This window comes from Acerihabitans sp. (assembly GCF_036398755.1).
In the GTDB taxonomy this organism is placed as follows: domain Bacteria; phylum Pseudomonadota; class Gammaproteobacteria; order Enterobacterales; family Enterobacteriaceae; genus Acerihabitans.
In genome coordinates, this window is sequence record NZ_DASWOM010000005.1 from 1 (window position 1) to 49954 (window position 49954).

General features: G+C 58.4%; 46 protein-coding genes, 3 tRNA genes and 1 other annotated feature. Of the genes, 19 read left to right on the top strand and 30 right to left on the bottom strand.

Annotated elements, in window-relative coordinates; translation table 11 throughout:
- Nucleotides 1-141 (top strand): 30S ribosomal protein S20 (rpsT, locus tag VGC33_RS00660; RefSeq protein ID WP_331118065.1); only part of this gene is annotated, 141 nt, incomplete at its 5' end.
- Nucleotides 142-326: 185 nt separating this feature from the next.
- Here the strand turns inward: rpsT and nhaA are convergent.
- The 6 genes from nhaA to tal form a co-directional block, all read right to left on the bottom strand.
- Nucleotides 327-1544 carry a Na+/H+ antiporter NhaA gene (nhaA, locus tag VGC33_RS00665; protein WP_331117978.1) on the bottom strand — a complete coding sequence of 406 codons (1218 nt, stop codon included), beginning with the start codon at nt 1542-1544 and terminating at the stop codon, nt 327-329.
- 240 nt (nt 1545-1784) lie between these two features.
- Entirely contained in the window at nt 1785-2918 is a 1134-nt protein-coding gene (gene dnaJ, locus VGC33_RS00670) for a molecular chaperone DnaJ (protein WP_331117980.1), read from the bottom strand.
- 109 nt (nt 2919-3027) lie between these two features.
- Nucleotides 3028-4947 carry a molecular chaperone DnaK gene (dnaK, locus tag VGC33_RS00675; RefSeq protein ID WP_331117982.1) on the bottom strand — a complete coding sequence of 640 codons (1920 nt, stop codon included), beginning with the start codon at nt 4945-4947 and terminating at the stop codon, nt 3028-3030.
- A gap of 326 nt (nt 4948-5273) precedes the next feature.
- Nucleotides 5274-6590, bottom strand: coding sequence for an MFS transporter (locus VGC33_RS00680; RefSeq protein WP_331117984.1), 1317 nt, complete (start codon nt 6588-6590; stop codon nt 5274-5276).
- A 134-nt stretch (nt 6591-6724) separates the two neighbouring features.
- Nucleotides 6725-7309, bottom strand: a complete 585-nt coding sequence (gene mog, locus VGC33_RS00685; RefSeq protein ID WP_331117985.1) for a molybdopterin adenylyltransferase — start codon at nt 7307-7309, stop codon at nt 6725-6727.
- A gap of 37 nt (nt 7310-7346) precedes the next feature.
- The gene (tal, locus tag VGC33_RS00690; RefSeq protein WP_331117987.1) at nt 7347-8300 is read right to left on the bottom strand and encodes a transaldolase; all 954 of its coding nucleotides are present in this window, start codon (nt 8298-8300) and stop codon (nt 7347-7349) included.
- 212 nt (nt 8301-8512) lie between these two features.
- On the opposite strand from tal, the gene VGC33_RS00695 reads away from it, so the two are divergent.
- Nucleotides 8513-9955, top strand: a complete 1443-nt coding sequence (locus tag VGC33_RS00695; RefSeq protein ID WP_331117989.1) for an alanine/glycine:cation symporter family protein — start codon at nt 8513-8515, stop codon at nt 9953-9955.
- 55 nt (nt 9956-10010) lie between these two features.
- On the top strand, nt 10011-10784 hold the full coding sequence (yaaA, locus tag VGC33_RS00700; protein WP_331117991.1) for a peroxide stress protein YaaA: 774 nt from the start codon (nt 10011-10013) through the stop codon (nt 10782-10784).
- An 83-nt stretch (nt 10785-10867) separates the two neighbouring features.
- Here the strand turns inward: yaaA and thrC are convergent, their stop codons facing one another.
- The 5 genes from thrC to VGC33_RS00720 all read right to left on the bottom strand — a co-directional run bounded on the left by thrC (nt 10868) and on the right by VGC33_RS00720 (nt 16596).
- A complete protein-coding gene (gene thrC, locus VGC33_RS00705; protein WP_331117993.1) occupies nt 10868-12157 on the bottom strand; it encodes a threonine synthase in 1290 nt (429 codons plus the stop codon).
- A 3-nt stretch (nt 12158-12160) separates the two neighbouring features.
- Nucleotides 12161-13090: a homoserine kinase gene (gene thrB, locus VGC33_RS00710; protein ID WP_331117995.1), complete on the bottom strand. Its 930-nt coding sequence runs from the start codon at nt 13088-13090 to the stop codon at nt 12161-12163.
- Between the two features lies 1 nt (nt 13091).
- Entirely contained in the window at nt 13092-15551 is a 2460-nt protein-coding gene (thrA, locus tag VGC33_RS00715) for a bifunctional aspartate kinase/homoserine dehydrogenase I (protein WP_331117997.1), read from the bottom strand.
- A gap of 27 nt (nt 15552-15578) precedes the next feature.
- Nucleotides 15579-15696 (bottom strand) — a sequence feature (Thr leader region).
- A complete protein-coding gene (gene thrL, locus VGC33_RS23215; protein ID WP_414636865.1) occupies nt 15635-15703 on the bottom strand; it encodes a thr operon leader peptide in 69 nt (22 codons plus the stop codon). It overlaps the preceding feature by 62 nt.
- 188 nt (nt 15704-15891) lie before the next feature.
- Nucleotides 15892-16596 (bottom strand): tRNA/rRNA methyltransferase, encoded by a 705-nt coding sequence (locus VGC33_RS00720; RefSeq protein ID WP_331117999.1) that lies wholly within the window; start codon nt 16594-16596, stop codon nt 15892-15894.
- A 451-nt stretch (nt 16597-17047) separates the two neighbouring features.
- Here VGC33_RS00720 and arcA point away from each other — a divergent pair, with 451 nt between their 5' ends.
- The gene (gene arcA, locus VGC33_RS00725; protein WP_162364033.1) at nt 17048-17764 is read left to right on the top strand and encodes a two-component system response regulator ArcA; all 717 of its coding nucleotides are present in this window, start codon (nt 17048-17050) and stop codon (nt 17762-17764) included.
- Nucleotides 17765-17843: 79 nt separating this feature from the next.
- Here arcA and creA read toward each other — a convergent pair whose 3' ends face one another.
- Nucleotides 17844-18326: a protein CreA gene (gene creA, locus VGC33_RS00730; protein ID WP_331118004.1), complete on the bottom strand. Its 483-nt coding sequence runs from the start codon at nt 18324-18326 to the stop codon at nt 17844-17846.
- A gap of 196 nt (nt 18327-18522) precedes the next feature.
- Between creA and robA the strand changes: the two genes are divergently transcribed.
- Nucleotides 18523-19392, top strand: coding sequence for an MDR efflux pump AcrAB transcriptional activator RobA (gene robA, locus VGC33_RS00735; protein WP_331118006.1), 870 nt, complete (start codon nt 18523-18525; stop codon nt 19390-19392).
- Here the strand turns inward: robA and gpmB are convergent.
- Nucleotides 19389-20036: a 2,3-diphosphoglycerate-dependent phosphoglycerate mutase GpmB gene (gpmB, locus tag VGC33_RS00740; RefSeq protein ID WP_331118008.1), complete on the bottom strand. Its 648-nt coding sequence runs from the start codon at nt 20034-20036 to the stop codon at nt 19389-19391. The two genes, robA and gpmB, sit on opposite strands and share 4 nt — an antisense overlap.
- A gap of 50 nt (nt 20037-20086) precedes the next feature.
- Here gpmB and yjjX point away from each other — a divergent pair, with 50 nt between their 5' ends.
- Complete coding sequence (yjjX, locus tag VGC33_RS00745; protein WP_331118010.1) at nt 20087-20623, top strand: inosine/xanthosine triphosphatase; 537 nt, start codon at nt 20087-20089, stop codon at nt 20621-20623.
- Here the strand turns inward: yjjX and trpR are convergent.
- Both trpR and sltY read right to left on the bottom strand, forming a co-directional pair.
- Nucleotides 20620-20949, bottom strand: coding sequence for a trp operon repressor (trpR, locus tag VGC33_RS00750; protein WP_331118012.1), 330 nt, complete (start codon nt 20947-20949; stop codon nt 20620-20622). The genes yjjX and trpR overlap by 4 nt on opposite strands.
- Nucleotides 20950-21006: 57 nt before the next feature.
- Nucleotides 21007-22941, bottom strand: a complete 1935-nt coding sequence (gene sltY, locus VGC33_RS00755) for a murein transglycosylase (protein WP_414636866.1) — start codon at nt 22939-22941, stop codon at nt 21007-21009.
- Between the two features lie 573 nt (nt 22942-23514).
- Between sltY and VGC33_RS00760 the strand changes: the two genes are divergently transcribed.
- Nucleotides 23515-25041: a putative glycosyltransferase family protein gene (locus VGC33_RS00760; protein ID WP_331118016.1), complete on the top strand. Its 1527-nt coding sequence runs from the start codon at nt 23515-23517 to the stop codon at nt 25039-25041.
- A 131-nt stretch (nt 25042-25172) separates the two neighbouring features.
- Entirely contained in the window at nt 25173-26837 is a 1665-nt protein-coding gene (gene ettA, locus VGC33_RS00765; RefSeq protein ID WP_331118018.1) for an energy-dependent translational throttle protein EttA, read from the top strand.
- Between the two features lie 111 nt (nt 26838-26948).
- Here ettA and nadR read toward each other — a convergent pair whose 3' ends face one another.
- The 3 genes from nadR to serB form a co-directional block, all read right to left on the bottom strand.
- A complete protein-coding gene (gene nadR, locus VGC33_RS00770; protein WP_331118020.1) occupies nt 26949-28178 on the bottom strand; it encodes a multifunctional transcriptional regulator/nicotinamide-nucleotide adenylyltransferase/ribosylnicotinamide kinase NadR in 1230 nt (409 codons plus the stop codon).
- A gap of 61 nt (nt 28179-28239) precedes the next feature.
- A complete protein-coding gene (gene radA, locus VGC33_RS00775) occupies nt 28240-29625 on the bottom strand; it encodes a DNA repair protein RadA (protein ID WP_331118022.1) in 1386 nt (461 codons plus the stop codon).
- A gap of 58 nt (nt 29626-29683) precedes the next feature.
- Nucleotides 29684-30661: a phosphoserine phosphatase gene (gene serB, locus VGC33_RS00780; RefSeq protein ID WP_331118024.1), complete on the bottom strand. Its 978-nt coding sequence runs from the start codon at nt 30659-30661 to the stop codon at nt 29684-29686.
- A gap of 111 nt (nt 30662-30772) precedes the next feature.
- Between serB and VGC33_RS00785 the strand changes: the two genes are divergently transcribed.
- A complete protein-coding gene (locus tag VGC33_RS00785) occupies nt 30773-31468 on the top strand; it encodes a YtjB family periplasmic protein (RefSeq protein WP_331118026.1) in 696 nt (231 codons plus the stop codon).
- Between the two features lie 86 nt (nt 31469-31554).
- Here the strand turns inward: VGC33_RS00785 and deoD are convergent, their stop codons facing one another.
- From deoD to VGC33_RS00830, 9 genes are all read right to left on the bottom strand, one after another.
- The gene (gene deoD / locus VGC33_RS00790) at nt 31555-32274 is read right to left on the bottom strand and encodes a purine-nucleoside phosphorylase (protein ID WP_331118029.1); all 720 of its coding nucleotides are present in this window, start codon (nt 32272-32274) and stop codon (nt 31555-31557) included.
- A gap of 70 nt (nt 32275-32344) precedes the next feature.
- Complete coding sequence (gene deoB / locus VGC33_RS00795; RefSeq protein WP_331118031.1) at nt 32345-33574, bottom strand: phosphopentomutase; 1230 nt, start codon at nt 33572-33574, stop codon at nt 32345-32347.
- A 114-nt stretch (nt 33575-33688) separates the two neighbouring features.
- Nucleotides 33689-35017 (bottom strand): thymidine phosphorylase, encoded by a 1329-nt coding sequence (gene deoA / locus VGC33_RS00800; protein WP_331118033.1) that lies wholly within the window; start codon nt 35015-35017, stop codon nt 33689-33691.
- Nucleotides 35018-35451: 434 nt separating this feature from the next.
- The gene (locus VGC33_RS00805) at nt 35452-36240 is read right to left on the bottom strand and encodes a TatD family hydrolase (RefSeq protein ID WP_414636862.1); all 789 of its coding nucleotides are present in this window, start codon (nt 36238-36240) and stop codon (nt 35452-35454) included.
- A 315-nt stretch (nt 36241-36555) separates the two neighbouring features.
- Nucleotides 36556-36717 carry a DUF1328 domain-containing protein gene (locus tag VGC33_RS00810; protein WP_132925836.1) on the bottom strand — a complete coding sequence of 54 codons (162 nt, stop codon included), beginning with the start codon at nt 36715-36717 and terminating at the stop codon, nt 36556-36558.
- Between the two features lie 168 nt (nt 36718-36885).
- Entirely contained in the window at nt 36886-37482 is a 597-nt protein-coding gene (gene osmY, locus VGC33_RS00815) for a molecular chaperone OsmY (RefSeq protein ID WP_331118038.1), read from the bottom strand.
- Between the two features lie 411 nt (nt 37483-37893).
- Nucleotides 37894-39483, bottom strand: coding sequence for a peptide chain release factor 3 (gene prfC / locus VGC33_RS00820; protein ID WP_331118040.1), 1590 nt, complete (start codon nt 39481-39483; stop codon nt 37894-37896).
- 111 nt (nt 39484-39594) lie between these two features.
- Nucleotides 39595-40038, bottom strand: a complete 444-nt coding sequence (gene rimI / locus VGC33_RS00825; RefSeq protein ID WP_331118042.1) for a ribosomal protein S18-alanine N-acetyltransferase — start codon at nt 40036-40038, stop codon at nt 39595-39597.
- Nucleotides 40007-40420: a DNA polymerase III subunit psi gene (locus tag VGC33_RS00830; protein ID WP_331118044.1), complete on the bottom strand. Its 414-nt coding sequence runs from the start codon at nt 40418-40420 to the stop codon at nt 40007-40009. The genes rimI and VGC33_RS00830 overlap by 32 nt, the downstream gene beginning before the upstream one ends.
- A 120-nt stretch (nt 40421-40540) precedes the next feature.
- Between VGC33_RS00830 and rsmC the strand changes: the two genes are divergently transcribed.
- The 6 genes from rsmC (at nt 40541) to VGC33_RS00860 (ending at nt 44278) form a co-directional block, all read left to right on the top strand.
- Nucleotides 40541-41599 (top strand): 16S rRNA (guanine(1207)-N(2))-methyltransferase RsmC, encoded by a 1059-nt coding sequence (rsmC, locus tag VGC33_RS00835; RefSeq protein ID WP_331118046.1) that lies wholly within the window; start codon nt 40541-40543, stop codon nt 41597-41599.
- A 154-nt stretch (nt 41600-41753) separates the two neighbouring features.
- Nucleotides 41754-41840 (top strand) — tRNA-Leu (locus VGC33_RS00840).
- 44 nt (nt 41841-41884) lie between these two features.
- Nucleotides 41885-41971: transfer RNA gene (locus VGC33_RS00845), tRNA-Leu, on the top strand.
- A 92-nt stretch (nt 41972-42063) separates the two neighbouring features.
- A tRNA-Leu gene (locus tag VGC33_RS00850) sits at nt 42064-42150 on the top strand.
- A gap of 254 nt (nt 42151-42404) precedes the next feature.
- Complete coding sequence (locus VGC33_RS00855) at nt 42405-43499, top strand: GGDEF domain-containing protein (RefSeq protein ID WP_331118048.1); 1095 nt, start codon at nt 42405-42407, stop codon at nt 43497-43499.
- A 257-nt stretch (nt 43500-43756) separates the two neighbouring features.
- Complete coding sequence (locus VGC33_RS00860; RefSeq protein ID WP_331118049.1) at nt 43757-44278, top strand: type 1 glutamine amidotransferase domain-containing protein; 522 nt, start codon at nt 43757-43759, stop codon at nt 44276-44278.
- 22 nt (nt 44279-44300) lie between these two features.
- Here the strand turns inward: VGC33_RS00860 and VGC33_RS00865 are convergent, their stop codons facing one another.
- Entirely contained in the window at nt 44301-44774 is a 474-nt protein-coding gene (locus VGC33_RS00865; RefSeq protein ID WP_331118051.1) for a YhbP family protein, read from the bottom strand.
- 243 nt (nt 44775-45017) lie between these two features.
- Between VGC33_RS00865 and VGC33_RS00870 the strand changes: the two genes are divergently transcribed.
- On the top strand, nt 45018-45302 hold the full coding sequence (locus tag VGC33_RS00870; RefSeq protein ID WP_331118053.1) for a GIY-YIG nuclease family protein: 285 nt from the start codon (nt 45018-45020) through the stop codon (nt 45300-45302).
- Nucleotides 45303-45358: 56 nt separating this feature from the next.
- Here the strand turns inward: VGC33_RS00870 and VGC33_RS00875 are convergent, their stop codons facing one another.
- Nucleotides 45359-45868, bottom strand: a complete 510-nt coding sequence (locus VGC33_RS00875; RefSeq protein WP_331118055.1) for a GNAT family N-acetyltransferase — start codon at nt 45866-45868, stop codon at nt 45359-45361.
- On the bottom strand, nt 45862-46386 hold the full coding sequence (gene ubiT, locus VGC33_RS00880; protein ID WP_331118057.1) for a ubiquinone anaerobic biosynthesis accessory factor UbiT: 525 nt from the start codon (nt 46384-46386) through the stop codon (nt 45862-45864). The genes VGC33_RS00875 and ubiT overlap by 7 nt, the downstream gene beginning before the upstream one ends.
- Before the next feature lie 291 nt (nt 46387-46677).
- Here ubiT and ubiU point away from each other — a divergent pair, with 291 nt between their 5' ends.
- From ubiU to VGC33_RS00895, 3 genes are all read left to right on the top strand, one after another.
- Complete coding sequence (gene ubiU / locus VGC33_RS00885) at nt 46678-47673, top strand: ubiquinone anaerobic biosynthesis protein UbiU (RefSeq protein ID WP_331118059.1); 996 nt, start codon at nt 46678-46680, stop codon at nt 47671-47673.
- Nucleotides 47674-47686: 13 nt separating this feature from the next.
- Nucleotides 47687-48565, top strand: a complete 879-nt coding sequence (locus tag VGC33_RS00890) for a U32 family peptidase (protein ID WP_331118061.1) — start codon at nt 47687-47689, stop codon at nt 48563-48565.
- Nucleotides 48566-48708: 143 nt separating this feature from the next.
- Nucleotides 48709-49719, top strand: a complete 1011-nt coding sequence (locus tag VGC33_RS00895) for a luciferase-like monooxygenase (RefSeq protein WP_331118063.1) — start codon at nt 48709-48711, stop codon at nt 49717-49719.
- Nucleotides 49720-49954: the final 235 nt, after the last annotated feature.

A 49954-nucleotide genomic window follows, 5' to 3' on the forward strand; every position in this document is an offset into this window, starting at 1 on the left:
GGTGATAAAGATGCAGCGCAGAATGCTTTTTCTGCCATGCAACCCATTGTGGACCGTCAGGCCAGTAAAGGTTTGATCCACAAAAACAAAGCAGCGCGTCATAAATCTAATCTGACCGCGCGTATCAACGCAATGCAGTAAGACCTGCTATTTCGTTGGCGTTTTGTTAAAAAAACCGGCTCCGGCCGGTTTTTTTGCGTCTGTCGTTTTTGCATTTATTGTTTTCGCACAGGGTGTTTTTGCCTAGGCGGCTTACCGCCGCGCGGGCCGGGCCGCCATGGCGCGGCGCGGCGGCTTCTTGCCCCGCAAACGCGCGGTTAGCTGGCTTAACGCGCCACGGCCTCCCTCACCGGCAGCGCCAGCCGCAACAGGATATATCCCAGGATGGCCGCCACCACCGAACCCGACAGGATGCCCAGCTTGGCATAGGTTATGCTTTCCGGCCCTGCCCCCGCCGCGCCGAACGCCAGCCCGGCGATAAAAATCGACATGGTAAAACCGATACCGCACAGCACCGCGGCGGCGGCGATCTGGCGAAACGTCACGCCGTCGGGCAAACGGGCCAGCCCCAGCCGGATGGAGGCAGAACAAAAAATCAGGATGCCCAATGGCTTACCCAGCACCAGCCCCGCGGCAATGCCCGCCGGCAGCACCGACAGCAGGCTGGCGGGGGTTAACCCATGCAGCGCCACGCCCGCGTTGGCAAAAGCGAACAGCGGCAGGATAAGGTAGACTACCCAAGGCTGGAGATAATGCTCCAGCACCAGGGCGGGAGAATATGCCTGGGTACGCGGCGCCGCGGCCGGCGCCTGGGGCCGCGACGGCAAACGCAGGGGGATCAGGGCGCCGAGGATCACCCCGGCCAGGGTGGCGTGAATGCCGGAAAACAGCACGCAGCCCCACAGCACCGCGCCGGCCAGCAGATACAGGCCGATGTGACGCACGTTATTGCGGTTCATCAACCCCAGCGCCGCAATGGTGGCCGCCACGCCCGCCAGGGCGGTTAACGACACATCGTGATTGTAGAACAGCGCGATAATCACGATGGCGCCCAGATCGTCAATAATCGCCAGCGCCAATAAAAACGCCTTCAAACTGGCGGGCACCCGTTTTCCCAGCAGCGCCAGCACCCCCACCGCGAACGCGATATCCGTGGCGGTGGGAATCGCCCAGCCGGCATGGTTGGCCGGGGTGCCCCAGTTAATCAGCGTATAGATAATCGCCGGGGCTATCATGCCGCCCAGCGCGGCGATGGCGGGGAACGCCGCCTGGCTGCGGCTGGCGAGCGCGCCTTCCATCAATTCGCGTTTCACCTCCAGTCCGATCATCAAAAAGAAAATCGCCATTAGCCCGTCATTGATGAAAAACAGCAGCGTGAAGGGCGAGGCATGGCCGGCCGCCGCCGACTGCGGAAAATAAATCAGCGATTCATAAACCGCCCGCGCCGGCGTATTGGCCATGACAAGCGCAATTAACGCGGCCAAAATCAATAATACGCCGCCCGACGCTTCATGGTTTAACCAACGGTGAATAAAAGAGGCCACGGTGCGTCCCTGGTGTGGTGAGCAAAGATTTATTGTGCGGGATGACATGGGCCAGGTAAACAAAAACTCAATGCCGCGGGCGCATTATTGGGCGTGGCGCGCAAAACGCGCTTCCGCGCCGGACGATAAAACTTGCACGCTGTTAAACAGGCATTTCAGCGCCGCGGAAGTAGCCGACGACCAAACAAAATCCCCGGCGGTGAGGCCGGGGACAGGGGAGAATCTACCGAAACAGGGAGATCAGCGCGTCAGGTCGTCAAAAAACTTCTTCACGCCGTCCAAAAAACTTTTGGCGCGCGGGCTGTTCTGATCGCCGCTCGGGCCGCCAAAACTTTCTTCCAGTTCGCGCAGGAGCTGTTTTTGTTTTTCGTTCAGCTTGACCGGGGTTTCGACCACCACGCGGCACAGCAAATCACCCTGGTTGCCGCCGCGTACCGATTTAACGCCTTTGCCGCGCATACGGAACAGCTTGCCGGTTTGCGTTTCCGCAGGCACCTTAAGCTTGACCCGCCCGTCGAGCGTCGGCACCTCGATCTCGCCGCCCAGCGCGGCCATCGCGAAGTTGATCGGCACTTCGCAAAACAGGTTATTGTCTTCACGTTCAAAGATGGGGTGCTGACGCACCTGAACCTGTACGTACAGATCCCCCGCCGGCGCGCCTTGCTCGCCCGCTTCGCCTTCGCCCGACAGGCGGATGCGATCGCCGGTATCGACACCGGCCGGTATTTTCACCGACAGGGTCTTGGCCTTTTCAATTCGGCCATGGCCGTGGCATTTATGGCAAGGTTCCTTGATGATCTTGCCATGACCCTGACAGGTGGGACAGGCCTGCTGCACCGCAAAAAAACCCTGGCGCATTTGCACCTGGCCGGCGCCATGACAGGTGGGACAGGTCACCGGGGACGTCCCTGCCTTGGCGCCGCTGCCGTGGCAGACGTCACACTCTTCAAGGGTGGGAATGCGGATTTCCTTGGTTACGCCACGGACCGCTTCCTCGAGGGAGAGCTCCATATTGTAGCGAAGATCCGAACCCCGGCTGGCGCGCTGGCGGCGGCCGCCGCCAAAGATATCGCCGAATACATCGCCGAAGATATCGGTAAAGTCCGCGCCGCCCGAGGCGCCGCCGTAACCGCCGCCCATGCCGCCCTGTTCGAACGCCGCGTGGCCATACTGATCGTATGCGGCGCGTTTTTGCGCGTCGGTCAGGATTTCATAGGCTTCTTTCGCTTCTTTGAACTTGGCTTCGGCGTCGGCATTCCCTGGGTTGCGATCCGGATGGAATTTCATTGCCAGGCGTTTGTAGGCCTTTTTGATTTCACGCTCTTCCGCATCTTTGGGAAGGCCCAAAATCTCGTAATAGTCTTTTTTCGCCATTGTCTCTTCCTGCCCTCAACATGCTTGCACGGGCGTAAGGTTTCCCCGACGCCCGTGCCTGTTGCCAGCCGTGATAATCATTACCCCGGCTGTGCCCGCTCAAGGGCGATTATTTTTTATCTTTAACTTCTTCGAACTCGGCGTCGACCACGTCGTCATCCTTTTTGCCCGCATTGGCTTCGGCGCCCGCTTCCGCCGCACCGGCCTGGGCCGCCTGCTGCTGCGCGACTTCCAGCAGCTTGCCGGACACCTGGATCAGCGCCTGCATCCTGGCTTCGATATCCGCCTTGTCCTCTCCCTTCAGCGCGGTTTCCAGCGCGCCCAGCGCGGACTCGATGGCCGTCTTGTCGTCGGCGGGCAGTTTGTCGCCGGCTTCTTCCAGCTGTTTGCGGGTGCTGTGCAGCTGATGGTCGGCCTGGTTACGGGTTTGCACCAGTTCCTCGAACTTACGGTCGGATTCCGCGTTGGCTTCCGCTTCGCGCACCATTTTCTGGATTTCTTCCTCGGTCAGGCCGGACGACGCTTTAATGGTGATTTTCTGCTCGCGACCGCTGTTTTTATCCTTGGCGGACACGTGCAAAATACCGTCGGCATCGATATCAAACGTGACTTCGATTTGCGGCGTGCCGCGCATGGCCGCGGCAATCCCGTCCAGATTGAACTGCCCCAGGGATTTATTATCCGCGGCGCGTTTACGCTCGCCCTGCAGCACGTGGATAGTCACCGCGGACTGGTTGTCTTCCGCCGTGGAGAACACCTGGCTATGCTTGGTCGGCACGGTGGTGTTCTTGGCAATCAGCGGAGTCATGACCCCACCCATGGTTTCAATACCCAGGGACAGCGGGCTGACGTCGAGCAGCAGCACGTCCTTGACATCACCGGCCAGCACGCCGCCTTGCACCGCGGCGCCGATGGCCACGGCTTCATCCGGGTTGACGTCTTTACGCGGTTCCTTGCCAAAGAAATCGGTAACGGTTTTCTGTACCAGCGGCATACGGGTCTGGCCGCCGACCAGGATCACGTCCTTGATGTCGCCGACCGACAGTCCGGCGTCCTTCAGCGCCATTTTCAGCGGATCCATGGTGCGTTTCACCAGGTCTTCAACCAGCGATTCCAGTTTGGCGCGGGTGACCTTGATGTTCATGTGTTTCGGGCCGGTGGCGTCCGCCGTGATGTACGGCAGATTCACGTCGGTCTGCTGCGCGGAGGACAGCTCGATCTTGGCCTTTTCGGCGGATTCCTTCAGGCGCTGCATGGCCAGCGGATCGTTGCGCAGGTCGATGCCCTGGTCTTTCTTGAATTCATCCACCAGATAATTGATCAGGCGGCTGTCGAAGTCCTCGCCACCCAGATGGGTGTCGCCGTTGGTCGCCAGCACTTCAAAGGTCTTCTCTCCATCCACATCGTCAATTTCGATGATGGAGATATCGAAGGTACCGCCGCCCAGGTCGTATACCGCGATGGTGCGGTTGCCGGTTTCTTTATCCAGGCCGTAAGCCAGCGCCGCGGCGGTGGGTTCGTTAATAATACGTTTAACTTCCAGGCCGGCGATGCGGCCGGCGTCTTTGGTCGCCTGGCGCTGGGCGTCGTTAAAGTAGGCCGGCACGGTGATGACCGCCTCGGTAACCGGTTCGCCCAGATAGTCTTCCGCGGTCTTCTTCATTTTTTTCAGGATTTCAGCGGATACCTGCGGCGGCGCCATTTTCTGGCCTTTCACGTCCAGCCAGGCGTCGCCGTTGTCGGATGCGATGATTTTGTACGGCATGATATTTTTGTCACGCTGCACTTCCTCGTCCTGGAAACGACGTCCGATCAAACGCTTGATGGCGAACAACGTGTTCTGCGGGTTTGTAACGGACTGACGTTTAGCTGGTTGGCCAACCAGAATTTCACCGTCCTGCGTGTAAGCAATAATGGAAGGAGTAGTACGATCGCCTTCGCTGTTTTCCAGCACCCGAGGTTTGGAGCCTTCAATAATTGCGATACAAGAGTTGGTCGTACCCAAGTCGATACCAATAATTTTACCCATCTAAACATCTCCACTAAAAAGTCATATTCGTTGTGGTCGTAGACCTGATATATGGCCGGATAACTTTTTTTCAAGCTTTCGGCACGTTTTTGTCAGCAGGTTAAACAACGTTGGTTGCAAATAAGATGGGGTCACCGCGCCGCGCATCAAGGGGGAGCCGGAAAAAAAAAGCAAACTTCGCGCTCCAGCCGGCCTCTTCCCGCGTGGATTATCTTTTTTTAGACAGCTATCCATATGATTTACATGTGTATTTATTAATATGGTCTAAATCGTTCCCAAAAGTGCCTTAAACCGCCGCGCGCGTATATTTAGCACCGCGAGTGAAATCAGGCGATTGAATTCAGGCCGCCGGCCAGCGGCGGCTGGTGGCGCAGTCCGGACGGCAGGCAAACGCCAAGGATTACCCCCATCACCGCCAGCCCGCACACATACCAGGAAGGCGCCATCGGCGAGATGCGCATCAGCATGGTGACCAGCACGGGCGTCAGACCGCCGAAAATGGCGTAAGCCACATTATAGGAAAACGAAATACCGCTGAAACGCACCGCCGAGGGGAAGGCATGGACCATAACATAAGGCACGCCGCCCACCACGCCGACGCTCAGCCCCGCCAGCGCATAGGTGAGGTACAGCAGCGCGGGCCGATCCGCGCCGGTGTGGTAAAACAGCCAGCTGAAGATACCGAGCATCACGCAGCCGATAATAAAGGTTCTGCCCGCGCCCGCCCGGTCGATCACGGCGCCCGTTATCACGCAGCCGACCGCCAGCGCGACAATGGCCGCGCAGTTGGCCCTGAGCGCCAGGCCGGGGGCGGCGCCCATTTGTTGCTGCAGCCACAGGGGCGCCATCAGGATAACCACCACGATACCGGCGGAGAGCAGCCAGGTCAGCAGCATGGAAATGAGCACCGCTTTTTTATGGTTCATCACCACTGATTTCAGCGGCAGCTCCCGCGCCAGCGTTTTGCGCGCCTTCATCTCGATAAATACCGGGGTCTCCCGCAGCCAGCGCCGCAGGTACATGGCCACCAGCCCGAAGACGCCGCCCAGGAAAAAGGGAATGCGCCAGCCGCCCTGCAGGATGCCCTGCGGCGTCATGAAGGTATTAAGCAAGGTGGCGACAAACGAACCTAATAAAATACCGACCGTGAGGCCGGCGGTCAGGGTGCCGCAGGCAAAACCGATACGCTTGTGGGGCACATGTTCGGCGACGAATACCCAGGCGCCCGGCACTTCGCCGCCGATGGCCGCGCCCTGCATGATGCGCAGCAGCAACAGCAGCAGCGGCGCGGTGATGCCGATGGCGGCATAGGTCGGCAACAGGCCCATCATCAACGTCGGCAGCGCCATCAGCAGTATGGACAGGCTGAACATTTTTTTACGGCCCGCCTTATCGCCGAAATGCGCCATGACGATGCCCCCCAGCGGCCGGGCCAGATAACCGGCGGCGAAAATGCCGAAAGTTTGCAGCTGGCGCAGCCATTCCGGCATATCCGGAGGAAAAAACAGTTTCCCCATCACCGCGGCGAAAAAAATGAAGATAATAAAGTCATAGAATTCCAACGCGCCGCCCAGGGCGGCAAGCGACAGGGTTTTATAATCCTGTCGGTTTAATCGGCGTTGCGGGTCGGCGGGCGTAATCATTCTTGTCAGGCCAGAGGGGAAAAAGAAAAAAATATAGCATACAACGTAAAGATATTCTTACTGTGCGGACATAAATTTTAACAGCGTGGAGCATAACGCCGCCGCCATCGCGCGGCGACGTTATGCGGGGGTTATCACGCGTCGGGGCGACGGGCGTTTTTTGGGCGGAACGCCGTCACAATCGCGGGATCGGTATCGATATAAGGCCCTTCCAGCAGTTGGATACAGTAAGGGATGCTGGCGAAGATGCCAGGCACCACCACGTTTCCCAGCTCGTCCCTGACTCCCGCCAGCGTTTCCTTGATGGCCCTGGGCTGGCCGGGCAGATTGAGGATCAGCGCCTGTTTGCGGATAACCCCCATCTGGCGGGACAAAATAGCCGTCGGCACAAAATGCAGGCTGATCTGGCGCATTTGCTCGCCAAAGCCGGGCATTTCGCGATCGGCTATCGCCCGCGTGGCGTCGGGCGTCACATCACGCCGGGCCGGGCCGGTGCCGCCGGTGGTCAGCACCAGATGGCACCCCATTTCATCCACCAGTTCGCGCAGGGTTTGTTCGATCAGCGGCTGCTCATCGGGCACCAAACGGGTTTCCAGCGTAAAGGGGGACACCAGCGCCTGCCGCAGCCAGCCTTCCAGCGCCGGGATGCCCTGGTCCTGGTAGACGCCGTTGGCCGCGCGGTCGGATATGGATACCAGGCCAATGCGGCATACTTGCATAGAATAATCCCCGATCGACATGATTTTCCCGTTTGGATTACAGCAGGTCTTTGATCATCGCTTCCAGCTTTTCCTGGTCGACGGCGAACTTGCGGATGCCGTCGGCCAGTTTATCCACCGCCATCGGGTCCAGGTTATGCTGCCAGAGGAACTCGGCCTCGGTCAGTTTGGCCGGACGCGCCTTGATCTCGCCCGTATAGGAAAGTTTACGCTCAAGGGTCCCTTCGGTGGCGGCCAGCTCTTTGAGCAGCGGCGGGGCGATGGTCAGGCGATCGCAGCCGGCGAGTTCGATGATTTCGCCCACGTTGCGGAAGCTCGCGCCCATGACCACGGTTTCATAGCCATGTTCTTTGTAGTAACGGTAGATCTCGGTGACCGAAATCACGCCCGGATCCTGCTCGGGGGCAAACTCCTTACGTTCGCCATTGGCCTTGTGCCAGTCGAGGATGCGGCCGACGAACGGCGAAATCAGGTAAGCGCCGGCTTCGGCGCAGGCGCGGGCCTGGGCAAAGGAAAACAGCAGCGTCAGGTTACAGTTGATGCCGGCCTTTTCCAATTGTTCGGCGGCGCGGATGCCCTGCCAGGTCGAGGCCAGCTTGATCAGGATGCGATCGTTGCCGATGCCGGCATCGTTATAAAGTTTGATCAGGCTCTTGGCTTTGGCGACGCTTGCCTCGGTGTCATAGGACAGGCGGGCGTCCACTTCGGTGGAGACGCGCCCCGGCACCAGTTTGAGTATTTCCAGCCCGATATTGACCGCCAGTTTATCGGTGGCGTATTTAACCTGTTCAGCCGCGTCGCCGCTTTGATCGCGCGCCCAGGCAACCGCCTGGTCGATATAGCCGCGGTATTCCGGAATCTGCGCCGCATTCAGGATCAATGAAGGGTTGGTGGTTGCATCCTGGGGCTGATACAGTTTAATGGCGGTGATATCACCGGTATCAGCGACAACGGAGGTCATCTTGCGTAGGGCACTAAGTTTATCTGTCATGGTGGAGTATCTCATTGTGAAGGGTGTGCATATCTTAGGGCGTTGCACTGCCTTTTTTGATAATACCACGCGCATCGAAGGGCGCAAGCGGGCCGCCAGCGTAATGACGCCGCCCCGGCGGCAGCGCATTATGCGGCCATGGCAGGATAAAATGGTCCATTTACCGCCAGCGACCGGCATAGCCGCCGCCCATCATGGAAGACGAGGAATAAATGGCTGAACTCTTCAACTTTATCGACGATTTGCTATGGAATTCAGTGTTAATTTACCTGCTGATAGGCACCGGTCTTTGGTTTACTTTGCGTTCCGGTTTCATTCAATTCCATCACTTCGGTCACATGTTTTCCATATTAAAGGGTTCGGGCCGCGCCGACGGCGCGGGCATTTCGCCCTTCCAGGCGCTATGCACCACGCTTGCGGCGCGCATCGGCTGCGGCAACCTGACCGGCGTGGCGTTTTCCCTGGTGATCGGCGGGCCGGGCGCGATATTCTGGATGTGGCTGGCGGCGTTTATCGGCATGGCCACCGCCTTTGTTGAAAGCACCCTGGCGCAGTTGTACAAAGTGCGCGACAGCCGCGGCAATTTTCGCGGCGGCCCCGCCTGGTATATGGAAAAAGGCCTGGGCCTGCGCTGGATGGGCGTACTGTTTTCCTGCTTTTTACTGGTAGGCTACGGCGGCATCTTCAGCGCGGTGCAGGCCAGCGCCATCACGCAGTCGCTGCATGAGTCCTACGGACTTTCACCTTACCAGACCGGGTTCGGGCTGGTGGCGTTAAGCGCACTGGCCATTTGCGGCGGCCTGCGTCTTATCGCCCGGCTGTCGCAATGGCTGGTCCCGCTGATGGCCCTGGGCTACGTGCTGCTGGCGGCCTGGATAATGGCGCAGCACGCCGGGCGCCTGGGGGCGGTGGCGGAGCTGGTGTTCAATAGCGCCTTCGGCCTGCCGCAGGCCGCGTCGGGGATTATCGGCTACGGCATTTCCCAGGCCATCTTCCAGGGCGTACAGCGCGGGCTGTTTTCCAATGAAGCCGGCATGGGCTCGGCGCCCAATATCGCCGGCGCCGCCACGCCCTGGCCGCCCCACCCCGCGTCGCAGGGATATATCCAGATGCTGGCGGTCTTTATCGACACCATCGTCATCTGCAGCGCCACCGCGGCCATTATCCTGACATCGGATGTGCTGGAGCAGGCCGTTCCCGACCTCGGCGGCGTCGCCCTTATCCAGCGGTCGCTGCTGGCGGCGACGGGCCAGTGGGGCACGCCGTTTATGGTGATGGTGATATTTATCTTTTCCTTCACCTCGATTATCGGCAATTACGCCTATGCGGAAAGCAGCCTGCAATTTTTCCGTCACCGCTCCCAACGGCCGGTGCTGATATTGCGCGCCGTGGCGTTGGGAGCGGTGATGGCCGGCTGCCTGGCGGAGGTGCCGGTATTGTGGCGGCTGGCGGATCTGGCGATGGGACTGATGACCCTGACCAACCTGATTGCGCTGCTGCTGCTGTCGCGCATCGCCCTGATGCTGGCGCGCGACTACAACAGCCAGCGCGCGGTGGGCAAGCTACCGACCTTTTACGCCGCCAATTTTCCCACCATCGCGGCGCAGCTGGCGCCCGGCCATTGGGAGCGCCCGACGGCGCGCAAGCCGTCATGACCGGAACAGATAATCCCGCTGACATCCAGCAGCCAAGAGACAGGAACAGTGCGACATGCTAATCGTTATTTCCCCAGCCAAGACGCTGGACTATGCCAGTCCGCTTGCCACGAAGCGTTATACCCAGCCCGAGCTGTCGGCCCGTGCTGAAAAACTGATACGCGTATGCCGTAAGCTGGCCCCGGCGCAGCTATCCAGCCTGATGGGCATCAGCGATAAGCTGGCCCAGCTTAACGCGGGACGCTTCCGGTCCTGGCGGGCGGATTTTACGCCCGACAACGCCCGGCAGGCGATCCTGGCGTTTAAAGGCGACGTCTACACCGGGCTGGCGGCGGAAAGCTTCAGCGAGACGGATTTTGATTTTGCCCAGTCGCATCTGCGCATGCTGTCCGGCCTATACGGCATCCTGCGTCCCCTGGACCTGATGCAACCCTATCGCCTGGAAATGAGCATCAGGCTGGCGAACGCCGCCGGCCCGGACCTGTACCATTTCTGGGGCGACACCCTGACCCACATGCTCAACGAAGCGCTGGCGGCGCAGGGCGACGACGTGCTGATCAACCTGGCCTCCGAAGAATATTTTAAAGCGGTTAAAAGGGCTAACCTGGCCGCGCGGGTGATAAAGCCGGTGTTCCTGGATGAAAAAAACGGCAAATATAAGGTCATCAGTTTTAACGCCAAAAGGGCGCGCGGCATGATGAGCCGGTTTATCATCACACAAAGGTTAAACCGGCCGGAGCAGCTTAGCGCGTTCAACGACGGCGGCTATGCCTACGCGCGGGGGGAATCGAGCGAAACGGAGATGGTGTTTAAACGCCCGGAACGATAAGGCGGCGCCAACGATGCGCGGTTGCGCGTATCCGGATGCCGCGCGATAAACCGGCGCGGCATCCGTGGGTGGTTTAAACGATTTTAGTTCGGCAAGGCCATCAGCAGCGCGCGCAGTCGGGAAAAATCCGCCGGCAGCCGGCTGGAGAGCAAAGGCAGCGTCGCCCGCAGCGCCAGCGCCTTGGGCAGCGGCAGCGACAGGCCCAGCACCTCGTCCACGGTTTCCTTGAACTTCGCCGGATGGGCGGTGCCCAGGAACAGGCCGGACTCTCCCGGCTGGAGCTGATCGCGCAGCAAGCGATAGGCAATCGCCGCGTGGGGTTCCGATATATAGCCCAATCCCGCCAGTTCGCGCATGGTGTCGCGAGTGACGTCATCATTCACGCAGCCGTAGGCCAGGGTATCAAGCCGCCAGTTCTTGCGCCGGAATAACTCCTCCACGCGCGGCCAATTGTTCGGCTGGCTGACATCCATGGCGTTGGACAACGTCGCCACGGTGGCATTGGGCAGCCATTTACCGTCGGCGAGAAAGCGCGGCACGGTATCGTTGGCGTTGGTGGCGGCGATAAAGCGTTTGATCGGCAGGCCAAGGGACTTCGCCAGCAGCCCGGCGGTCAGATCGCCGAAATTGCCGCTGGGCACCGAGACCACCAGTTGATTGCGCTGCTCTTGCGAGAGCTGCGCCGCCGCTTCGAAGTAATAGCATATCTGCGCCAGCAGGCGGCTGATATTAATCGAGTTGGCGGAATTCAGCCCCAGTTCGCGCTTCAGTTCCTCATCATCAAACGCGTGCTTGACCAGCGCCTGGCAAGCGTCGAAGTCGCCGTCAATCGCCACGGTATGGATATTACCGCCCAGGGTACAGAACAGCTTCTCCTGCAGCGGGCTGATTTTGCCGTGGGGATAGAGGATCACCACCCGGACATTTTCCAGCCCGTAGAAGGCATGCGCCACCGCGGCGCCCGTATCGCCGGAAGTGGCGGTGAGGATGGTGACCGGCTGGCCCTTGGCGACCTCGGTAAGCATCTGCGCCATAAAGCGGCCGCCGAAATCCTTGAACGCCAGGGTCGGGCCGTGAAACAGTTCCAGGGCCGAAATATCATCGCTTACCTTGACCACCGGGGCCGGGAATTCAAACGCGGCCCGCACCCGTGCATGGATAACGTCCAACGGCAGCTCGTCGCCGATATAGGCCGACAGGATGCGCGCGCTGCGGGTGACCAGGTCGAGATCCAGCAGGGCGTCGATTTCCGTCGAGGCGAACTCCGGCAGGTCAAGGGGGAAAAACAGCCCCTGCCGGCGCCCCAGCCCCTGCTTTATCGCCTGCGCGAAGCTCACCTGCTCGTTATGATCTTTAATATTATACAATTTCATACGTTATCCCATCACTCGCGCGCCGGTGGTATCCAGGCGGCATATATGAACGAAACCTTCATCATTTTGCAGGTAATGCTGCTGTAGCCAGCCGGCCAGACGCCGCGCGGTGTCGTCCCGGTCGCAGACCGCGAACAGCGTCGGTCCCGAGCCGGAGATGCCGCAGGCCAGGGCGCCGATACTGGCGGCGGCCTGGCGCGCTTCGATAAATCCGGGCAGCAGTTTGGTGCGGTAAGGCTCGGCAATCACATCCTTCATCAGCTTGGCCGCCAGGGCCGGCTGCTGGGTATGGCTGGCGTGGATAAAGCCCGCCAGGAATCGCCCATGGCTGATGCAATCCTGCCGGCGATACTGGGCGGGCAGGATGGCCCGCGCCTCGGCGGTGGAGACCTTGATGCCGGGATAGGCCATCACCCATAGCCATTCGCTGAAACCCGGCACCTGCTGGCTGATAATGCTGTTCTCCTCCAGCATCAGCTGAATACCGCCCAGGAAGCAGGGCGCCACGTTATCATAATGCACGCTGCCGGAAATACGGCCTTCCATTTCGCCCATCAGCGTCAGCATCTGGTTTTCATCCAGCGGATACCCGCAGTGGGCATTCATCGCCACCAGCGCCGCCACCACGGAACAGGCGCTGGACCCCAGGCCCGAGCCGATGGGCATGTTTTTCTCCAGCCGCATGGCCACCGGGATGGTTTTGCCCACCGCCTGGCAAAAACGTTCCCAGCATTGATAAACGATATTCTGCTCGGTTCCGGCCGGCAGCTTGCCGGCAAAGCGCCCTTCATTTTGCAAACTGAACGCCGCCGCGTCCGCAACCGTCACGCAGTCGCCAAGCAACGTACCGTCCACCGGCGTTACCGCGGCGCCCAGCACATCAAAGCCGACGCTGACGTTGCCGATCGAGGCCGGCGCATACACCTTAACCATTTTAGACTCCCAGCTTCCATGACAATGTACGCAGAAGATCCGCGAATACGCCCGCGGCCGTCACATCGTTACCGGCGCCGTAGCCGCGCAACACCAACGGCAACGGCTGGTAATAACGGGTATAGAACGCCAGCGCGTTTTCGCCATCCTTCACTTTGTACAGCGGATCGTTACCGTCCACCGCCTCGATTTTAACCTGGCACCGGCCCTCGCCGATGCTGCCGACATAACGCAGCACCTGGCCCCGTTCCCGGGCCATGGCGACTTTTGAGGCAAACGCGTCGTCAAGCGCCGGCAGCCGGGACAGGAAACTCCCGGTATCGCCGGTGGCGTCAAAGTCCGCCGGCAGCACCGGCTCGACGTCAATCGCGTCCAGCTCAAGCTGGTAACCGGCCTCACGCGCAAGAATCAACAACTTACGGGCGACATCCATGCCTGACAAGTCATCGCGCGGGTCCGGCTCGGTATACCCGAGCGCCCTTGCCGCCAGGGTTGCCGCCGACAGCGACATGCCCTCATCAAGCTTGCCGAAGATAAACGACAGCGATCCGGAAAGAATACCGGAAAAGCGGACCAGTTCATCGCCGGCGTTTAACAGATTCTGCAAATTTTCAATGACCGGCAGGCCCGCGCCCACATTGGTGTCGTACAGAAATTTACGCCGTGATCCGGCGGCGGCGGCGCGCATCTGCCGGTAATAATGCATCGAGGCGGTGTTGGCCTTTTTATTCGGCGTCACCACGTGGAAGCCGTCGGCCAGGAAGTCCGCATACTGGTCGGCCACCGCCGCGCTGCTGGTGCAGTCGACGATCACCGGATTAAGCAGATGATACTCCTTCACCAGGCGGATCAACCGCCCCAGGTTAAACGGCTCCTTGGCCTGCGCCAGTTCTTCGCGCCAGGTGTCGAGCGAGATGCCGTGGACGCTGGTCAGCAAAGCCCGCGAATTGGCGATGCCGCAGACGCGCAAATCAATATGTTTCTCCTTCAGCCATAGGTGCTGGCGATGGATCTGCTCGATAAGCGCCCCGCCCACGCCGCCGGCGCCGATGACAAACACCTCGATCACCTGGTCGGTATTAAACAGCATCTGGTGCGCGACCCGCACCCCGGTGGTGGTGGCGTCGTTATCCACCACCACTGAAATCGACCGCTCCGACGAGCCCTGGGCGATGGCGACAATATTGATATTGGCGCGCGCCAGGGCCGCGAACAGCTTGGCGGACAGGCCGCGCTGGGTGCGCATGCCGTCGCCGATAACCGAAATAATCGCCAGCTTGGTCATGACGTCCAGCGGCTCCAGCAGACCATCCTTCAGTTCCAGATAGAACTCGTCTTCCAGCGCCTTGCGCGCGCCGTTCAGTTCATGCTGCGGCACGCAAAAGCTGATGCTGTATTCCGACGAGGATTGGGTAATCAATACCACCGAACTGCCGGCCCGTGACATGGCGGCGAACACCCGCGCCGCCATGCCGATCATCCCCTTCATGCCCGGCCCTGAAACGTTGATCATCGCCATATTGTTTAAATGGGTAATGCCCTTCACCGGGTTATCGCCGTCGGGATCGCTCCGGCCGATAAGCGTGCCGGGGGCCTGGGGATTTTCCGTATTTTTTATCAGGCAGGGAATCTGGAACTGGGCAATGGGGGCGATGGTGCGCGGATGCAGCACCTTGGCGCCGAAGTAGGACAGCTCCATGGCCTCTTGATAGGACATGGATTTCAGCAAGCGCGCGTCCGGCACCTGCCGGGGATCGCAGGTATAAACCCCGTCCACATCGGTCCAGATTTCGCAGCAGTCGGCGCGCAGGCAGGCGGCCAGAACCGCCGCGGAATAATCGGAACCGTTTCGGCCCAGCACCACCAGTTCGCCCTTCTCATTACCGGCGGTGAACCCCGCCATCAGGATAATATGGTCGACGGGAATAGCGGCGTCTTTAATGCGCCGGGTGGATTCGACGATATCCACGGTGGATTCCAGATAGCCGCCCTGCGCCAGCAGTTTTTCCACCGGGTTTATCACCGTCACGGCAAAACCGCGGGCGAGAAACACGGCTTCCATCATGGCGATGGAGAGCTTTTCCCCACGGCAGATAATGGCGGCGTTGATACTGTCGGGGCACTGTTTAAGCAGGGTAATGCCGTGCAGCAACTGCTTAAGCTGCGCAAATTCCTGATCCACCAGCTTGCGCAGGCCGGCATAGTCAAAACCGGGCTGCGCCTGGGACAATCCTTGCAGCAGCTCGGAAAAAATACGCTCGGCGTCGTTCATGACGGGCTGGATATCCTGGCCGCCCAGGGTTTTTTCAATCATCGACACCAGGTGATTGGTTATCTTTGCGGGCGCGGAAAGCACTGTGGCCACCTGTCCCTGGCCGGTATTGCTTTCAATAATATCGGCAACACGGATAAAACGTTCCGCATTGGCAACCGAGGTTCCCCCGAATTTCAGTACTCGCATCTCTTTTTTCTCTCCTGGATTTAAGCTTAAAAAAAAGCCCGCACTGGTTAGGTGCGGGCTTTTTTCTGTTTATCCTGTATGCGTCAGCCCGCACCGCTACCTAGGGTATCGGTGGTGGTAATAATAATGGTGTTCAGGCTGATGAAACGCATGTGTTAAGCAATCTATATTATTTTTTAATGGCTTACTGGTAAAGCAATTGCCGGAAAAAGTCAATGTTAATTTGCTATTGGCTGTTTTTCAAACGAATTTATTTGCAGCGTTTTCCAACTTTCAATTGCGCCATCATTGCTTAATAGTTTGGCTAAAACAGGTTTATCTGGTTTTTAACACCGCCTAATCACTCATTATCGGTACTATTATCCGGCACGACTTTTTCTATATCCTGCAGCAGTTGGTGCAGCATGGCGATGTCCCGCTGGGTCGCCAGCCCCAGCCGCTGATGCAGCCAATCGGTTAACTTATGATCATCGCTGACGCTTAAATGGGCGAACAGCCGATCGAAGCGCCGATGCAGGGCCGCCAATTGTCCGGGCATCGCCGGCGGGTGCTCCGGCGCTGCGATGCGGTTAAGCGCCGCCAACTGATAACAGTAAACCATCACCGCCTGTCCCAGATTCAGGGAAGGATAAACGGCTTGCATGGGCACGCCGGTCAGGATATCGGCCAGCGCCAGTTCCTCGTTGGTCAGGCCGGTATCTTCCCGTCCGAACACCAGCGCCGCCTGGGTTACCCACCGCTGTTTTTCCCGCAGTTGCGGCAGCAGTTGCGCGGCGGTGCAGTAATAGTGAAACCGGGCGCGGTGGCGCGCGGTGGTGGCCACGGTAAAATCCACATCCGCCAGGGCGGCCGCCAGCGTGTCGAAATGAACGGCCCGTTCGAGGATATCCGTCGCGCCGTGGGCAACCCTGGCGGCGGCGGGCTGAAGGTGCGCCCGGCTGTCGACGATGCGCAGCGAGCCGAATCCCATGGTTTTCATGGCCCGGGCGGCGGCGCCGACATTCTCCGGACGCGCCGGGGAAACAAGAATAATATGCAGCTGCATGGATCGTCTCTTAAACCGCGGCAAATAGCGCCGGATGTTATCATCATTTCAGCGTTATTTCAGCGCGCGTCGCCCAGGCTGAATCGAGGTGGGTGCTGGATCAAAAAAGGGAAAATATGCTGGTATATAAGGGATTTCCCGGAATTGCGCGCTGTCGCGGGTAGTAATTTGATATATGTCAGCAAAATGAAATTTTCTTACGTGGCAATTTCGTTTCGCGCTGTTATAGTGTTGTTAATAAGGGTAAGCTATATGGCATTTGAGCTTGAGAAAAAGCGGTCCAAAATCAGGTTAGCGGTGCCAAGGTTATCCGTAGTTAATCACCTGGAGCACGTTTATGTACTTTAGCCTCATGGCTTGGGGTTTTGCGTCCTGCCCCGGGCAATGTTGTAGATAACCGCGGCTTTTGTACTTCCTCTTCCAATTTTGTTAGTAATTTTAGGTAGCAAACATGCAGACCCCGCACATTCTTATCGTTGAAGACGAGTCAGTTACCCGCAATACCCTCAAAAGCATTTTCGAGGCCGAGGGCTACATGGTGCATGAAGCCACCGATGGCGCTGAAATGCATCAGATTTTGTCGGAAAACGACATCAACCTGGTGATAATGGATATTAACCTGCCAGGGAAAAACGGTTTATTGCTGGCGCGCGAATTACGTGAGCATGCAAGCGTCGCGCTGATGTTTTTGACTGGCCGCGATAATGAAGTCGATAAAATCCTCGGCCTGGAAATCGGCGCCGACGATTATATTACCAAACCGTTCAATCCGCGCGAGCTGACCATCCGCGCGCGCAACCTGCTGTCGCGCACCATGAATCTCGGCGGCGGAGGCGAAGAGCGTAAACTGGTTGAAAGCTATAAATTCAACGGCTGGGAACTGGATATCAACAGCCGCTCGCTGTTAAGCCCCACCGGCGACCATTATAAACTGCCGCGCAGCGAGTTTCGCGCCATGCTTCACTTTTGCGAAAACCCGGGCAAAATTCAGTCCCGGGCCGAGCTGCTGAAAAAAATGACCGGCCGCGAACTCAAGGCGCACGACCGCACCGTGGATGTCACCATCCGCCGCATCCGCAAGCATTTTGAATCCACCCCGGATACCCCTGAAATCATTGCCACCATCCATGGCGAAGGCTATCGTTTCTGCGGCGATCTGGAAGAATAACGTCCGCCGGGCAAACCGCTACCGGGTGCCGCTATGGCACCCGGTGTTGTTAACGACGTCGGTGTTACAGCGATGGCGGTTATTCGCGCTGGGTGGTCCAGGGGATAATCGGCACCGCGCTCAGCGCATTTTTCGGCGACCCTTCCACCACCCGGTCCGAGTAGGACAGGTACACCAGCGCATTACGCTTCGCGTCATAAAAACGAACTACCTGTAGCCGCTTGAATACCAGCGATGTGCGTTTTTGGAACACGACGCTGCCGGTCTGTTTACCGTTTTTGATCTTATCCGTCAGGGTTATCGGCCCGACCTGCTGGCAGGAGATGGCCGCGTCCGAGGTGTCCTCGGCCAGCCCCAGTCCGCCCTTGATACCGCCGGTCTTCGCCCGGCTGAGGTAGCAGGTGACGTTCTGCACATCGGGATCGTCGAATGCTTCCACGACAATCTTGTGATCGGGTCCGAAGAGTTTGAAAACAGTATCAACGGATCCGACTTCCTCGGCGCGGGCGGCGCCCGTGGACGCAAGGCACAGCAGCAATGCGGAAAAAAACATTTTATTCATCAGGATAGACTTCTTTTCGGTTGCAGGATTGGCGCCTTGGCAAAGACCGCGCACGGGCTTCACTACCGGTGGTGAATTGCTGCTATCATGGCAGGTATTAATTAGCTAATAAATCTTTGACGGTCGAACTGCAAAAAAATTGCTATCATGCGTCAACTTTTTTCATCGTGCCCTACATGCTTTTTGAGGATGATCTATGGATCAAGCCGGTATAATTCGTGATCTGTTGAGCTGGCTGGAGGGACATCTTGACCAGCCGCTATCCCTGGACAATGTCGCCGCAAAAGCCGGTTATTCCAAATGGCATTTGCAGCGGATGTTCAAAGAGGTGACAGGTCATGCCATCGGTGCGTATATCAGGGCCCGCAGGTTATCCAAAGCGGCCGTTGCATTACGTCTAACCAGTCGGCCGATCCTGGACATTGCTTTGCAATACCGGTTCGATTCGCAGCAAACCTTTACCCGTGCGTTTAAAAAGCAGTTCATCCAGACGCCGGCGTTATATCGCCGGGCGGAAGAGTGGGATTCCAACGGCATCCGTCCGCCGATCCGGCTGGAAAAATGGGATATGCCGCAGCCGGACTTTATTATCCTGCCGCCAATACAGTTGGTCGGCATGACCCAGAGTTATTCCTGCACCCTGGAGCAGGTCAGCACGTTTCGCACCGAGCTGCGCATCCAGTTCTGGCGCCAGTACCTGGGCGAGGCGAAAACCATTCCGCCGGTCTTGTACGGCCTGAACCACTCGCGCCCCAGCCAGGAAAAGGACGACGAGCAGGAGATCCTCTATACCACCGCCATCGAACCCCAGGACCTGCCGGACAATATCGCCGGCGGCCAGCCGATCTCGCTTGAGGGCGGCGAATATGCGCAGTTTATCTATAACGGCCCGTCCGACGGCCTGCAGAGCTTTATCTTATCGCTGTATGGCACCTGCCTGCCCCTGATGAAGATGACCCGCCGCCGGGGCCATGATATCGAGCGCTTTTACCCGCTGGAGAAAGCGCCCGACGCGCCGGCGCCGCATATTATCCGCTGCGAGTATTTGATACCGGTGCGGCGTTAACGCTGGATTTCATCCAGCGCCGGCATATCCAGGTGTGAGGTGTCGCCCGCGGTTTCCACCACCCAACCGGGCGCCAGCCAGGGGCTTTGCTGGAAGTCCATGCGGGAAATAGAACAGTTGCGTAAGCGCAGCCGGCGTTCGGCATAGGGCGGCAGCCCCAGGACGGTACTGATAAGGCACCCCAGCGCCATGCCGTGGCTAACCAGCAGGGGGACGCTGCCGGCGGGCAACTCCCGGCAACCGTCAAGGGACGCGTGCATGCGCTGCGACAGTTCGGTCATTGATTCCCCTTTGGGGATCCGTCCGTCGGGGGTTCCGTTGACCAATTGCTTGCGCCAACCCTCTTCTTCCGGCGTCAGGGTATCGATATCGCGCATTTCCAGCACCCCCATGTCCAGTTCGCGCAGCCTGGGGTCCGACAGGACGTTACAGCCGCAGGCTTGGGCGATGATATCGGCGGTATGCCGCGTGCGTCCAAGGTCGCTGGTGATGATATGGGTAATCCCCAGGCGTTGCACCCGTTGCGCCACTTGTTGCGCCTGGCGCTGGCCTTTGGCGGTTAATGCGCTGTCGGATTGACCCTGGATACGGCGCAAGGCATTCCATTCTGTTTCGCCATGGCGAACAAGATAGACCTGTAACATGGTTTTTTTCCGTTATACTGCGTGAAAATGACTGGAGTGATAAAAACATTATGTATTATGTGGTTGCTGCAACGACTAACCCGGCTAAAATCAACGCCATTCTCCAGGCCTTTAACGACACCTACGGACCCGATAGCTGCCGGGTCGAGGGCATCGATGTCGACAGCGGCGTGCCGTCGCAGCCCATGGGCGATGTCGAAACCCGCAGCGGCGCGCGCAATCGGGTCATGGCCGCGCGTCAGGTCTGTCCCGAGGCGGATTTTTGGGTCGGTGTCGAGGCGGGTATTGAAGATAATATGACCTTTGCCTGGATGGTGATTGAAAATACCCATTTGCGCGGGGAATCTCGCTCCGCCAGCTTAATATTACCAGAAAGTATATTACAGGGAATCATTGAAGGGCGGGAATTGGGCCATGAAATGGCGAGATTGACCGGAATAACGGATATTAAACGCCAGGGCGGCGCCATCGGCGTGTTTACCGCCGGCAAATTGACCCGCAGCAGCGTTTATTATCAGGCCCTGTTATTGGCGCTGGTGCCGTTTAATAACGCCATTTACCAAACCAGCCGCGGCCGCGGGGGTTAATCCGGCAACCGCCGCAGATGATGCTCCAGCCATTGTTTTAACTCCGGCGAGGCGGCCTTTAGGCTGTTTGAACCGCGGGTAATGGTCGCAATGCCGGTGCCGAGCGTATTTTTTAATTCGCGCTGGCTCATCTCGCCGTCCAGCAGCGCCCGGATAATGCGGATGCGCGTGCCGATGGCTTCGCGCTCATCGGCGGTCAACATCAATTGCAGCAATGGCACATGCATGCCGTCGGCAAAGGCCTGCCCCAGAAGCACGGCAAAATGCCGCCACTCCTGCTCATGCCGGGGCTCGTCCCCGGCAACGGAGGTGGTAATGTCATTCATAATCGCCCGCCATACCTGTTAACTAGTACAGCAGTCTACCCTATTTCCCCCGATGATTCAGTAACGCCGTTGCCACTCCGCGTCCGTCAGCACTTTTGCCGGCTGGCGCAGGAAATAACGGTAAAACACGTCATAGGCCAGGACGTTTTTCACATAGCCGCGGGTTTCCGAAAATGGAATGCTCTCAATAAACGCCACCGCGTCGATACGTCCGGCGCTGTTGCCAAGCCAGGTGGTCACCCGGCCCGGGCCGGCGTTATAAGCGACGCTGGATAATATGCGGTTGCGGCCGAACATCTGATAAACATATTCCAGGTAGGTGGTGCCCAGTTCGATATTGGTCTGCGGGTCCAGCAGCTGGCTGGTATTCATATAACTGCTGATATTGAACATCTCGGCGGTATGCTTGGCGGTGGCGGGCATCAGCTGCATCAGGCCGGCCGCGCCCACCGGCGACAGCGCCTTGGGATTCCAGGCGCTTTCCTGGCGGGCGATCGCCATGGCGTAACTTTGGCTGATGCCCTTATCGTCGGTGGCGCGGCGGAATTCATTATGCCAGGCCAGGGGGAAACGCTCTTCCAGATGGTCCCACAGCTTGCCGGAAATGGTGGCCTGCACGCTCAGGTCGGGCCATTGCTGCTCAAAGGCATAACGCGCCAGGCCTTCCTGTTCCGGCCGGCTAAGGCTTGCCACCAGTGAGCTCCACTCGGTCCTGGCCAGGTCGTCCATATTCCAGTACATCAGCTCGCGCACGCGGGCGATTTCCGGCCGTTTGGTCAACGCCGGGGCCGGCGCCACCGCGCGCGCCACGTTAACCACATAGCTCACGCCCAGTTCCTGCGCCGCGACCATGGGATAAAAACCACGCCCCTGCATCAAATCGCGCAGAATCGCTTCGCCATCGCTTTTGCGGCCCTGGTTGATAAGCATTACCGCCCGCCAGTAGCGCCATTCTTCTTTCTGACCGGCGTCCTCCGGCAGACGGTCCAGCCAGGCGGCCACCGCGCGCATATCCCCCTGCCCCAGCGACATGCGAATGCGCCGCTCAAGCAACGAGGTGGAATGGCCGCGCAAAATGACGTTGTCGCGCCAGGCGGCCTGTTCCGGCGTGGCATCGTTACCCATCAGGCGCCAGGCGACGCTTTCCTCGAGATCGAGGCGGGAGCCGGCGTCCATTTTCTGCAGCCTCACCAGGGTGGGCAGCATGGCGCGGGCATTTTCCACGTCATCACGGGCCAGGCGGGCAAAGGAAATTATGGTGGCCTGCCGGGTCAAATCCGTCGGGCCCACGCTTCGGGCAAACCCTTCCAGGGTCGCGGGGTTATCCTGTAGCGCCGCCAGCGCGCTGCCCATGGTTTGGTATTCAATCGGCAATTGTTTGGACAGCGCGTTCACCAGGTTGGTGTTGTCCTCCTTCATGGCCAGACGCATGCGCTCAAGGATCGCCAATGGCCCGCGCTGGCCGGCCTGATCCCAGACGCTGAATAATTTGTTGCAGCTTTCCGGCAGCGAGTGACCGTTGAGCCAGATGTCCTTGGCACCGTCCCAGGCCGCCTGCTGCGCGCCGGTGGCCCATTTGGCGTAATAAAAATTACAGCGCGCGGACACCGGTTTCGGCGGCTGCGGGCTGAACGCCAGCAGCCCCTGCCAGTCCTGGCGCCGGGCCAGTTCATTGACAAAGCGGGCCGACAGCGAGCGCGCCGGCGTAAGCGTAGGGTTGGCGTCCATAAAGGCCTTGACCTGCGCCGTGCTCGCCTGGGAAAGGTCCTGCGACAACGCCCGATATTCCAGATAAGGATATAGCGGGTAATCACGCAGGGTCGGCATCAGCTGCGCCACCACATCCATTTGGTTGCCGTCCCATGCCTGCTTAACCTGTTGATAGCGCTGGCGCTGCGCATCGACTGAATCGGCGCGCGCGCCGCCGGTTGCGGCCACCAGGCCCGCCAGCGCGCAGACCAAACCCGCGCCGGCATACCGCCATCCGTCCACCTTGACCATATCCACTCTATCCTCAGCGTAATCTCTTGTTGCCGCGTCCTTTTTCGGGCGCCGGCGCATTCGTTCGGATGGTTAAGCATCCGGTTGCTGCCTCCATGCTAGCTAAGCGGCACGGTCTATGCCAGCGGCAGCGGCGACAATCGTCATTATTTTAGCTGTTATCTTTTTTTAGCGCGGATAATAAGCGCAAAGCGGGCCGGCGGCGGCGACGGCAGCGCGCTGGATCACATTACTGATTTTTAACCGTATCGAACGCGGGTTGCCCCTGTACCCGGTTCTGGGGTTGGGTTACGCTGCGCAACTGAGCACGCAACGCGTAACTGTATATATACCACGGGCATGCCGCCCGTGGGCTGTGACCCTCGCCTGTCTGCCCCCGGTTTAAAAGAATTGCAACCAGCGAATGATGTTTGCAACAAGCATGCTTTAAGGTGATGGAAAGTGAAATTGAAAAACAACCTGTTACTTCTCTTTTTGAGTTTCTTGGTTTTATGCATACTTGTGGTGACGTTACAGGAAATTGGCATTTGGACCGGGCATGATTGGATCGCTCATTTCCAGAGAATGATTTCGTTAAATAACGAATTGGCGCACAATCAGTTCCCGCCCTTGTTTGATTATTGGTCGCCGGGACAATTCGGCTACTCGTGGCAGCTTTTTTATCCGCCGCTGACCTCCTTACTGTTTTTGGCGGCGAAAGCGCTGACATTTAATTCCGCCGATATCATTAACCAAATGAAAATGGTGTATTTCCTCATTTTCATCATCGCCTTTTTTTCGACCTATTATGCCGCTAAACGAGAGCATTCGTCTTCGTCGGCCGGGTTGTTATGCGCCATATTATTTATCACTTCCGGATATTTCCTGACCAATATATATGTTCGCTTTGCCTTGGGCGAAAGTCTGGCCATGTCGCTGATGCCGCTGTTTATCAGGGGCTGCAGCTCGCTTATCCACGATCGCAGGGATATATGGCTGCTGCCGTTTAGCGCCTTGGGCGTATTTTTGTCCAATATTCCAAGCGTCGTGGTGCTTTTCCTGTTTTTCGTTTTATTTTGCCTGCTCAACGCCCGGGCTCTATTTATAAAAGCCAATATGGCTTTTTTCCTGATGTCTTTTCTGATCGTCGTCTCGATTAGCGCGTTTTATTGGGCGCCTTTGTTTTATCATATCCAAAATTCAGATATTTTCGCCACCAGTGGAAAGCTGCTTAAGTACGACGACCTGTTGAAGTTCAGCAGCGGCCTGACGGAAACCCTGCTGTCGCTTTCCTCCACCTACGGCGTATCCGAACCCGGCATGTTCTTGTCGGTGGGCGTGATTCAACTGCTGCTCGCCTTGGCGTACCTGATATGGGGTAAATCCGGCGCCGCGAAGAAAATGATCGTTATTTCCTTATTATTTATCATTGCCACTACCCACCTGATACCCTGGAATAAAATTCCCGATAGCGTGCCGGTGTTGAAATTAATCCAATTCCCGTGGCGGTTGCTGTCGTGCGCCACCGCCGTCATCGCCTTGCACGCATCGGGCATGCTGGCGGCGATGATGGCGCGTAAAAAAGCGCTGGTCATGCTACTGGCCTGCCTGAGCATCGTGGGGATGTATCCTCTTATCCACAAAGCCTTAAGCGTGCGTTATCTGAATGTGGATACCTCCTCTCTTTATGATGATTACCTCAATAATTCCAACGTGCGCCCCGAGAACTTCGATCATTTAAAGATCAACGATTTCGCCTTCTTCGCCAATCCCAAGGCAACTTTTATCGGCACCACCTATAAAGAGGGTTATCCGGAGATGATCGTCCGGTCGCAGGGGACGCAAACCGTTACCCTGCCCTATATTTTGTATGCCGGATATTATCTGCTGGTGGACGGCAAACGCACGGAAACCGTCCGGCAGGACAGTGGGCTGGTCGGCGTGGTGCTTGACGACGGCGAGCATATCGTCACCTTGGCCTATCACCGTTCCATCGTCATCATTCCCGGGATCGTCAGCCTGTTGTCTTTGCTGGTGACGGCGCTGTTTTTCACCCGCCGGCACGACCGGGTATGCGCGCTGTCGGCGCGCGGCGGCAACATCTCCCGGTGATGGCTGGGATCGCGCGCGAAAACGGGCTAGACTGGACGCTTATCCATTGCGACACTTGGCGGCACTGCCCGTATATGCTCCCCGAACGACGGGGGCATGGCTAAACCAGATAGAAAGAGGTTGTTAACAACGTGGCTCAATACGTCTATACCATGCATCGCGTCGGCAAAATCGTGCCGCCGAAACGTCATATCCTGAAAGATATTTCGCTCAGTTTCTTCCCCGGCGCCAAAATCGGCGTGCTGGGCCTCAACGGCGCCGGTAAGTCCACCCTGCTGCGCATCATGGCCGGCATCGACCAGGAAATCGAAGGCGAAGCGCGTCCGCAGGCGGGGATCAAAATCGGCTACCTGTCACAGGAGCCGCAGCTTGATTTGGAACAAACCGTGCGCGAGGCGATTGAACAGGCGGTAGGCGTCGTGAAACAGGCGCTGACGCGTCTGGACGCGGTCTATGCCGCCTATGCGGAACCGGATGCGGATTTCGATAAGCTGGCGAAGGAACAGGGCGAACTGGAATCCATCATCCAGGCTCATGACGGCCATAACCTGGATAACCAGCTGGAGCGCGCCGCCGACGCCCTGCGCCTGCCGCCGTGGGATGCCCGGATAGCCACGCTATCCGGCGGGGAACGCCGCCGGGTGGCCATTTGCCGCCTGCTGCTGGAAAAACCGGATATGCTGCTGCTCGATGAACCGACCAACCATCTGGATGCGGAATCGGTGGCCTGGCTGGAGCGGTTCCTGCTGGACTACGAAGGCACCGTGGTGGCCATTACCCATGACCGTTATTTCCTCGATAACGTGGCCGGCTGGATCCTGGAGCTGGACCGCGGCGAGGGCATTCCCTGGGAAGGCAATTATTCGTCCTGGCTTGAGCAAAAAGACGCTCGCCTGGCACAGGAAGCCTCAACGGAAACAGCGCGGCGCAAATCCATCGAGAAGGAACTGGAGTGGGTGCGGACCAATCCCAAGGGACGCCAGTCAAAGGGCAAGGCCCGTCTGGCGCGCTTTGAAGAGCTTAACAATGTGGAATACCAAAAGCGCAACGAGACCAGCGAGCTGTTTATCCCACCGGGACCGCGCCTGGGGGATAAAGTGCTGGAGGTGGAAAACCTGCGCAAATCCTATGGCGACAGGCTGCTTATCGATAACCTGTCGTTTTCAATCCCCAAAGGAGCGATCGTCGGTATCATCGGCCCGAACGGCGCCGGTAAATCCACCCTGTTTCGCATCCTGTCCGGCAAGGAACAGCCGGACAGCGGCACGGTTACGCTTGGCGATACCGTGATCCTGGCCTCGGTGGATCAGTTCCGCGATAGCATGGACAACAGTAAAACCGTTTGGGAAGAGGTGTCCGGCGGCCAGGATATTATGCGCATCGGTAATTTTGAAATGCCGAGTCGTGCTTATGTCGGCCGCTTTAACTTCAAAGGGGTGGATCAGGGTAAACGCGTCGGTGAACTGTCCGGCGGCGAGCGTGGCCGGCTGCATCTGGCCAAACTGCTGCAGGTGGGCGGCAATATGCTGCTGCTGGATGAACCGACCAATGACCTGGATGTGGAAACCCTGCGCGCGCTGGAAAACGCCCTGCTGGAATTCCCCGGCTGCGCCATGGTGATTTCCCATGACCGTTGGTTCCTCGACCGCATCGCCACTCATATCATCGATTATCAGGATGAAGGCAAGATAGAATTCTTTGAGGGCAACTTCACCGAATACGAAGAGTGGAAGAAACGCACGCTGGGCGCGGAAGCGCTGCAACCGCATCGCATCAAATATAAAAAGATGTCCTGATACCGCCGGCTGTGGACGGCCCCCGCCGCCAAGGGGGCCTCCAATGATAGAAAAAACCTTTCACAGCTGAATCCGGATGTGAAGCACGCAAGCCTTGGGGGGGCGCCGGGCCTAGCGCTGGCCCAGCATGTGGCGCACCAGATCGATACACTGCAGGAAGCGCTGGTCGTAGTCGGGCTCGTCGATGCGCACGAAGGGAATATGATTGGCGACAAGCAGGTCCTCCAGCAGTCGCTGGAAACCGTCCCGATCCACGGGATTGCCCAGGCTGCGCAATCCATCCGCCACCCAGGGGGTGTTATTTTTTAATAAAATCACCAAATCAAAACGGTACTCGTCAATCATCGCCTGGACAAAAGGATGCTCGCGGCCATGATAGCGTTTGCAAAACGCCTGGCTGGTGACAAAATCCGTATCGATAAACGCCACCTTATTGGCATATTTAACCGCGAAGTCAATATATTGCGCCTGGCCCAGGGCAATCTTGTCATAATCGGAATACTGCAGCGCCATTTCATCGCCGCCCAGATGGGAGAAGATATATTCACGGCCATATTCCCAGGCGCTGCTGGTGTTGAAGATATTGGCCAGCTTGTTCACCATGGTGGATTTGCCGCTGGACTCGCCGCCGATTAACGCCACGGTGCGCACAAAAAACGGTTTGACCTCCGTCGGGATATATTCCCAATAACGGAACGGATCCTGGCGGATCTGCTCGCCGCTGATGGCCATAAACGACCGGTTGGGGTCCACCAGTATGGTTTCGATGCCCAGATGCTCGCGATAACGCGATACATCCCGCGCTTCACTCGAATAGATAAACCCCGGCGCTATCCCCTTTTCGTTCATAAAAGAGGTAATGCCCCGGCTCCAGACATCCCAGCCGTGTGGATAAGGCTCCATGCCCTGCTCGTTAAAGGCGTGGATATGGATATTCTTCTGGTATTTAAAGGTCTGTAGCAGCCAGCGCAGCCTGTCGCTGACGGTGGGCTGCTGCGACATGGCGCTGTCTTCAAATAATTTGCGATCGCGCGGTTCGTCGTGGCCGAGGATCACGTGCAGTTCGTCCACCTGGCTGCACGCGCGCTGGATAAGGTAGATATGACCGGTATGCAGCGGGTAGAATTTGCCGAAAATAACGCCGACTTTTTTTTCCCTGCGCGGAAACTCCAGCCCGAGAAAACGGTGGATGGCTTCCAGCTTTTGCGCGCTGGGACTTTTGATTTTAGCGTTGAGCAACTGACTCAGGTAGCCCTTGGTCATGCCGCTGGCCTCGGCGACCTGCTGCAAGGTACATCCCTGTTGTTTAATCGCACTCTTCAGGTAATCGAATGACGACATAGGCCTCCCTCTTATGGCTTAAGCAAAAACCCGCATGGCGCCACCGGCGCAAAACCGCCGGTTATTCAAGCTCGGCAAGGATATCCAGCGCGTCGGCCAACTTTTTAACGCCAAAAATCTGCATATTGTCCTGCGCTTTTTTCGGTACATTGGCATAGGGCACGATGGCGCGGCGAAAACCGTGCTTGGCCGCTTCCGCAATGCGCTCCTGGCCGCTGGGCACCGGGCGGATCTCGCCGGCCAGTCCCACTTCGCCGAATACCACCAGATCGCTTGGCAACGGGCGGTCGCGCAGGCTGGACACCATCGCCAGCATCAGCGCCAGGTCGGCGCTGGTCTCGGTGACCTTGACGCCGCCGACCACATTGACAAACACATCCTGATCGGCCATTTGCAAGCCGCCGTGACGGTGCAGCACCGCCAGCAGGATCGCCAGGCGGTTTTGCTCCAGGCCCACCGCCACCCGGCGTGGATTGGCAAGCATGGAGTGATCCACCAGCGCCTGGATTTCCACCAGCAGCGGACGGGTGCCCTCCCAGACCACCATCACGCTGCTGCCGGGCGTCATCTCATCGCCCCGGCTCAGGAAAATGGCCGACGGGTTGCTGACCTCCCTTAACCCCTGTTCGGTCATGGCGAACACCCCCAGCTCATTCACCGCGCCAAAGCGGTTTTTATTACTGCGCAGGGTGCGAAAACGGGAGTCGGAATCGCCGTCGAGCATGATTGAGCAGTCGATACAGTGTTCCAGCACCTTGGGGCCGGCCAGGGAGCCGTCCTTGGTAACATGGCCGACCATCAGGATCGCCACGCCCTGGGTTTTGGCGAACCGGGTCAGGTAGGCGGCGGATTCCCGCACCTGCGACACGCTGCCCGGGGAGGACTGGATATCCGCCATATGCATGACCTGGATGGAATCGATCACCATCAGGCGCGGTTTTTCCTCGGCGGCAATCAGGCAGATCTGCTCGATGCTGGTTTCCGAGAGCATATTCAGGCCGCCGGTGGGCAGCGCCAGCCGGTGCGCGCGCATGGCGACCTGCTGCAACGACTCTTCGCCGGTGACGTACAGGGTTTTCATCTGTTCGGACAGCTTGCATAAGGTTTGCAGCAACAGGGTGCTTTTACCGGCGCCGGGGCTGCCGCCGATTAAAATGGCGCTGCCCGGCACCACCCCGCCGCCCAGGACCCGGTCGAATTCCTTGAAACCGGTGGAAAAACGGGGCAATTCCTCGGGGCTGATATCCGCCAGCCGGCGCACCCGGCTGGCGCCGGCCTCGCCGGAATAGCCGCTGAAACGGTCGTTACGCACGGCGGCGGGGGTTGACGCCACCCGCACCTCGGTGATGGTATTCCAGGCTTCGCAGGCGCTGCACTGGCCCTGCCAGCGCGGATATTCCGCCCCACATTCATTACAGACATATGCCCGTTTCGCCGCTTTAGCCACAATAGCCTCGCAGATGAGAAAATAACGCGGCGAGCCTTACGGAAAACATGGCCGCCGCCTAGCGCTCTTCATTTTTAAGATTGCCGGTCAGGATACACAGCACCCCCAACAGGTCCGCGTGGCGAATAATCACCTTGCTCTGTTCATTCACCTTGGGCTTGGCATGATATGCGATACCCAGTCCCGCGGATTGTAGCATCAATAGGTCATTGGCGCCGTCGCCGATAGCCACCGTCTGGTGCAGCGGAATGCCCAGCCGTTCAGCCAGGGTGGTCAGCGTGCGGGCTTTACGGGCGGCGTCGACGATGGGGCCCACCACTTCACCGGTGAGCCTGCCGTCGCTAACGCCCAGTTCATTGGCCACCGCCGCGACCAGGTGGAACCTGTCGCGCAGGGCGTCGGCAAAATAGGTAAACCCGCCGGAAGCGATGGCAATCTGCCAGCCCAGGCCGTGCAATTTGGCCACCAGTTCGCCCAGGCCCGGCATCAGCGGTAAACTATCGCGCACCTGGCGCAGGATATCCGCATCGGCGTCTTTCAGGGTCGCTACCCGGTGACGCAGGCTGGCGGCGAAATCCAGCTCGCCGCGCATCGCGCGCTCGGTCACGGCGGCGACTTCCTCGCCCACGCCCGCCAGCCTGGCGATTTCATCAATACATTCAATCTGGATGGCGGTGGAATCCATATCCATGACCAGCAGGCCTGGCGCGTGCAGATGCGGCGTTTTGCCAAACGGCGCGACATCCAGTTCCATTTCATGGGCAAGCGCGACGGCCAGGGCGCTAAGCGCACCGGCCAGCCTGACCACCTGATAGTCTTCGACGTGCCAGGCGGAGACGATGACCATCGCCCCGCCCAGGCGGCGCTGAAAGCGGGTGAGGACAAACTTGTCCAATGATTTGCCGTACAGCAGCCAGCCGGTGTGGCCTGCCCGGTAATCCAGCGGCATCACTTCATCGCCGCTTAATGACATCGGCAGACCCGGCCACTGGGAAATCCCGGCGGGGAGATCGCAGTACGTCAAACTGATAGGCATCAATCACTCCTGTAGGCATGGATAACCGGCATGATAAAACATCGCGCATCAAGCTATCCTATCGTCGGCGCTTCTGGCAACATAAAGCGTTCAGAATAGTAAAGGAATCCCATGCTCCGGGCCAGACTGTCGTTTCGTTTACACCGCACCGCCATCGTGCTTATCTGCGTGACGCTATTGGTCATCCTGATGCAGGGCGCCTCCTGGTTCAGCCTGAGCCATCAGATGGCCCGTTCGGCGCAGGTCGATGAGCTGGCCGGGACCCTGATTGGGCAATTGGCCGGACAACTGGCGCCGCTGATGGCCGACAGCGGAGAAAACAATACCCCCATCCAGTCGATACTGGACCAGCTCACCCAGGGCAGCCGCATCCTGGACGCCAGCGTATACGGCATGGACGGCGGCCTGATCGCCCGCGCGGGGGAAAACATCAGCGTGCGCGATCGGCTGGCCATCGAACACCAGCGCGCCGGCAGCTATTTTAACCATCAGTTGGTGCGCACCATTGCCGATAAGGACGGTCCCAGCGGTTTTATACGCCTGACCATCGATACCCATGTGCTGGAAACCGAAGCCAAACAGGTAGATAACACCACCAACCTGCTGCGCCTGATGATCCTGCTGGCGCTGGCCATCGGCATTATCCTGGCGCGCACCCTGTTGCAAAACCGCCGCAGCCGCTGGCAGCAATCCCCTTACCTGCTTACCGCCAGCATGCCGCTGGTCGAACGCAAAGAGGACGAGAACGACGGCGCTGCCCCCGCCCCGCCTGAAGAAACGCCGCCGCGTGACGCGGGCGCCCGCTAAAGGCGCAAGCGAAAACAAAAGCCACGGCAATGTGCGCGGTCACAGGCGATAACATCTGTCTATCGCCCGTGCCAGGCCCGGGCGAACTATGCCGCGTCGCCGCGCAGCACCGACTCCAGCGCGATTTCGATCATCTCGTTGAACGAGGTCTGGCGGTCGGCCGCGCTTAAGGCCTCGCCGGTACGGATATGATCGGAAACGGTACAGATGGCCAACGCCCTGGCGCCGAATTCCGCCGCCACCCCATAGATGCCGGCGGCTTCCATTTCCACGCCCAGTACACCGTATTTCTCCATCACATCAAACATCTGCGGATCGGGGGTATAAAACAGATCCGCCGAGAACAGATTGCCGACGCGCACATTGACGCCCGCCGCGTTGGCCGCGTCCACCGCATGGCGCAGCAGGTCGTAATCGGCGATGGCCGCAAAGTCATGATCCTTGAAACGCATGCGGTTCACCTTGGAATCGGTACAGGCGCCCATGCCGATTACCACATCGCGCACGTTGACGTCGCCGCGCAGCGCGCCGCAGGAGCCGACCCGGATAATCTGTTCCACCCCGAACTCGGTAATCAGTTCCTTGGTGTAAATGGAGCAGGACGGGATACCCATGCCGTGGCCCATCACTGAAATGGCCCGGCCTTTATAGCTGCCGGTATAGCCCAGCATGCCGCGAACGTTATTGACCTCGCGCGGCTGCGTGAGAAAGGTCGCGGCGATGTGCTGCGCCCGCAGCGGATCGCCGGGCATCAGGACCACATCGGCAAAATCACCTCGTTCAGCGTTAATATGCGGCGTCGCCATAGTGTTGTTCCTTTTTATAAAATTGTCGTTGTCCCGGCCCGCGCCGGGATTGGCAAAATAATGAATACCCTTATGCCGGCAGGATGGCTTTACCATAATCCATGGGCGTCAGGTCAAAATAGGCCGCCACCGTCTGGCCGATATCCGCGAAGGTTTGGCGGTGTCCGTAAGATCCCGGCCGCACGGCGGGGCCGTAGATTAACACCGGGACGTGCTCGCGGGTATGATCGGTGCCGGGCCAGGTGGGATCGCAGCCGTGGTCGGCCGTCAGGATGATGATATCCTCGCCGGTGACGCGCGCGAGCAACTCCGGCAGGCGGCGATCGAACAGTTCCAGCGCCGCCGCGTATCCGGCCACGTCGCGCCGGTGGCCGTAGGAAGAATCAAAATCGACAAAGTTGGTAAAGACGATGGTGTTATCGCCCGCCAGCGCCATTTCCCGCAGCGTGGCGTCAAACAGGGCATCCAGTCCGGTAGCCTTGATTTTTTTGGTGATGCCCACCTGGGCGTAGATATCGGCAATCTTGCCCACGGACACCACCTGCCCCCCCTTCTCTTCCACCAGTTTTTGCAACACCGTGGCGCTGGGCGGTTCCACCGCCAGATCGTGGCGATTGCCGGTGCGCTGGAAATGACCCGTTTTATCGCCGGTAAACGGCCGGGCGATCACCCGTCCGATATTATAGCCGCCGGCGGTAAGCAGCTCGCGAGCGAGTTCGCACAGATCGTACAAACGCTGCAGACCGAACGTTTCTTCATGGCAGGCTATCTGGAAAACCGAATCGGCCGAGGTATAAAATATCGGCTTGCCGGTACGCATGTGTTCCTCGCCCAGCCGATCGAGCACCACCGTGCCGGAAGAGTGGCAGTTGCCCAGGTATCCCGGCAGCCCGGCGTCCGTGACCAGCCGATCCAGCAGTTCCTGCGGGAAGCTGTTTTCCCGATCGGGGAAATAGCCCCAGTCGAACATCACCGGCACCCCGGCTATTTCCCAATGGCCGGACGGGGTATCCTTGCCGGAGGAAATTTCGCTGGCATAGGCATAGGCGCCGATAATGTCCGCGTCGCGATCGAGTCCCGGGGGAAAACGCCCGGTGGATTCCTCGGCGGCTTTGCCCAGCCCCAGGCGCGAGAGGTTAGGCAGCGTCAGCGGACCGCTGCGGCCCTGGTTCACCACCCCGCGCTGGCACTGCTCGGCAATATGGCCCAGGGTATCCGCGCCGCTGTCGCCGAATTTATCCGCGTCCGCGGCGGCGCCGATGCCGAACGAGTCGAGCACCATGATATAGGTACGTTTCATTATCTTCTCCTGCTGATTGACCCGCCCGCCGGGTAGCGGCCACGGCACGGCGGATCATAAAAAATCGTATTTGCGCCGGCGGGCGATGCTGCCCGCCGGCAAGGCCCCGCGACGTCAGTCATTGGCCTCGATACGCCGGTAAATGACCGGCAGGGCCTGCGGCGGCCGCGCCGTGATGGTAATGGCCGCGCTCACCGCCTCGGCCGCCTGCATCCAGCCGGCTTCGCTGGCGGCGTGGATATTCGCCAGCGGCTGCCCGGGCTGTACGGCATCGCCCAGGCACACCATGTCGGTCAAACCGACGCTATGGTCGATGGCGTCGGTGACGCGCCGCCGCCCGCCGCCCATCGCCACCACCGCCAGGCCCAGCGCGCGGGTGTCCATGGCGCCGATAAATCCGGCTTGCGCGGCGAACACCGGCTTGCTCAGCATGGCTTTCGGCAGATAGTGATCACAACGACTGATAAAGTCGTTCGGCCCGCCCTGGGCCGCAATCATGCGCCCGAAACGCTCCGCCGCTTCGCCGTTATCCAATACCTGACGCAACCGCGCTTTCGCCAGCGCATCGGTGGCCGCCAACCCCGACGACACCATCATTTCACCGCACAAGGCCATGGTGACCTCATACAGCCTGGGATTGCGCTGTTCGCCGGTGAGAAAGCGCACCGCCTCGCGCACTTCCAGAGCATTGCCGGCGCTGGAAGCCAGCACCTGGTTCATATCGGTCAACAGCGCCGTGGTCTTGCATCCCGCGCCGTTGGCGACGCCGACGATGGCGCGCGCCAGCGCCTCGGATTGCGGGTAATCGGGCATAAACGCCCCGGAACCGACCTTCACGTCCATCACCAGCGCATCCAGGCCCTCGGCCAGTTTTTTAGCCAGTATCGAGGCGGTAATCAACGCAATGGAATCCACCGTGGCCGTGATGTCGCGCACGGCGTAAAAACGTTTATCCGCCGGCGCCAGTGAATTGGTCTGGCCGATAATCGCCACGCCGACCTGTTTTATCATGGCGCGGAAAGCCTGATCGTCGGGGAAAATATTCAGTCCGGGGATCGACTCCAGCTTATCGAGCGTGCCGCCGGTATGGCCGAGCCCGCGCCCTGACACCATAGGCACGTAGCCCCCGCAGGCGGCAATCATCGGCCCCAGCATCAGCGAGGTCACATCGCCCACGCCGCCCGTGGAATGTTTATCCACCACCGGCCCGTCGAGCGAGCTGTTCTTCCAGTTCAGCACATGGCCCGAGTCGCGCATCGCCAGGGTCAACGCCACCCGCTCCCGGATATCCATATCATGGAAAAAGATGGTCATCGCCAGGGCGGCTATCTGTCCTTCCGAAACGGTATTATCACGTACGCCATTAATGAAAAACCGGATCTCTTCTTCATTGAGCGGCTCGCCGTCGCGTTTCTTACGAATAATTTCTTGTGCCAGGAACACGGTTACCCCCTACAAAACAATAAGCGGCTATCGCCTGAAAAAAGGGCAGGCATCATTAAAGCCATGGGGGTACCCGGGCGGCGAGATCCATCAGGCCCGGCGCACGGCGGACCGCAACGGTTAAATCAATCATAAAACTCTCCAACTTTCCGGTTTGCCCTGATGACAACCGGCTTTGTAAAAGGGGCGCTATGGCTATAGCGATAACGCGCCGTAACGTTGGCGAGCGGACTTGGTTCCATGAAGAAAGACCCGGAGCGATGGCAATTTCCGGGCGTTAAAGATCCTTCTCACCGCATAAGCCTGAATCAAAGACGCAGGGTAAACGCATCCTGCCTTACGCGCTGGCGCTATTTTTTCACAATCGGCGATAATAAGCTGCTTAAGGATTGAGATTTATGCGTCCGATCCCGATTATCAACGGGAAAATTTTGCTAACGGCAGGGTAAACCAAACAAATCCAGGCTATTGCGGTATATTATTTCGGCGATTTGCTCCGGCGGCTCCGGCCTGAGCTCGCATAACGACGCAAAGGTCACGCGCAGCCGCTCGGGACGATTGGGCTGCCCCTGGAATCCGGACACCGGCATATCGGGCGCGTCGGTTTCCAGCAGCAGGCGGTTTAACGGCAGCCTGGCCATGACCCGGCGCGTTTTATTGGCGCGCGCGTAGGTGATGGTGCCGCCGACGCCGATGTAATAACCCAATTTGATAAACGCCGCCGCCTGCTCATAGCTGCCGGCAAAGCCATGCACCACGCCGGTACGCGGCAGGTCATGGCGCCGCAGGATGTGCGCCAGCCGGTCGTGGGTGCGTCTGGAATGCAGGATAACCGGCAGGTCATGGCGGCCGGCTAATTGCAACTGGGCCGCCAACAGCGCTTCCTGGCGCGCCATCATGGGCTCCGCCATATAATTATCCAGACCGATTTCCCCCACCGCCACCAGCCGCGGATGAGGCTGGCGCAAATGATGCGCCAGCAGCGCCAATCCCGCGTCGTCATGGCGGGTAATGGCAATGGGATGCATACCCAGCGCGGCGTACAGCGCGTCATGGGCGTCGGCCAATGCCAATACCGCGGCAAAGCGCTCCGCCTCCACCGCCGGCACGATGATATGCCGCACGCCGACCGCGGCCGCCAGGGCGAGGCCCTCGGTTTCGTGCCCGCTGAACGGGGGAAAATCAAAATGACAATGGGTATCGATAAAGACCGGATCTATCATGGCGAATTTACCTGCGCATGCCTGGCACATCAACGTAGCGGGAGTAAGGGTAAATAGTAGCATCTTTGACACGAGCGGGAACCACGGCGTGGCGCAACAGGCGCAGCTCAAGGCAATCTCAAGGCAATAAAGGAACATCGGGCGACGCGGTAGGGGCGGGGAATGGCGCACTCGCGCGCAGGGACGGACAGGCGCTTGGAAAACGCTCCGGAGAGGTCGTCGACGTCGCGCTTGATAACGCTTGTCGCCTTCCTCCCCGGATAATAACCTTTACTGCCGGTTACCGCTTAACGGGCACAGGCCCGTTGATAACGCCTATAAACGGCGACGTCCGGTAAACAGGCTTATCAGGAACAGGATAATACCGACCACAAAGACTATTTTAGCCGCCCATGCCGCAGTACCAGCCAAACCACCGAACCCTAACGCTGCCGCAATCAAGGCAATGACCAGAAAAATAATGCCCCAACGAAACATAAGCTTCTCCTTACCCAAATGATGAAAATACAATTCTCGTGTTACCGGTAAACAGGGCCGTCAAGCATCCCGTACCGGTTTAATGCTATTGGTTTTGCCGTGCGCGGTACCTCTTTGCGTCGCACCCGGGCAACGCAAAGCGAATCTGACCGTTGGTTCTTATTGAGATTAGTACTTAAGATCGTTTTTGACACTTTTCACGCCGTCGACCGCTTTGGCGACGCTTTCGGCGCGCGAGGCTTCACGGGCATTTTTCACGGTGCCGCTAAGTTGTACCACGCCATCGGAGGTTTCAACCTTCACCTTGCGCGACGGGACAATACTGTCGGCGAGCAGCTTGGCTTTAACTTCGCTGGTAATGGCGGTGTCGCCGGCATAGGTTTTCACCGATGCATTGGTGGTTTCCTTGACATGCAGCTTATCGCTGACCGAGGTCACGCCTTCAACGGATTTGGTGGCGGTCACTGCGCGTTCGGCCTGGGTCTGGTTAGTCACAAAACCGCTCAGCGTAACCACGCCATTGCTGGTTTCCACCGAAATATCGGTGCTGTTGATGCCCTTGTCGCCAACCAGCGCGCTTTTCACCTTGGCGGTCACCGCACTGTCGCCCATATAGTTCGAGGCTGTTTTCATCGAGCCGTCGATTTTGGCGCTGGTGCTGTTGGGTTCGGTCTTGATGGTATCGTTGGCCATCGCGCCGGAAGCGGCCAGTATGGAACCTAAAACCACAGCCGTAAGCGTTTTTGTCATCTGGATCTTATTCATTGATGTTTCCTTTTTACTTGCCACCCGAATCAGGGTGTTGTTGCCACAAATGTGGCCGGTCTAATAGCCTCCCGTAACAACCGGGAGAGCAGCCAAAAAAGCATAAATACTGTTCTTAACGGATAAGGAACAGCGCATCATACTGATTTACACGGTTTTATTAGCTTATTTAACCGCTCCGTCAGAGACAATTTAACTATAGACCAGAAATAACAAATTGCATGGTTATCGCGGAAAAAAACGTTAAATCCGATGATTAAGCAAGGATTTAGGAACATTCCGTCCCCTTCCCGGACGCGACGGCGCAGGCCACGGGAGCGGATATCGAGGCAAAGCGGGGGCAATCGTTACGGCGCCCCAACCGGTCGGTCGGGGGCTCGGGAACGGCCGGTGAACCGGCGCGGGCGGTGATTAATGTTCGCGGGTCTTGTGGAAGCTGACGTCCGGGTAGCGCTCCTGGGTCAGGTTGAGATTAACCATGCTCGGGGCGATATAAGACAGGTTATCGCCGCCGTCCAGCGCCAGGTTCAGCTCGTTCTTTCGCTTGAATTCCTCGAGTTTTTTCACATCCGCGCATTCGACCCAGCGGGCGGTGGAGACATTAACCGATTCATACAGCGCCTCGACGTTGTATTCGCTTTTCAGGCGCGCCACCACCACTTCAAATTGGAGCACCCCAACCGCGCCGACGATCAGGTCGTTGTTGGTGAGCGGACGGAATACCTGAACCGCGCCCTCTTCCGACAGCTGGACCAGCCCTTTGAGCAGTTGCTTTTGCTTGAGCGGATCGCGCAGGCGGATACGGCGGAACATTTCCGGGGCAAAGTTCGGGATACCGGTAAATTTCATATCCTCGCCCTGGGTGAAGGTATCGCCAATCTGGATGGTGCCGTGGTTGTGCAATCCGATGATATCGCCGGGGTAGGCTTCTTCGATGTGCGAGCGGTCGCCGGCCATGAAGGTCAGCGCATCGGCGATCACCACATCTTTGCCCGTCCGGACCTGGCGCAGCTTCATGCCGGTTTCATAGCGTCCGGACACCACGCGCATAAACGCCACGCGGTCACGGTGTTTCGGGTCCATATTGGCCTGGATCTTGAACACAAATCCGGTGAATTTTTCTTCATCGGCGGAAACGACGCGGGTGTTGGTCTTGCGCGGCAACGGCGGCGGCGCCCATTCCACCAGGCCGTCCAGCATATGATCCACGCCGAAGTTGCCCAAGGCGGTACCGAAAAACACCGGGGTCAGCTCGCCGCGCAGGAAAGCCTGTTCCTCAAACTCATGGGATGCGCCCTGGACCAGCTCCAGCTCCTCGCGCAACTGCGCCGCCAGATCTTCGCCGATGGCCAGGTCGAGATCCGGGTTGCGCAGCCCCTTGACCGTACGCACTTCCTGAATGGTGTGGCCTTTACCGGTCTGGTAGAGATAGGTCTCATCCTTGTAAAGGTGATACACCCCTTTAAACAGCTTGCCGCAGCCGATGGGCCAGGTAATGGGCGCGCAGGCGATGCGCAGCTCATGTTCCACTTCGTCGAGCAGTTCCGTCGGATCGCGGATATCGCGATCGACCTTGTTCATAAAGGTCAGGATCGGCGTATCGCGCAGCCGGGTCACTTCCATCAGCTTGCGGGTGCGATCTTCGACGCCTTTCGCCGAGTCGATGACCATCAGGCAGCAGTCCACCGCCGTCAACGTGCGGTAGGTGTCTTCGGAAAAATCCTCATGTCCCGGGGTATCGAGCAGGTTTACCAGGGCGTCCCGGTAAGGGAACTGCATCACCGAGGTGGTGATGGAGATGCCGCGCTGTTTTTCCATCTCCATCCAGTCGGATTTGGCATGGTGGCTTGAGCCACGGCCCTTGACGGTACCGGCGGTAAGGATGGCGTGCCCGAACAACAGCACTTTTTCGGTGATGGTGGTTTTACCGGCGTCGGGGTGCGAAATAATCGCAAAAGTGCGCCGTGCCGCAACTTCCGCGGCGTAAGTGGCATTCTTCATCTTCTGTTTCTCGATGGATACATACAAATTATGGGCTGGATCGCTGGTGCTAGATTCTACATGGAGAAAGTGTGCATTGATAGTGCGCGCGCCGGCGCGCGGCGGTGCGGGTCACCCCAGGGGCAACGCCATGATGATGGCATCCTCGCGCCCGACGGCGGCCGGGTAATAATCGCGGCGCACCGAGACATCGTTAAAGCCCAGGGACTGATAAAGCGCGATGGCGGGCTGATTGGATTGCCGCACCTCCAGCCATAACGTCAGGATATCGCGGCGCTCCAGCTCGCCTATTAAATATTCAAGCAATGAACGGCCCAGGCCGCGGCGTTGGAAATCCGGATGGACGGCAATGTTAAACAGCGTCGCCTCATCCAGCACGGTTTGGGTAATGGCAAACGCCGCCAGGGTATCACCGACGGTCAGCTTGAGATTCAGATAACGCTCGCCCTGGTTGCTGGCAAAGGTTTTCGGCGTCCAGGGGAATGCGTGGCTGGCCTGTTCTATATGCCAGGCGGCGGTAAGATCAGCGACCGTCAGCGGTGAAATCATGTTCATAATGACAAATTTGCCGCCATAAATCGCGTTTGGCCGCCGCGTTGCCCAGCAGGTCAGCCAGCGGCGGGGTGGAAAGGGATACACCGGACAGGGCGCTCGTCGCCTCGCGCCCGAGCCACCAGCTATGGCAGCGGGTGCCTTCCGGCAGCATCGCCACCTGTTCAGGCGTAAGCGGATACAGCTGGCCCGGCGCGAGATCCAGGCTGCGCGCCACATCGCCCACCAGCGGGTGGTCGACGGGCGGCAAGGGGCTGGCGACCAGCAGCAGGCGCACGCCGGCGGGCAAAACCACCGCCACTTCGCCCTGCAGGGCCGCGGGGCGTCGCAGCGCCCATTGCGTGATGCCCAATTGCTGTAACTGCCAGTCTCGTCGTGACGTCATTCTCATCCTGTCCGCGGTAGTTGCACATCAGTCCATCGCACATCAGGCGATAAAGTCCATCGAACATCAGGCAATAAAGCACTATACTCCCCGCTCAGATTAATGAGGAGCCTTTGTCGCATGTCAGTATTAACACCAGCCAGTGAAGTCATACTTCGTCACGAGGACATTTTTTCCGATAAGCGCGTACTGTTCGCCGGCGATGTGCAGGATCTGCTGCCCGCGGAACTGGACGCCAAAAACGTACGTGTCCACACCGCCTGGTATCACCACTGTCTGGCACTGCGCGACAAAATGGACGATGAGTCCGTGCAGTACGGCCTGGTCGCCGACGCGGAATTTATCCGCGAATGCGATACTTTACTCTATTTCTGGCCTAAAAATAAACCGGAAGCGCAGTTCCAGCTGACCAACCTCCTCGCGCTGCTGCCGATAGGCAGCGACGTCTTCGTGGTGGGGGAAAATCGCAGCGGCGTGCGCAGCGCCGAGCCGTTCCTGGCGCCCTACTGTCCGTTGGTGAAGATCGATAGCGCCCGCCGCTGCGGTCTGTACCACGGCCGGCTGGAGACCGCGCCGCACTTTGATGTAGAGTCCTACTGGGGCGAATATCAACTCAATGATCTCACGGTGAAAACGCTGCCGGGCGTGTTCAGCCGCGACGGCATAGACAGCGGCAGCCAGCTGCTGCTCGCCACGTTTGATCAGCCGCTCAGCGGCGAGGTGGCGGATATCGGCTGCGGCACCGGCGTGCTGGCCGCCGTGCTGGCCAAACGCTATCCGGGCGTCAAATTGACCCTCGGCGACGTGCACGCCCCGGCGCTGGCCGCAAGCCAGGCCACGCTCGAGGCCAACGGCCTGACGGGCAACGTGGTGGTCAGCAATGTGTATTCAGCAATGCCGGGACGTTTTGATCTGATTATTTCCAACCCGCCGTTCCACGACGGCATGCATACCAATCTGCAGGCGGCCGAAAACCTGATCCGCGGCGCGTTGGCCCATTTACGCATCGGCGGGCAGCTGCGCATCGTCGCCAACGCGTTTTTGCCCTATCCGGCCTTGCTGGATTCCATTTTCGGCAGCCACACCGTGCTGGCGCAAAACGGCCGTTTCAAGGTGTTCCAGGCGGTTCATACCGTCTCGCGCGGCAAGGATAAGGACAAAGCCGGCAAGCGCGGCTGACCGGCGACAAGCCCGCCGCCGCGCGCACCAATGCGGCGGCGGCGGTTTTTTTTGCGCTAAATACCCGCTTTGGTTTAAATAATTATTGACGTTGACGCTAAAACCTCTAGAATTCGCCTCCGTGGTGGCAGGGCTTATGTCTTGCCCGTGCCGGGCGATGGTGGCGGAATTGGTAGACGCGCTAGCTTCAGGTGTTAGTGTCCTTTCGGACGTGAGGGTTCAAGTCCCTCCCTTCGCACCAAACACAACCACGTTACACTATGAAAAGATGTTGCCGGATTGAACGCGATGGTGGCGGAATTGGTAGACGCGCTAGCTTCAGGTGTTAGTGTCCTTTCGGACGTGAGGGTTCAAGTCCCTCCCTTCGCACCAACCGGGAACCAGAACCCAAGCATGCCGTACCCTGGTACGGGCTGTCCGTTCTGAATAACAGATTTCAAGTAAAAGCATAAGATGAATAACCTGCGATGGTGGCGGAATTGGTAGACGCGCTAGCTTCAGGTGTTAGTGTCCTTACGGACGTGAGGGTTCAAGTCCCTCCCTTCGCACCATATTCATCTTGTCATGTACCGCGGACCACAATGCCAGGGCCCCGCGCTCCCAAGCTCTCCCGCCCGCCATTTTCCCCAGTTCCGAATTCACCCTTCTCTGCGGGTGACAGCAACGGTTAAAGCTGTTAAATTATTCTAATGTTTTAGCCATACATTCATAATAACGATACTAACTCATTAATAATCATATTTTATTCAAAATCTTTGTCGTCTGTAATTGCCATCGTAGACAGCCGGGGCTTAAAAGTTAAGACATGATAAATACTTACAGCTATGAAGAACTCCGCAGGAGTAAGCTTCGCCTGTCGTTGCTATTATTTTTGCTGCTTAATATCGCTTTTTCGGTTTTTTATGTCGCCACGGCTTTGAATAATACCCATTCTCCCACACCGCCTTCCATACTGGTGGCCCTCATTTGCGTAATTACTTTAATTATGAGTAATTACAAAGTGAAAAATTATGCTCATCAACTGAATGTTTTTGCAATTATTATCGGTTTGCTCTGGGCATGGCATATCGCCGTACGCTACAACCAGCTGCAGCCCGCCGAAAACAATTTTCTCCTGTTTAGTTTGATGATGGTATTTTTCATCAGCGCAATTTCGCTGGCCGATTATTTCACGGCACTCTGCCTGCACAGCCTGCCGCCGGCGCTGATGGTCATCGCATTGGATCAGTTTCATCACATCCTGATATTGCTGTTTACCATTGCGCTGCCGCTGGTGAGCTTCACGCTGCACAACCTGATGCAAAAACGCAGCGAGGTTTTTATGGCCGAGCTGGTCGCGAGGCTTAGCGAAGAGCGGGAAAAATTCAGCGACCTTAGCATGATAGACCCGCTTACCGGCCTGTTTAACCGCCGCGGCCTGCAGAACAAGCTCAGTAACCTGACCGGCAACGGACCCACCAGCCATTACATCCTGCTGCTGGATATCGACCATTTCAAAGCCTACAACGACAACTACGGCCATACCATGGGCGACAAGGCGCTGGTGGCGGTGGCGGTGGCGATCCGCGATGCGGTGCGCTCCCGGGATATCGTGGTGCGCTACGGCGGTGAGGAGTTTCTGATACTGCTTATCGACGTTGATGACAACTATGCCCTCACCTGCGCTGAAAATGTCAGGCAGGCGGTGCTGGATTTAAAAATTCCGCATTTATTTAATGATAAGGTTTCCACGACCGTAACGCTCAGCGCCGGGATCGCCGTTATGGCCGACAGCGATATTGAGGCTTCGCTCACCGCCGCCGACAGCGCGCTATATCTGGCCAAAAGCCGTGGCAGGAATTCGGTGGAAATCGCCACCTTAAAATCCTTTGAGCAAAATAGCCAACCGGCTGAATCCTGATATTAGTACCCGAGGCGTTACGTAAAACCAGGGTCCGCTTTTAATTAGCCAAGCCGTGGGGCAGGTCTATTTTGCCAAACAATACCTCAGTATTATCCTATCGGCCCGCGGCCTTTATAGAACTAAAAATCCCTGATTTTATCAATGACCGGGGCATATATTATATGCCGCCATTAAACAAACTTGATAGCCCGCCAATACGGCACTAGGCTTAGCACTAGGCTTAAACAGTTCTTTATTCGTCTAACGGAGGAAGGATGAGCAAAAAAATCGCAGTCTTGATCACTGATGAATTTGAAGACGCTGAATTTACCTCGCCGGCCCAGACCTACCAGCAGGCCGGACATCAGGTCATCACCATTGAGAAGAAAGCGGGCAATACCGTCACCGGCAAGCGTGGCGAGGCCAAGGTAACGATCGATAAGTCCATTGACGAGGTCAACGTCGATCAGTTCGACGCCTTGCTCTTGCCCGGAGGCCATTCGCCGGATTCACTGCGTGGCGACGATCGGTTTGTCGATTTCACGCGGGCGTTCGCCCAAAGCGGCAAGCCGATTTTCGCCATATGCCATGGACCGCAGCTGCTGATCAGCGCCGATGCGGTACGCGGCAAAAAAATGACCACGGTAAAAGCGGTAGTGGTGGATTTAAAAAATGCCGGGGCCGACTTTTTTGATAAAGAAGTGGTCATTGATAACGATACGCTGGTCACCAGCCGCACGCCGGATGATTTGCCGGCATTCAATCGCGAATCGCTGCGTATTCTTAACAAGAAATAACCAGCGCAACGCGCTGCCCCCTTCAGGCCTGGCGGATTTCCAGGCCTGCCTTATCCTCGTCATCGCCGCGCAGCCAGCTGAGCTTGGTGCCGAACCCGAGCTTGTTATTCGTCAGCTTGATTTCATCGAGCCGCAAACGCCATATCGGCGAGGTGGCAAGCTTGGCCAACGGGAAGCGGGCGGTATATTGCCGGCGCGCCACCTTGGCGGCCTCGCCGATAATCTGATTAACCTCGCCGCTGTACTGTATTCCCTTGATAAGGCTTATGGTAATGGTTTGATCGCTGATAGTGCCGGCCACATGTTGGTTATCCGCCAGCAGGATGCCGTGGCGGGTGGTATGATCCGTCAACATATACAACGACATATCAGGTTCGTTCAGCACATAGAAACAGTTGGCGCACCATAACGTCTGCGCGTCGCCGGTGCAGAGCGTTAAAACATGCTGTTTTTTCAGGTATGCCACGATCGCTTTCAGGGGGTCGTCCGTTTGCACGATAATCTCTTATCCTTTATAAGGTTAAAACCAGCATATCGCCACGCGTTCTTGCCTGTCCACTTAATTATACGCAACTGTTGCCGACCGAACACCCGGCGTCGCCGGCATTGACATCATCCTTTACGCGCGGCGGCTAAAGTAGTTACCATCATAGCCGTTTACGGTCATATTACCCACGGGCTCTTGGGCCGAAGGGCATTTTTTCGAGAAAAGCAGTTTATCTGTGTAAGGCGCATCACCATGACCCTTTCCTGGCATATTTACCTGATACGCACCGCCGCCGGCGCCCTCTATACCGGCGTCACCACCGATGTGGCACGGCGTCTGGCGCAGCACCAACGCGGCGACGGCGCCAAGGCGCTGCGCGGTAAAGGGCCGTTGATTCTGGTCTACCATTGTCCGGCCGGCGACCGGGGCGCGGCATTGCGGTGGGAATATCGCATCAAGCGGCTGACGCGGGCGCAAAAGGAGCTATTGGTCGCAAGCCAGTCCCCCACGCTTGAGGACATATGGCCAAGCCTTTAGCCAAACAGATCTTACGGCGGCGGCTATCGTGCGTGCGATTGGCGCACGGCCGCGCGTCACGGCGCCAGTTGATCAAACGGTTCGGCGTATACCACCTGGCCGCTGACACCCTCCAGCGCATCGTCCGCCAGGGTAAACAGCTGGAAAGCGGCTTCCGCGCCAGGCCAGCGGCAATGCAGTTGCGAACGCGCGGCGGGGATGAAACCCAGGCGTGAATAATAGTCCGGCGCGCCCAAAACCACCACCGCGCGGTAGCCGAATTCGTTCAGCGTATCCAGTCCCTCATAGATCAGCTGCCGGGCGATGCCCTGCCTGCGAAAATCGGCGTCCACCGCCAGCGGCGCCAGTCCTACCCACTGGCAATCCTCGCCGCCAATCCAGACCGGGCTGAACGCCGCATAGCCGATGACCCCCCCGTCTTCATCGGTGGCCACGACACCCAGGGTCAGCAACCCATCCTCGCGCAGGCGGCGAATCAGCTCCGCCTCGGCGTCTCGGCCGAAGGCACGGCGCAGCAGGCTGTCGATCCCCGGCGCATCAACCGGTATTTCCACGCGTATCAGCACGGTTGGGATACGTGGATGCGCTCGGCATCCGCGTCCTCTTGCAACCCGGCCTGAATAAAGGCGGCCATCTGTAGCAACGCCACGCGCAGCAGGCGCGGCATGGTGTCCAGATCAACCGAATCCATTAAATTTTTCACATACAGGCCAAGCTCGGTGTCGCCTTCAATGCGCAGCCGGCGCTGGAAAAATAACGTGTCGGGATCTTCCTTGCGGGCGGCGATAAGGATCAAATCGTTGGCGTTGCCGCTAAAGCTGACATCGGCCCGCGCCTGACGACTGACCTTTAGTTGTTCATTTTCGACGGTCATATACCATACCAGCGCGATATCCATGACCTCGATCCTAAGCCAACGTCCGTCCAGGAAAGCCAGCTCGCCCTCGGCCAGCGCCGCGCGAAACTGCCAGCGCAGCGCCTGTTCCAGCACCTGGCGCTGTAACGCGAACGGCGTCAGTTTGATTGGCAAGCGCAACAGCGACGGCCCCCGGCGCACCAACTGTGCTCGTAGTTTTTCCAACACTGTTTCTACTCCTCTAAACGAATCTGCGTCTATTTTGCCACAGTGGTTAAAACCAGTCGGGGTCTACATCAATAATTTTATAAGAAAGATTACTTATTTAAGCATAGCCGTCGCGGCATTAAATGCCGTCATTACGCCATAAGCTGCCTCAAATCAAACTTTCCCCGGCCAACCTTATTTAGAATTACCAAAACGGCCACGCATCATTTTCCACTAAAACAATCTGTTGGCTAATATTCTTTTACCGCCCCGCGCCCCGGCGCCAGGCCCAAGACGCTATTTGGGAACTTTATGGAGCTGCTCTGTCCCGCCGGGAACCTTCCGGCACTCAAGGCTGCCGTCGACAACGGCGCCGATGCCGTGTATATCGGCCTGAAGGACGATACCAACGCCCGTCATTTCGCCGGCCTGAACTTTACCGATAAACGTCTGCAGGAAGCACAGGAGTATGTGCATCGCCACGGGCGCAAGCTGCATATCGCCATCAATACCTTTGCCCACCCGGACGGTTACGCGCGCTGGCAACGCGCCGTGGATATGGCGGCCCAGGCGGGGGCGGACGCGCTGATCCTGGCGGACCCGGCCATGCTGGAATACGCGGCCGGGCGTTATCCACAGATTGAGCGTCATGTCTCGGTGCAGGCGTCGGCCACCAACGAGGCGGCCATCCGCTTTTATCAACAGCATTTTGACGTGGCGCGGGTGGTGCTGCCGCGCGTGTTGTCGATGCATCAGGTAAAACAGCTGGCGCTGACCAGCCCGGTACCGCTGGAAGTATTCGCCTTCGGCAGCCTGTGCATCATGGCGGAGGGGCGCTGTTATCTCTCTTCTTACCTGACGGGGGAATCGCCCAATACGGTCGGCGCCTGCTCGCCGGCGCGTTTTGTCCGCTGGACGCAAAACGGGCCGGCGATGGAATCGCGCCTGAACAATGTTCTTATCGACAGCTACGGCCCGGATGAGAACGCCGGCTACCCAACCCTGTGCAAAGGCCGCTATTACGTGGATGGGCAGAAGTACCATACGCTGGAGGAGCCGACCAGCCTCAACACCCTGTCGCTGCTGCCCGAACTGCTGGCGGCCAATATCGCCTCGGTGAAAATCGAGGGACGCCAGCGCAGTCCCGCTTATGTCAGCCAGGTGACCAAGGTATGGCGCCAGGCGATCGACAGCTGCATTGCCAATCCCCAGGCGTTTGCGCCGCGGCCCGAATGGTCCGAGGCGCTGGGCGCGGTATCCGAAGGCACGCAAACCACGCTGGGCGCCTATCATCGGCGCTGGCAGTAACAGGAGAACCGACATGAAATATGCTTTGGGGCCGGTGCTCTATTACTGGCCGAAACCGGATATCGAGGCCTTTTACCAGGCGGCGTGCGACAGCAGCGCCGATATCATTTACCTGGGCGAGACGATTTGCAGCAAGCGCCGCGCCATGAAAACCGGCGATTGGCTGTCGCTTGCCAAAGCGGTGGCGTCATCCGGCAAGCAGGTGGTGATATCCACGCTGGCGCTTATCCAGGCGCCGTCGGAATTGAGCGAATTAAAGCGCTATCTGGATAACGGCGAGTTTTTGCTGGAAGCCAATGACATCGGCCTGACGCAGCTGGCGGCGGAGCACCGGCTGCCGTTTGTCGCCGGCCCGGCCCTGAACTGCTATAACGCCTATACCCTGCGCATTCTGCACCGCCAGGGCATGGTGCGCTGGTGCATGCCGGTGGAGCTGTCGCGCGAGTGGCTGGGCAATATCCTCACGCAGTGCGATGAGCTTGGTTTTCGCGGCCGGTTTGAAGTTGAGCTGTTCAGCTACGGTCATCTTCCCCTGGCGTATTCCGCCCGCTGCTTTACCGCGCGATCGGAAAACCGGTCGAAGGACGAATGTGAGACCTGTTGCATTAAATATCCACAGGGGCGGGAGGTGCTGTCGCAGGAACAGCAACCGGTTTTTGTCCTGAACGGCATCCAGACCCAAAGCGGCTATTGCTATAACCTGATTAACGAGCAGCCCTCCATGCAGGGATTGGTGGACGTGGTGCGGCTATCGCCGCAGGGGCTGGACAGCCTCGCCATGCTGGAGCGTTTTCGGGCCAACCAGCAGGGACAACAGCCTCTGGCCCTGGCCAGGCAAAGGGACTGCAACGGCTACTGGCGGCGTATCGCCGGGCTGGAACTGGTGGAGTAGCCGGCTCCCCCAGGCGCGCGTCGCGGTTTTAGCGTGTATAACCCTACAAATATTAGTAGTTTCGGAAAACGGCAATTTGGGTAATACTCATAGTTATCATTAGCCCGCAAAGCTATGGGCTACGGCTGACTGTGAGTTTACTTATGATAAAACAACGTCCCATCGCTTTTTCACTGCTCGATCTCTCGCCGGTGCCGCAGGGCGCCTCACCCCGGCAGGCGTTTGAGTGCTCGCTGGATTTAGCCCGCCACGCCGAAGCCTGGGGTTATCATCGTTACTGGGCGGCCGAACATCATAATATGACCGGTATCGCCAGCGCCGCCACCTCGGTATTGCTGGGGTATATCGCCGGCGGCACCACGACGTTGCGGGTAGGCTCCGGCGGCGTGATGCTGCCGAACCATTCGCCGTTGGTGATTGCCGAGCAGTTCGGTACCCTGGCGACCCTGTATCCCGAACGTATCGATCTGGGACTGGGCCGCGCGCCGGGAACCGATCAGCGCACCATGATTGCCCTGCGCCGCCATTTGGCCGGCGATGTGGATAATTTCCCACGCGACGTGCAGGAGCTGCTGGGGTATTTCGACGACGTCAAACCGGGCCAGCCGGTACAGGCCGTGCCGGGCCAGGGTTTGCACGTGCCTATCTGGCTGCTCGGCTCCAGCCTGTACAGCGCCCCGCTGGCGTCGGCGCTGGGACTGCCGGTTGCCTTCGCCTCGCACTTTGCGCCGGATCAGCTATGGCAGGCATTGGATTTATACCGCCGCAACTTCAAACCGTCCGCTTCGCTGGAACAACCCTATGCCATGGTGTGCATCAACGTCGTGGCCGCCGACAGCGAACGCGACGCGCGATTCCTCTTTACGTCCATGCAGCAGCAGTTTATTAACCTGCGTCGCGGCCGGCCAGGCCCGCTGCCGGCGCCGGTGCGGGATCTTGACGCGTTGTGGTCGGAAGGCGAACAGTACGGCGTGGAGCAGGCGCTGCGCATGTCGGTGGTGGGCGACCGGGAACAGGTGCGTGCCGGACTGCAGGCAGTCATCGATAAAACCGGCGCTGATGAGCTGATGATTAACGGCCAGATTTTCGACCACCAGGCCCGGCTGCGCTCGTTTGAGCTGGCGATTGCGGTGCGGTCGGAACTGACGGTTTAGGCATGTTATAAGGCTCAACGGTTGCATTTATTACGCCATGCCCGCGAAGCCGCTTTTCCATCAGCCATAAAAAAACCCGCCGCGGCGCTGAGGGATCCCCAGAAACTAAGCGGGCTATAGGACGGGCATAGAGAAATATGATCTACTGATTGTTCCACCAAGTCAGGAGATCGACTCTATGCCCGTTCGCTCATTATGCCAGAAGTTTTTTCGGGGTGCTTTAGCCCCGCTTCAT

What these genes read in the sequence shown, in the direction of transcription:
- VGC33_RS00890 (WP_331118061.1), top strand. Translation starts at nt 47,687, where the DNA reads ATGAAATATGCTTTGGGGCCGGTGCTCTATTACTGGCCGAAACCGGAT.
- creA (WP_331118004.1), bottom strand. Translation starts at nt 18,326, where the DNA reads ATGAATAAAATGTTTTTTTCCGCATTGCTGCTGTGCCTTGCGTCCACG.
- VGC33_RS00805 (WP_414636862.1), bottom strand. Translation starts at nt 36,240, where the DNA reads ATGATAGATCCGGTCTTTATCGATACCCATTGTCATTTTGATTTTCCC.
- nadR (WP_331118020.1), bottom strand. Translation starts at nt 28,178, where the DNA reads ATGTCGTCATTCGATTACCTGAAGAGTGCGATTAAACAACAGGGATGT.
- tal (WP_331117987.1), bottom strand. Translation starts at nt 8,300, where the DNA reads ATGACAGATAAACTTAGTGCCCTACGCAAGATGACCTCCGTTGTCGCT.
- yaaA (WP_331117991.1), top strand. Translation starts at nt 10,011, where the DNA reads ATGCTAATCGTTATTTCCCCAGCCAAGACGCTGGACTATGCCAGTCCG.
- serB (WP_331118024.1), bottom strand. Translation starts at nt 30,661, where the DNA reads ATGCCTATCAGTTTGACGTACTGCGATCTCCCCGCCGGGATTTCCCAG.
- VGC33_RS00680 (WP_331117984.1), bottom strand. Translation starts at nt 6,590, where the DNA reads ATGATTACGCCCGCCGACCCGCAACGCCGATTAAACCGACAGGATTAT.
- VGC33_RS00695 (WP_331117989.1), top strand. Translation starts at nt 8,513, where the DNA reads ATGGCTGAACTCTTCAACTTTATCGACGATTTGCTATGGAATTCAGTG.
- deoD (WP_331118029.1), bottom strand. Translation starts at nt 32,274, where the DNA reads ATGGCGACGCCGCATATTAACGCTGAACGAGGTGATTTTGCCGATGTG.
- VGC33_RS00870 (WP_331118053.1), top strand. Translation starts at nt 45,018, where the DNA reads ATGACCCTTTCCTGGCATATTTACCTGATACGCACCGCCGCCGGCGCC.
- VGC33_RS00810 (WP_132925836.1), bottom strand. Translation starts at nt 36,717, where the DNA reads ATGTTTCGTTGGGGCATTATTTTTCTGGTCATTGCCTTGATTGCGGCA.
- gpmB (WP_331118008.1), bottom strand. Translation starts at nt 20,036, where the DNA reads ATGTTACAGGTCTATCTTGTTCGCCATGGCGAAACAGAATGGAATGCC.
- prfC (WP_331118040.1), bottom strand. Translation starts at nt 39,483, where the DNA reads ATGAAGAATGCCACTTACGCCGCGGAAGTTGCGGCACGGCGCACTTTT.
- VGC33_RS00860 (WP_331118049.1), top strand. Translation starts at nt 43,757, where the DNA reads ATGAGCAAAAAAATCGCAGTCTTGATCACTGATGAATTTGAAGACGCT.
- thrC (WP_331117993.1), bottom strand. Translation starts at nt 12,157, where the DNA reads ATGAAATTGTATAATATTAAAGATCATAACGAGCAGGTGAGCTTCGCG.
- trpR (WP_331118012.1), bottom strand. Translation starts at nt 20,949, where the DNA reads ATGAATGACATTACCACCTCCGTTGCCGGGGACGAGCCCCGGCATGAG.
- rimI (WP_331118042.1), bottom strand. Translation starts at nt 40,038, where the DNA reads ATGAACATGATTTCACCGCTGACGGTCGCTGATCTTACCGCCGCCTGG.
- VGC33_RS00720 (WP_331117999.1), bottom strand. Translation starts at nt 16,596, where the DNA reads ATGCAGCTGCATATTATTCTTGTTTCCCCGGCGCGTCCGGAGAATGTC.
- yjjX (WP_331118010.1), top strand. Translation starts at nt 20,087, where the DNA reads ATGTATTATGTGGTTGCTGCAACGACTAACCCGGCTAAAATCAACGCC.
- VGC33_RS00785 (WP_331118026.1), top strand. Translation starts at nt 30,773, where the DNA reads ATGCTCCGGGCCAGACTGTCGTTTCGTTTACACCGCACCGCCATCGTG.
- ubiU (WP_331118059.1), top strand. Translation starts at nt 46,678, where the DNA reads ATGGAGCTGCTCTGTCCCGCCGGGAACCTTCCGGCACTCAAGGCTGCC.
- arcA (WP_162364033.1), top strand. Translation starts at nt 17,048, where the DNA reads ATGCAGACCCCGCACATTCTTATCGTTGAAGACGAGTCAGTTACCCGC.
- robA (WP_331118006.1), top strand. Translation starts at nt 18,523, where the DNA reads ATGGATCAAGCCGGTATAATTCGTGATCTGTTGAGCTGGCTGGAGGGA.
- mog (WP_331117985.1), bottom strand. Translation starts at nt 7,309, where the DNA reads ATGCAAGTATGCCGCATTGGCCTGGTATCCATATCCGACCGCGCGGCC.
- VGC33_RS00855 (WP_331118048.1), top strand. Translation starts at nt 42,405, where the DNA reads ATGATAAATACTTACAGCTATGAAGAACTCCGCAGGAGTAAGCTTCGC.
- rsmC (WP_331118046.1), top strand. Translation starts at nt 40,541, where the DNA reads ATGTCAGTATTAACACCAGCCAGTGAAGTCATACTTCGTCACGAGGAC.
- VGC33_RS00760 (WP_331118016.1), top strand. Translation starts at nt 23,515, where the DNA reads ATGATTTCGTTAAATAACGAATTGGCGCACAATCAGTTCCCGCCCTTG.
- thrA (WP_331117997.1), bottom strand. Translation starts at nt 15,551, where the DNA reads ATGCGAGTACTGAAATTCGGGGGAACCTCGGTTGCCAATGCGGAACGT.
- VGC33_RS00830 (WP_331118044.1), bottom strand. Translation starts at nt 40,420, where the DNA reads ATGACGTCACGACGAGACTGGCAGTTACAGCAATTGGGCATCACGCAA.
- dnaJ (WP_331117980.1), bottom strand. Translation starts at nt 2,918, where the DNA reads ATGGCGAAAAAAGACTATTACGAGATTTTGGGCCTTCCCAAAGATGCG.
- VGC33_RS00895 (WP_331118063.1), top strand. Translation starts at nt 48,709, where the DNA reads ATGATAAAACAACGTCCCATCGCTTTTTCACTGCTCGATCTCTCGCCG.
- osmY (WP_331118038.1), bottom strand. Translation starts at nt 37,482, where the DNA reads ATGAATAAGATCCAGATGACAAAAACGCTTACGGCTGTGGTTTTAGGT.
- deoB (WP_331118031.1), bottom strand. Translation starts at nt 33,574, where the DNA reads ATGAAACGTACCTATATCATGGTGCTCGACTCGTTCGGCATCGGCGCC.
- dnaK (WP_331117982.1), bottom strand. Translation starts at nt 4,947, where the DNA reads ATGGGTAAAATTATTGGTATCGACTTGGGTACGACCAACTCTTGTATC.
- thrB (WP_331117995.1), bottom strand. Translation starts at nt 13,090, where the DNA reads ATGGTTAAGGTGTATGCGCCGGCCTCGATCGGCAACGTCAGCGTCGGC.